Source organism: uncultured Roseobacter sp. (genome assembly GCF_947488185.1).
GTDB lineage: Bacteria > Pseudomonadota > Alphaproteobacteria > Rhodobacterales > Rhodobacteraceae > Roseobacter.
Genome location: NZ_CANKYM010000001.1, coordinates 1,010,213 through 1,066,248, shown reverse-complemented (window position 1 = coordinate 1,066,248; position 56,036 = coordinate 1,010,213). Strand labels below are relative to the sequence as shown.

General features: G+C 54.8%; 60 protein-coding genes and 1 pseudogene (2 of these 61 running past the window's edge). 31 read left to right on the top strand and 30 right to left on the bottom strand.

The annotated features are described in order from the left end of the window. From rpsO to Q1A52_RS05325, 7 genes are all read left to right on the top strand, one after another. A protein-coding gene (gene rpsO / locus Q1A52_RS05355) for a 30S ribosomal protein S15 (RefSeq protein ID WP_300011811.1) crosses the window boundary here: on the top strand, positions 1 to 72 show its 3' portion. 198 nt of this gene lie to the left of the window's left edge; the window shows 72 of its 270 coding nt (coding positions 199-270); the start codon falls outside the window, past its left edge; it ends in the stop codon at positions 70 to 72. Between the two features lie 157 nt (positions 73 to 229). Beyond that, positions 230 to 820 (top strand): LysE family transporter, encoded by a 591-nt coding sequence (locus Q1A52_RS05350; RefSeq protein WP_300011808.1) that lies wholly within the window; start codon positions 230 to 232, stop codon positions 818 to 820. 77 nt (positions 821 to 897) lie between these two features. After that, a complete protein-coding gene (locus Q1A52_RS05345) occupies positions 898 to 1,332 on the top strand; it encodes an ion channel (protein WP_300011805.1) in 435 nt (144 codons plus the stop codon). Between the two features lie 30 nt (positions 1,333 to 1,362). Next, positions 1,363 to 1,878, top strand: a complete 516-nt coding sequence (locus tag Q1A52_RS05340; RefSeq protein ID WP_300011802.1) for a hypothetical protein — start codon at positions 1,363 to 1,365, stop codon at positions 1,876 to 1,878. A 167-nt stretch (positions 1,879 to 2,045) separates the two neighbouring features. Continuing rightward, entirely contained in the window at positions 2,046 to 4,184 is a 2,139-nt protein-coding gene (gene pnp, locus Q1A52_RS05335; protein WP_300011799.1) for a polyribonucleotide nucleotidyltransferase, read from the top strand. Positions 4,185 to 4,331: 147 nt separating this feature from the next. Continuing rightward, on the top strand, positions 4,332 to 5,468 hold the full coding sequence (locus Q1A52_RS05330) for an SGNH/GDSL hydrolase family protein (protein ID WP_300011796.1): 1,137 nt from the start codon (positions 4,332 to 4,334) through the stop codon (positions 5,466 to 5,468). Between the two features lie 71 nt (positions 5,469 to 5,539). After that, the gene (locus tag Q1A52_RS05325; RefSeq protein ID WP_300011793.1) at positions 5,540 to 6,025 is read left to right on the top strand and encodes an Lrp/AsnC family transcriptional regulator; all 486 of its coding nucleotides are present in this window, start codon (positions 5,540 to 5,542) and stop codon (positions 6,023 to 6,025) included. A gap of 32 nt (positions 6,026 to 6,057) precedes the next feature. On the opposite strand, the gene Q1A52_RS05320 is transcribed toward Q1A52_RS05325, so the two are convergent. Further along, the gene (locus Q1A52_RS05320) at positions 6,058 to 6,711 is read right to left on the bottom strand and encodes a peroxiredoxin (protein WP_300011790.1); all 654 of its coding nucleotides are present in this window, start codon (positions 6,709 to 6,711) and stop codon (positions 6,058 to 6,060) included. A gap of 161 nt (positions 6,712 to 6,872) precedes the next feature. Between Q1A52_RS05320 and Q1A52_RS05315 the strand changes: the two genes are divergently transcribed. Continuing rightward, a complete protein-coding gene (locus Q1A52_RS05315; protein WP_300011787.1) occupies positions 6,873 to 8,300 on the top strand; it encodes an aldehyde dehydrogenase family protein in 1,428 nt (475 codons plus the stop codon). Between the two features lie 111 nt (positions 8,301 to 8,411). Here Q1A52_RS05315 and Q1A52_RS05310 read toward each other — a convergent pair whose 3' ends face one another. Then, positions 8,412 to 9,002, bottom strand: a complete 591-nt coding sequence (locus Q1A52_RS05310) for a L,D-transpeptidase (RefSeq protein WP_299779743.1) — start codon at positions 9,000 to 9,002, stop codon at positions 8,412 to 8,414. Positions 9,003 to 9,707: 705 nt separating this feature from the next. Here Q1A52_RS05310 and Q1A52_RS05305 point away from each other — a divergent pair. After that, a complete protein-coding gene (locus Q1A52_RS05305) occupies positions 9,708 to 10,061 on the top strand; it encodes a hypothetical protein (RefSeq protein ID WP_299826112.1) in 354 nt (117 codons plus the stop codon). Between the two features lie 171 nt (positions 10,062 to 10,232). On the opposite strand, the gene Q1A52_RS05300 is transcribed toward Q1A52_RS05305, so the two are convergent. Genes Q1A52_RS05300 through pncA form a run of 3 tightly spaced genes read right to left on the bottom strand, consistent with a single transcriptional unit; the run spans position 10,233 to position 13,052 of the window. Beyond that, positions 10,233 to 11,147 carry an aminotransferase class IV gene (locus Q1A52_RS05300; protein ID WP_300011784.1) on the bottom strand — a complete coding sequence of 305 codons (915 nt, stop codon included), beginning with the start codon at positions 11,145 to 11,147 and terminating at the stop codon, positions 10,233 to 10,235. 11 nt (positions 11,148 to 11,158) lie between these two features. Continuing rightward, on the bottom strand, positions 11,159 to 12,451 hold the full coding sequence (gene pncB / locus Q1A52_RS05295; protein ID WP_300011781.1) for a nicotinate phosphoribosyltransferase: 1,293 nt from the start codon (positions 12,449 to 12,451) through the stop codon (positions 11,159 to 11,161). After that, positions 12,444 to 13,052: a bifunctional nicotinamidase/pyrazinamidase gene (pncA, locus tag Q1A52_RS05290; protein WP_300012197.1), complete on the bottom strand. Its 609-nt coding sequence runs from the start codon at positions 13,050 to 13,052 to the stop codon at positions 12,444 to 12,446. The genes pncB and pncA overlap by 8 nt, the downstream gene beginning before the upstream one ends. Before the next feature lie 135 nt (positions 13,053 to 13,187). On the opposite strand from pncA, the gene Q1A52_RS05285 reads away from it, so the two are divergent. Next, a complete protein-coding gene (locus Q1A52_RS05285) occupies positions 13,188 to 14,084 on the top strand; it encodes a rhodanese-related sulfurtransferase (protein WP_300011778.1) in 897 nt (298 codons plus the stop codon). Here Q1A52_RS05285 and Q1A52_RS05280 read toward each other — a convergent pair. Further along, positions 14,081 to 15,298: an MFS transporter gene (locus tag Q1A52_RS05280; protein WP_300011775.1), complete on the bottom strand. Its 1,218-nt coding sequence runs from the start codon at positions 15,296 to 15,298 to the stop codon at positions 14,081 to 14,083. The two genes, Q1A52_RS05285 and Q1A52_RS05280, sit on opposite strands and share 4 nt — an antisense overlap. Before the next feature lie 132 nt (positions 15,299 to 15,430). On the opposite strand from Q1A52_RS05280, the gene Q1A52_RS05275 reads away from it, so the two are divergent. From Q1A52_RS05275 to Q1A52_RS05245, 7 genes and pseudogenes are all read left to right on the top strand, one after another. Then, on the top strand, positions 15,431 to 16,264 hold the full coding sequence (locus Q1A52_RS05275) for a flagellar motor protein MotB (RefSeq protein WP_299779755.1): 834 nt from the start codon (positions 15,431 to 15,433) through the stop codon (positions 16,262 to 16,264). A 100-nt stretch (positions 16,265 to 16,364) separates the two neighbouring features. Beyond that, complete coding sequence (locus tag Q1A52_RS05270) at positions 16,365 to 17,696, top strand: flagellar hook protein FlgE (protein WP_300012194.1); 1,332 nt, start codon at positions 16,365 to 16,367, stop codon at positions 17,694 to 17,696. 43 nt (positions 17,697 to 17,739) lie between these two features. Beyond that, a complete protein-coding gene (gene flgK / locus Q1A52_RS05265; RefSeq protein ID WP_300011771.1) occupies positions 17,740 to 19,185 on the top strand; it encodes a flagellar hook-associated protein FlgK in 1,446 nt (481 codons plus the stop codon). Positions 19,186 to 19,187: 2 nt separating this feature from the next. After that, complete coding sequence (locus Q1A52_RS05260) at positions 19,188 to 20,192, top strand: flagellin (RefSeq protein WP_300011768.1); 1,005 nt, start codon at positions 19,188 to 19,190, stop codon at positions 20,190 to 20,192. Next, positions 20,189 to 21,292: a flagellar basal body P-ring protein FlgI gene (locus Q1A52_RS05255; protein ID WP_300011765.1), complete on the top strand. Its 1,104-nt coding sequence runs from the start codon at positions 20,189 to 20,191 to the stop codon at positions 21,290 to 21,292. The genes Q1A52_RS05260 and Q1A52_RS05255 overlap by 4 nt, the downstream gene beginning before the upstream one ends. 352 nt (positions 21,293 to 21,644) lie before the next feature. After that, a pseudogene (locus tag Q1A52_RS05250) lies at positions 21,645 to 22,622 on the top strand (IS1595 family transposase). A 900-nt stretch (positions 22,623 to 23,522) separates the two neighbouring features. After that, entirely contained in the window at positions 23,523 to 23,702 is a 180-nt protein-coding gene (locus tag Q1A52_RS05245) for a hypothetical protein (protein ID WP_300011762.1), read from the top strand. Between the two features lie 620 nt (positions 23,703 to 24,322). Here Q1A52_RS05245 and fliP read toward each other — a convergent pair. Genes fliP through fliF form a run of 4 tightly spaced genes read right to left on the bottom strand, consistent with a single transcriptional unit; the run spans position 24,323 to position 27,571 of the window. Next, positions 24,323 to 25,057, bottom strand: a complete 735-nt coding sequence (fliP, locus tag Q1A52_RS05240) for a flagellar type III secretion system pore protein FliP (RefSeq protein ID WP_300011759.1) — start codon at positions 25,055 to 25,057, stop codon at positions 24,323 to 24,325. A gap of 6 nt (positions 25,058 to 25,063) precedes the next feature. Continuing rightward, positions 25,064 to 25,357 carry a FliM/FliN family flagellar motor C-terminal domain-containing protein gene (locus Q1A52_RS05235; RefSeq protein ID WP_300011756.1) on the bottom strand — a complete coding sequence of 98 codons (294 nt, stop codon included), beginning with the start codon at positions 25,355 to 25,357 and terminating at the stop codon, positions 25,064 to 25,066. Next, positions 25,350 to 25,949 (bottom strand): ABC transporter ATP-binding protein, encoded by a 600-nt coding sequence (locus Q1A52_RS05230; protein ID WP_300011753.1) that lies wholly within the window; start codon positions 25,947 to 25,949, stop codon positions 25,350 to 25,352. The genes Q1A52_RS05235 and Q1A52_RS05230 overlap by 8 nt, the downstream gene beginning before the upstream one ends. Next, positions 25,949 to 27,571 (bottom strand): flagellar basal-body MS-ring/collar protein FliF, encoded by a 1,623-nt coding sequence (gene fliF, locus Q1A52_RS05225; RefSeq protein ID WP_300012191.1) that lies wholly within the window; start codon positions 27,569 to 27,571, stop codon positions 25,949 to 25,951. The genes Q1A52_RS05230 and fliF overlap by 1 nt, the downstream gene beginning before the upstream one ends. A 122-nt stretch (positions 27,572 to 27,693) precedes the next feature. Between fliF and fliL the strand changes: the two genes are divergently transcribed. The 10 genes from fliL (at position 27,694) to Q1A52_RS05175 (ending at position 37,520) form a co-directional block, all read left to right on the top strand. Next, positions 27,694 to 28,179, top strand: coding sequence for a flagellar basal body-associated FliL family protein (fliL, locus tag Q1A52_RS05220; protein ID WP_300011750.1), 486 nt, complete (start codon positions 27,694 to 27,696; stop codon positions 28,177 to 28,179). Between the two features lie 10 nt (positions 28,180 to 28,189). Beyond that, complete coding sequence (locus Q1A52_RS05215; protein WP_300011747.1) at positions 28,190 to 28,579, top strand: hypothetical protein; 390 nt, start codon at positions 28,190 to 28,192, stop codon at positions 28,577 to 28,579. Beyond that, a complete protein-coding gene (locus Q1A52_RS05210; RefSeq protein ID WP_300011744.1) occupies positions 28,576 to 29,181 on the top strand; it encodes a hypothetical protein in 606 nt (201 codons plus the stop codon). Before Q1A52_RS05215 ends, Q1A52_RS05210 begins: the two co-directional genes overlap by 4 nt. Before the next feature lie 64 nt (positions 29,182 to 29,245). Beyond that, the gene (motA, locus tag Q1A52_RS05205) at positions 29,246 to 30,115 is read left to right on the top strand and encodes a flagellar motor stator protein MotA (protein ID WP_299779768.1); all 870 of its coding nucleotides are present in this window, start codon (positions 29,246 to 29,248) and stop codon (positions 30,113 to 30,115) included. Beyond that, positions 30,112 to 32,352 (top strand): hypothetical protein, encoded by a 2,241-nt coding sequence (locus Q1A52_RS05200; RefSeq protein ID WP_300011741.1) that lies wholly within the window; start codon positions 30,112 to 30,114, stop codon positions 32,350 to 32,352. Before motA ends, Q1A52_RS05200 begins: the two co-directional genes overlap by 4 nt. A gap of 105 nt (positions 32,353 to 32,457) precedes the next feature. After that, positions 32,458 to 33,162 (top strand): transglycosylase SLT domain-containing protein, encoded by a 705-nt coding sequence (locus Q1A52_RS05195; RefSeq protein WP_300011738.1) that lies wholly within the window; start codon positions 32,458 to 32,460, stop codon positions 33,160 to 33,162. Between the two features lie 44 nt (positions 33,163 to 33,206). Continuing rightward, positions 33,207 to 35,249 carry a flagellar biosynthesis protein FlhA gene (gene flhA, locus Q1A52_RS05190; RefSeq protein WP_300012188.1) on the top strand — a complete coding sequence of 681 codons (2,043 nt, stop codon included), beginning with the start codon at positions 33,207 to 33,209 and terminating at the stop codon, positions 35,247 to 35,249. Next, the gene (locus Q1A52_RS05185; RefSeq protein WP_300011735.1) at positions 35,246 to 36,016 is read left to right on the top strand and encodes a flagellar biosynthetic protein FliR; all 771 of its coding nucleotides are present in this window, start codon (positions 35,246 to 35,248) and stop codon (positions 36,014 to 36,016) included. Before flhA ends, Q1A52_RS05185 begins: the two co-directional genes overlap by 4 nt. Next, complete coding sequence (flhB, locus tag Q1A52_RS05180) at positions 36,013 to 37,098, top strand: flagellar type III secretion system protein FlhB (protein WP_300011732.1); 1,086 nt, start codon at positions 36,013 to 36,015, stop codon at positions 37,096 to 37,098. Before Q1A52_RS05185 ends, flhB begins: the two co-directional genes overlap by 4 nt. Next, complete coding sequence (locus Q1A52_RS05175) at positions 37,098 to 37,520, top strand: hypothetical protein (RefSeq protein ID WP_300011729.1); 423 nt, start codon at positions 37,098 to 37,100, stop codon at positions 37,518 to 37,520. Before flhB ends, Q1A52_RS05175 begins: the two co-directional genes overlap by 1 nt. A gap of 135 nt (positions 37,521 to 37,655) precedes the next feature. Here the strand turns inward: Q1A52_RS05175 and Q1A52_RS05170 are convergent, their stop codons facing one another. The 9 genes from Q1A52_RS05170 to Q1A52_RS05130 are packed head-to-tail and all read right to left on the bottom strand — an operon-like array spanning position 37,656 to position 42,335. Beyond that, positions 37,656 to 38,186: a flagellar basal body-associated protein FliL gene (locus Q1A52_RS05170; RefSeq protein WP_300011726.1), complete on the bottom strand. Its 531-nt coding sequence runs from the start codon at positions 38,184 to 38,186 to the stop codon at positions 37,656 to 37,658. A 12-nt stretch (positions 38,187 to 38,198) separates the two neighbouring features. Continuing rightward, a complete protein-coding gene (gene flgH, locus Q1A52_RS05165) occupies positions 38,199 to 38,930 on the bottom strand; it encodes a flagellar basal body L-ring protein FlgH (protein WP_300011723.1) in 732 nt (243 codons plus the stop codon). A 9-nt stretch (positions 38,931 to 38,939) separates the two neighbouring features. Beyond that, positions 38,940 to 39,362 (bottom strand): flagellar basal body P-ring formation chaperone FlgA, encoded by a 423-nt coding sequence (gene flgA / locus Q1A52_RS05160; protein WP_300011719.1) that lies wholly within the window; start codon positions 39,360 to 39,362, stop codon positions 38,940 to 38,942. Continuing rightward, on the bottom strand, positions 39,359 to 40,144 hold the full coding sequence (flgG, locus tag Q1A52_RS05155) for a flagellar basal-body rod protein FlgG (protein WP_299779785.1): 786 nt from the start codon (positions 40,142 to 40,144) through the stop codon (positions 39,359 to 39,361). Before flgG ends, flgA begins: the two co-directional genes overlap by 4 nt. Positions 40,145 to 40,169: 25 nt before the next feature. Then, the gene (locus Q1A52_RS05150; protein WP_299779787.1) at positions 40,170 to 40,883 is read right to left on the bottom strand and encodes a flagellar hook-basal body complex protein; all 714 of its coding nucleotides are present in this window, start codon (positions 40,881 to 40,883) and stop codon (positions 40,170 to 40,172) included. A gap of 1 nt (position 40,884) precedes the next feature. Then, positions 40,885 to 41,154: a flagellar biosynthetic protein FliQ gene (locus Q1A52_RS05145; RefSeq protein WP_300011716.1), complete on the bottom strand. Its 270-nt coding sequence runs from the start codon at positions 41,152 to 41,154 to the stop codon at positions 40,885 to 40,887. A gap of 1 nt (position 41,155) precedes the next feature. Next, a complete protein-coding gene (gene fliE / locus Q1A52_RS05140; RefSeq protein WP_299826068.1) occupies positions 41,156 to 41,482 on the bottom strand; it encodes a flagellar hook-basal body complex protein FliE in 327 nt (108 codons plus the stop codon). 49 nt (positions 41,483 to 41,531) lie between these two features. Next, on the bottom strand, positions 41,532 to 41,924 hold the full coding sequence (flgC, locus tag Q1A52_RS05135; RefSeq protein ID WP_299779793.1) for a flagellar basal body rod protein FlgC: 393 nt from the start codon (positions 41,922 to 41,924) through the stop codon (positions 41,532 to 41,534). Between the two features lie 12 nt (positions 41,925 to 41,936). Continuing rightward, on the bottom strand, positions 41,937 to 42,335 hold the full coding sequence (locus tag Q1A52_RS05130) for a FlgB family protein (RefSeq protein ID WP_299826065.1): 399 nt from the start codon (positions 42,333 to 42,335) through the stop codon (positions 41,937 to 41,939). Positions 42,336 to 42,416: 81 nt separating this feature from the next. On the opposite strand from Q1A52_RS05130, the gene Q1A52_RS05125 reads away from it, so the two are divergent. Next, on the top strand, positions 42,417 to 43,793 hold the full coding sequence (locus tag Q1A52_RS05125; RefSeq protein WP_300011712.1) for a FliI/YscN family ATPase: 1,377 nt from the start codon (positions 42,417 to 42,419) through the stop codon (positions 43,791 to 43,793). A 9-nt stretch (positions 43,794 to 43,802) separates the two neighbouring features. Here the strand turns inward: Q1A52_RS05125 and Q1A52_RS05120 are convergent, their stop codons facing one another. The 6 genes from Q1A52_RS05120 to Q1A52_RS05095 all read right to left on the bottom strand — a co-directional run bounded on the left by Q1A52_RS05120 (position 43,803) and on the right by Q1A52_RS05095 (position 48,093). Further along, positions 43,803 to 45,101, bottom strand: coding sequence for a DUF1217 domain-containing protein (locus Q1A52_RS05120; protein WP_300011709.1), 1,299 nt, complete (start codon positions 45,099 to 45,101; stop codon positions 43,803 to 43,805). Next, a complete protein-coding gene (gene flbT / locus Q1A52_RS05115) occupies positions 45,101 to 45,505 on the bottom strand; it encodes a flagellar biosynthesis repressor FlbT (protein ID WP_299779800.1) in 405 nt (134 codons plus the stop codon). The genes Q1A52_RS05120 and flbT overlap by 1 nt, the downstream gene beginning before the upstream one ends. Then, positions 45,502 to 45,873, bottom strand: a complete 372-nt coding sequence (gene flaF / locus Q1A52_RS05110) for a flagellar biosynthesis regulator FlaF (protein WP_299779802.1) — start codon at positions 45,871 to 45,873, stop codon at positions 45,502 to 45,504. The genes flbT and flaF overlap by 4 nt, the downstream gene beginning before the upstream one ends. Positions 45,874 to 45,942: 69 nt before the next feature. Further along, positions 45,943 to 47,253, bottom strand: coding sequence for a flagellin (locus Q1A52_RS05105; protein WP_300011704.1), 1,311 nt, complete (start codon positions 47,251 to 47,253; stop codon positions 45,943 to 45,945). Positions 47,254 to 47,462: 209 nt separating this feature from the next. Further along, on the bottom strand, positions 47,463 to 47,822 hold the full coding sequence (gene flgN / locus Q1A52_RS05100) for a flagellar export chaperone FlgN (RefSeq protein ID WP_300011701.1): 360 nt from the start codon (positions 47,820 to 47,822) through the stop codon (positions 47,463 to 47,465). After that, entirely contained in the window at positions 47,812 to 48,093 is a 282-nt protein-coding gene (locus tag Q1A52_RS05095; RefSeq protein ID WP_300011699.1) for a rod-binding protein, read from the bottom strand. The genes flgN and Q1A52_RS05095 overlap by 11 nt, the downstream gene beginning before the upstream one ends. Before the next feature lie 116 nt (positions 48,094 to 48,209). Here Q1A52_RS05095 and Q1A52_RS05090 point away from each other — a divergent pair, with 116 nt between their 5' ends. Next, entirely contained in the window at positions 48,210 to 49,562 is a 1,353-nt protein-coding gene (locus tag Q1A52_RS05090; RefSeq protein WP_300011696.1) for a flagellar hook-length control protein FliK, read from the top strand. A gap of 11 nt (positions 49,563 to 49,573) precedes the next feature. Next, entirely contained in the window at positions 49,574 to 50,263 is a 690-nt protein-coding gene (locus tag Q1A52_RS05085; RefSeq protein ID WP_299826055.1) for a flagellar hook capping FlgD N-terminal domain-containing protein, read from the top strand. Here the strand turns inward: Q1A52_RS05085 and Q1A52_RS05080 are convergent. From Q1A52_RS05080 to Q1A52_RS05060, 5 genes are read right to left on the bottom strand one after another with little or no spacing between them, the layout of a single operon-like run. Continuing rightward, entirely contained in the window at positions 50,241 to 51,569 is a 1,329-nt protein-coding gene (locus Q1A52_RS05080; RefSeq protein ID WP_300011692.1) for an FAD-binding oxidoreductase, read from the bottom strand. The two genes, Q1A52_RS05085 and Q1A52_RS05080, sit on opposite strands and share 23 nt — an antisense overlap. Then, a complete protein-coding gene (locus Q1A52_RS05075) occupies positions 51,566 to 52,384 on the bottom strand; it encodes an ABC transporter permease (protein WP_299826051.1) in 819 nt (272 codons plus the stop codon). The genes Q1A52_RS05080 and Q1A52_RS05075 overlap by 4 nt, the downstream gene beginning before the upstream one ends. Beyond that, on the bottom strand, positions 52,381 to 53,256 hold the full coding sequence (locus Q1A52_RS05070) for an ABC transporter permease subunit (protein ID WP_300011689.1): 876 nt from the start codon (positions 53,254 to 53,256) through the stop codon (positions 52,381 to 52,383). Before Q1A52_RS05070 ends, Q1A52_RS05075 begins: the two co-directional genes overlap by 4 nt. Positions 53,257 to 53,287: 31 nt before the next feature. Further along, a complete protein-coding gene (locus Q1A52_RS05065; protein WP_300011686.1) occupies positions 53,288 to 54,415 on the bottom strand; it encodes an ABC transporter ATP-binding protein in 1,128 nt (375 codons plus the stop codon). 54 nt (positions 54,416 to 54,469) lie between these two features. Further along, complete coding sequence (locus Q1A52_RS05060) at positions 54,470 to 55,552, bottom strand: polyamine ABC transporter substrate-binding protein (protein ID WP_300011683.1); 1,083 nt, start codon at positions 55,550 to 55,552, stop codon at positions 54,470 to 54,472. Positions 55,553 to 55,711: 159 nt separating this feature from the next. On the opposite strand from Q1A52_RS05060, the gene Q1A52_RS05055 reads away from it, so the two are divergent. Continuing rightward, positions 55,712 to 56,036, top strand: partial view of a GntR family transcriptional regulator gene (locus Q1A52_RS05055; protein ID WP_300011680.1) — the beginning only. Its footprint extends 374 nt past the window's final position; the window shows 325 of its 699 coding nt (coding positions 1-325); the start codon lies at positions 55,712 to 55,714; the stop codon falls past the right edge of the window.

Genomic DNA, 56,036 nt, shown 5'->3' with positions numbered 1-56,036 from the left:
CTGGATTACGTGAAAGGCAAGGATGAGGCCCGCTACCAGGACCTGATCAAACGCCTGGGCCTCCGGAGATAATTACGGAGACAAATCGCTCAGCGATTTTCTCCGAGTGCGGACAAGCGGGTTTGCGTAGCAAACCTGCGGTCCGGCACCCGGTCGAGTTTTCAAAAAACCGCGCCCGACCCGGCGCGGTTTTTCTTTACCCGCGCCACGGGCTGCATAGAGTGCCACCATGCTCACTTTCGCCGCCGCCGTCTTCTTCCTGATCATCACCCCCGGCCCCGGCGTGCTTTCCACTGCAGGTGTGGGTGCCGCCTTTGGTGCCGCCGCTGGCAGCCGCTATGTCGTGGGTCTCTTCATCGGCACCAATCTGGTCTCACTGGCCGTGGTCTCAGGCGTCACCGCTGCCATCCTCGCCGATGATCGCCTGCGCCTCGTTCTCTTCACCGCCTCTGTCGCCTATCTGGCCTATCTCGCCCTGCGCATCGCACTGGCGGGCAGCAAGGTCGCCTTCATCGAACGCGCGAAACGCCCCGGCATCGGCGGCGGCATCCTGCTGCAGGCCATCAACCCCAAAGCCTATGCGGTCAACACCGCGCTCTTCAGCGGCTTTGGTTTCTGGCAGCAGAGCTTTGCCGTTGAAATCGCCCTGAAATTCCTGATCATCAACGCCATCTGGATACCCATTCACTTTGCCTGGCTCTGGCTGGGCATTGCCCTGCAACGGATGAACCTGCCGCGGCGGACGCAGCGCGCCATCAACATCGCCATGGCCGCCTCGATGATGGCCGTGGTCCTGCTCGCAGCCCTCTCTCAAACCTGATCGCAGAGCATTGGACAAGCATCGCGCCGCCACGTAAACCATTCCAAACTCTTGTCAAAACCAACCCGGGGCGCGTCATGCCTGTCCTTCTCGAGATCACCTTTGGCGGCACAGTGCTTCTGGTCTGTGCCCTGTTGCACATCCTCATCATCGCGCGGCTGATAAAACATCTGCGCAAACATGATCATTTCAGTGAGGAGCAGACCACGCGGCATCAGATTTTCATCGTCTGCGCGTTGTTTCTGGTGCTGCTGTTCTCGCACACGGTTCAGATCTACATCAGCGCGTTTTCAATCTGGGTTGTGGGCGCGCTGCCCGGCTATGAGGCACCGATTTACTATTCGCTCGTGACCTACACGACTGTGGGCTACGGCGACCTGGTGCTTGACCCCGGCTACCGCATTGCCGGGGCGATGATCTCTGCCACGGGTATCCTGACCTTCGGCATCACGACCGCTTTCGTCGTGGGCCTCTTCACACGCATCCTGGGCGAGGGCGAAAACGACCCGTGATCCATCGCGCGTCTGCGCTAGGTCTTGCCTATGCCCGACTTGCCACGCCTTGCCCTTTCTGTTCGACAGCCCTCCGCCTGGGCGATCATTCACGGCGGCAAGATCATCGAAAACCGTTCGCTCGGATCGATCCGCGCAGGGCGCATGGTACCCGGCCCCATCTGTATCCATGCTGCGACCGGCATGAAGGAAGACGAATACCGCTACCTGCACTGGCGCTTTGCTCAACACGGCGCGACCTGTCCACGCCCGGACGATCTTGTGCGCGGCGCGATCATCGGCACCGTGGATGTGGTAGAAATCATCACCGAGAGCGACAGCCCATGGTTTGGCGGCGAAGCGGGGCTGCTGCTGGAGAACCCATGCCCCATTGACCCAATCCCCGCCAGCGGCGCGCTGGGATATTTCGAATGGTCCCCAGACGGCGAGATTACCCCACCCAAACCGTGGATGATCCGCTTTGGCCATGCGGAGGGCGCCACCGGTGACCTTTTCCCCGATGCGCCACCCGCCTACAAAACCCCACCCAAAAAGCCATGGGGCTAGGCTCGAACGCTGCGTAAACCCTCCCTTTCCAATGGCCGCGATCTCGTGTACGTACGCGCAATCTGAAAGCCGGCGCCCGGACCTCAGCGCCGCCAAAAGAAGATACCGGGGTCAGGGGGAATACGCCCCCTATGCAAATGGCCAATGGGCCAACTTGAGGAACCTAGATGTTCAACGAAACGAAAAAATCGATGCAGTGGGGCGAAGAGACGCTCACACTGGAAACCGGAAAAGTGGCCCGTCAAGCGGACGGGTCGGTGATTGCAACGCTGGGCGAGACCAGCGTGATGGCAAACGTCACCTTTGCCAAGAAACAGAAGCCGGGTCAGGATTTCTTTCCGCTGACCGTGCATTATCAGGAAAAATACTACGCCGCCGGCAAAGTGCCTGGCGGTTTTTTCAAGCGCGAAGCGCGCCCAACTGAAAAAGAAACACTGACCGCACGCCTGATCGACCGTCCGATCCGCCCGCTGTTCGTCCCCGGCTTCAAGAACGAAGTGCTGGTGATGTGCACCGTGCTTTCCCACGATCTGGTCAATGACCCCGACATGGTTGCCATGATCGCCGCCTCCGCGGCGCTGACCATTTCCGGCGCGCCCTTCATGGGCCCGATTGCTGGTGCCCGCGTTGGTTTTGAAGATGGCGAATACATCCTGAACCCGACCGTGGACGACATGCAGGACCTGCGTCTGAACCCCGAGCAGCGTCTGGACCTTGTGGTTGCCGGGACCAAAGACGCCGTGATGATGGTCGAATCCGAAGCCTATGAGCTGACCGAAGAGGAAATGCTCGGTGCGGTGAAATTCGCGCACGAGCAGATCCAGCCGGTGCTCGATCTGATCATTTCGCTGGCCGAAGACGCCGCGAAAGAGCCCTTCGACTATCAGCCAGCGGATTATTCCGAGCTGTCTGCGGCAATCGCGGCGGCTGGTGAGGCTGACATGCGCGCGGCTTTCGCGATCTCCGACAAGCAGGAACGCACCACCGCCGTGGCCGCCGCCCGCGAGAAGATCATGGAAGCGCTGACCGAAGAGCAGGCAGAGGACCCGAACCTCGGCTCCGCGATGAAAGGGCTTGAGGCCTCCATCCTGCGCGGCGACGTGGTAAAAACAGGCAAGCGGATCGACGGACGCAAAACCGACGAAATCCGTGACATCGTCTGCGAGACCGGCCTTCTGCCCCGCACGCACGGGTCGGCGCTGTTTACACGCGGTGAGACACAAGGCCTCGTCGTGACCACGCTGGGCACTGGCGACGATGAGCAGTTCATCGACGCGCTGCATGGCAACTTCAAATCCAACTTCCTGCTGCACTACAACTTCCCGCCCTATTCGGTCGGTGAAGCCGGTCGTGTGGGCCCTCCCGGACGCCGCGAAATCGGCCACGGCAAACTGGCTTGGCGCGCACTGCAGGCGGTTCTGCCTGCCGCAACCGATTTCCCCTACACCGTGCGCGTGGTTTCAGAGATCACCGAATCCAACGGCTCGTCCTCCATGGCATCCGTTTGCGGTGGCTCGCTGTCCATGATGGACGCCGGGGTACCGCTGAAGAACGCCGTCGCAGGTGTCGCCATGGGGCTGATCCTCGAAGACGACGGCTCCTACGCGATCCTGTCCGATATTCTGGGTGATGAAGACCACCTCGGCGACATGGACTTCAAGGTGGCGGGAACTGAGAACGGCATCACCTCGCTGCAGATGGACATCAAGGTCGCTGGCATCACACCCGAGATCATGGAGAAAGCCCTGGCGCAGGCGAAAGATGGCCGGATGCACATTCTGGGTGAGATGAACAAGGCGCTGACCGGTGCTGCGGACTTCTCGATCCACGCACCGCGCATCGAGACCATGCAGATCCCCACCGACAAAATCCGCGAAGTGATCGGTTCCGGCGGCAAGGTCATCCGCGAGATCGTGGAAGTCTCCGGCGCCAAAGTCGACATCAACGATGAAGGCACCATCAAGATCGCCTCGCCCAACGGCGATTCGATCAAGAAAGCCTACGACATGATCCACTCCATCGTGGCCGAGCCCGAAGAAGGCATGGTCTACACCGGTACCGTCGTGAAGATCGTCGATTTCGGCGCCTTCGTGAACTTCTTTGGCAAGCGCGACGGTCTGGTACACGTGTCCCAGATCGAGAACCGCCGCCTGAACCATCCGTCGGATGTGTTGAAGGAAGGTCAGGAAGTGAAAGTCAAACTGCTTGGCTTCGATGACCGCGGCAAGGTTCGTCTGTCAATGAAAGTCGTCGATCAGGAGACCGGCGAAGAGATCAAAAAAGAAGAAGCGCCTGCAGACGAATAATCTGCTTAGCATTTGAAAGTCAGGGCCCCGGTGGAAACGCCGGGGCCTTTTTCGTTACGTAGCGTCTTTTCCGCTTGCCGCTGGGTCAGGCTAGGTACACAAAAAAAGGGTGTTAACCTTCCGGCCATCACGGCTTGGGAGGGCCTCATGAAAAACCAGATTCTGTCATTAGGGCTGGCCATTGGCTTGGCCACGGGTGCCCACTCGGGTACGCTCGACTTCACCAGCTACTACGCCTTTGGCGACAGCCTGTCCGACGACGGCAAGCTCGTCCAGCTGGCGCCGCCCAGCGTTGGCGGGCGCTTCTCCAACGGTCCCGTTTGGACTGAAATCATCGCCGACAGGTTCCGCGCTGCCCGGAAAGAAACTCAGAACTACGCACTTGGCGGCGCAACCGCCGGCAACACAAACACCACCGACTACAGCGGCGGCGGCGCCGTACCTCCTGCGCAGGTAGCAGCGCTCACCGCACTCTCGACCTTCCAAAACCAGGCTGCCACCTTCGCTGCCACCGTTGGAAACGCCGGGTCCAACCCGCTGGTGTCCGTGCTCTTCGGGGCCAACGATTTTTTTCAGCAATTGGGCACGCCGGAGTTCAACCCCGTCCGAACCGCAGCTGAGGTGATCGACGGCATCCGCGCCGTGGCGACGACGGGTGCTCACTTCGATGACTTCCTTGTCTCCAACCTGCCGGATATCAGCCGCACACCGGCCTTCAATGCAGAGCTGGTCGTGGCGCAGGCAACCCTTGCCGCCCTTAAGCTCGACCCGACGGCCGACCCCGCGGACATCGCCGTGGCCGAGGGTACCGTGGCGACACTCAGCGATCGCGCAGCGGCCATTCAAGGTGCATCGCTGCTCTTCAATGCGGAACTCGAGAACGGGCTTCAGAAACTGGAAACGGATGATGGGTTGACCATCACACGGGTCGACCAGTTTTCGTACTTCAATGACCTGATCGATCGTGCAGACACTTTGGGTATTGTCGATACGATTTTTCCCTGCACAACGAGCCTGCGCGTCCTGCAGGTCGCGGGAAACTGTTCGTTTGTCGGCTTAGATGCTGATGGACAGCCTCTCTTTGACCCTACACGCGCCGATCAGCTGCTTTTTGCGGATGGTGTGCATCCAAACCGGATCGCGCAGTCTGAGTTTGCCAAGTTCGCGCTTTCCCGCATCGAAAGCCAGATACCGGCCCCTGTGCCGCTGCCTGCAGGTTTGCCCTTGATGCTTGCAGGACTTGGTGCCCTCGGTGTGATCGCAAGGCGCCGCCGCGCAGCGTGAGTTCCGCCCAGGCAAGAGAAAGCCCCGATGTTTCCATCGGGGCTTTTTTTGTACGAGCCAACAGGTTACGAATGATCATCTCGGATCTGGGCACGAACATGAAAATTTCTGGCACCGATGAGCATTTACTGAAAGAAATCCAGCGCGACGCAGCGCTCTCCTTGGCGCAGCTGTCGGAGCGGTGCGGCATGGCGCAAAGCACGGTCTGGCGGAGGATGCAGGAGTTCGAAGCCAACGGGCTGATTACGGCGCGGGTGGCTTTGCTGGATCCGGCCAAGCTCGGGTGCAAACTCTGTGTGCTGGCCTCCATCACCCTGCGGGATCATGCAGAGGAAACGGTATCCGGCTTTGCCCGCCTGATCGAAGGTCACCCGGAAATCGTCGAATGCTATGCGACGTCAGGCACTGCCGACTATCAGCTGAAAATACGCGTCGCCGATGTCGAAGCTTACGAAGCCTTCATGACCCACACATTGCTGCGCAACACCATCGTGCGCGAAGTGCATTCCAGCTTCGTCCTGAAAGAGCTGAAATCCACCACTGAGCTGCCGATTTGAGGCGACACCCGGAAGCGCCGCCTCAAGGCTGACTATTCTGGCGCCTTTGTCGTGCGCAGATACGGGAGAATTTTGTTGAACTCGCCGAATTTCGCTTTGGCGTCCTCATCGGAAACCGTCGCCGGGATGATTACATCATCGCCCACGTTCCAATTGGCGGGTGTCGCGACCCCTTTGCCAATGGACATCTGCAAGCCGTCCAGCGCGCGCAGCACTTCGGCAAAGTTACGGCCCACCGTCATCGGGTAGGTCATGCTCAGCTTGAGTTGCTTGTCCGGCCCGATGATGAATACCGAGCGCACCGTGGCGCTGTCGGCCGGGGTGCGGCCATCCGGCAAATAGGCTTCCGCAGGCAGCATGTCGAAGGCTTTCGACACCTCCAGGCCATCGTCTGCGATAATCGGGAAGCCAGCCTTGGCACCGCCGAAGGTCTCGATGTCATTCTTCCACTTCTTGTGATCCTCGACGCCGTCCACCGACACGCCGATCACCTTGGTGCCCCGCTTTTCCCATTCATCCGCCAATTGCGCCACGGCGCCAAATTCGGTGGTGCACACGGGTGTGAAGTCCTTGGGGTGCGAGAACAGGATGGCCCAGCTGTCGCCGATCCAGTCGTGCAGTTGTATCGTGCCGTGGTCTGTTTCGACCGTTAAATTCGGCACAGTGTCGTTGATGCGCAAGCCCATAGTGTCCTCCGGTGCAATGCTGTGAGTGACTCGTGCCGTTAACCTAATACCTTCGCCCGCGTCTTTCATCCCCTCTCTTGCAGAGGGTCGCCCCCGGTGACAGAGTGCCGCAAAATCATCTGCGTCGCAGTGATCAGCAGCATAGAAACAGGAGAGAACCCATGTTGGAAAAACGTGATTTCTATATCAACGGCCAGTGGGTCGCCCCCGCTAAGGCGCATGATTTCGCCGTCATCGACCCGTCGACTGAGGAGCAATGCGCAGTAATATCACTGGGCGATCAGGCGGACACGGATGCGGCGGTTGCCGCGGCGCGCACGGCCTTCGACAGTTGGTCGCAGACCAGCAAGGAAGAGCGTACCGCGCTGATGCGGAAGCTGCTGGAGGTCTACAACGCGCGGTCCGAAGAAATGGCGCAGGCCATGTCGATGGAAATGGGCGCGCCGATTGATCTCAGCCGCGCACAGCAGGTGGGGGCGGGCAGCTGGCACCTTGAGGGTTTCCTGAAGGCTTTCGAGGATTTCAGCTTTGACCGGGATTTCACTGAAACGGAAAAGACCCTGCTCGAACCCATCGGCGTTTGCGCGCTGATCACGCCGTGGAACTGGCCGATGAACCAGATCATTCTAAAGGCTGTGCCCGCGATGGCAACCGGGTGCACGATGGTGCTGAAGCCGTCGGAAATCGCACCGCTCTCCGGTCTGTTGTTCGCCGAGTTTGTGCACGAGGCGGGCTTCCCGGCGGGCGTTTTCAACATGGTCAACGGGGATGGCGCTGGCGTCGGCAGCCAACTCTCCGCGCATCCCGGCGTCGATATGGTCAGCTTCACCGGCTCCACCCGCGCGGGCATCGCCATTTCGAAGGCCGCTGCCGATACGCTCAAACGTGTGAGCTTGGAGTTGGGGGGCAAGGGCGCCAATATCATTTTTGAGGACGCCCATCCCAAGGCCGCCAAGCAGGGCGCCATCCGCTGTTTCCGCAACACCGGCCAGTCCTGCAACGCGCCCACGCGCATGCTGGTACACAAGTCGCGCTATGATGAAGCTGTTGAAATGGCAGCGGAAACCGCCAAGGCCACTCATGTGGGTCCCGCGTCAGAAGAAGGCCGCCACATCGGTCCGCTTGTCTCCAAAGCGCAATACGAAAAGGTGCAGGCGCTGGTCGAGACCGGTATGGGTGAAGCACGCCTTGTCGCCGGAGGTCTGGGACGTCCTGACGGTCTGAACCGCGGCTACTACGCGAAACCCACGGTTTTTGCCGATGTCACCAACGAGATGACCATCGCGCGGGAGGAAATCTTTGGACCGGTTCTCTCGATCATTCCCTTCGAGAGCGAGGAGGAGGCAATCGCCATCGCCAATGACACACCCTATGGCCTCACCAACTACGTGCAAACGGAAGATGACGAGAAACGGCGACGCGTAGCACGGCGCCTACGGTCGGGCATGGTGGAAACCAACGGTCAGGGCTTTGCGCAGGGCTCGCCCTTTGGCGGGTACAAGCAGTCCGGCAATGGTCGCGAGGGCGGCATTTACGGGCTGGAGGAGTTCCTCGAGGTGAAAGCAGTGTCCGGCTGGGCGGCCGAATAGCTGTCATTCAGCATGTAGGCAAGCCTGATCCAAGGCCTGCTATACTATCCCGCTACCGCCCTGGGCAGCGGGATAGTAGTGCCGAAATAACTCACACAGTCGCGAAATTCGTCAGCTAAGATCGGCAGGATAGAGAACGACACGGCTGTTCATTGGCACGCGATCATAGAGATCGATCATCTGATCATTCACGAGCCGCGCGCAGCCGTTGGAAACGCGTTGACCAATTGTCTTGGGGTCATTCGTGCCATGAACGCGCAGGAAGGTGTCACCCACGCCCGGTTGGAACAGGTACAAACCACGTGACCCCAGCGGGTTGTTGATCCCGCCCGCCATACCGTCGGCAAAGCGCGCATAGCTTTCAGGGTCACGCTCGATCATGTCAGGTGTGGGCGTCCAACTGGGCCATTCCTTCTTGGCCCCGATATAGAATTCGCCCGCCTCATAGAGTCCGGGGCGTCCGATACCAATCGAATAGCGGATCGCCTTTTGGTCCGGTAGCGTCCAGTAGAGCGCAAATTGCGCCGGATCTACATGGATTTCAAAGGGCGCAAAGTCGTTCTTGATCCGCACCTCTCGCGGCAAGAATTCCTCCGGCATGTTGTAATCTGGCAGGCTGGCCGGAACGGACGCAAGCGCGCCACCGGCGCCGATGGTCACAACACTGGCGCCTGATGCCAAGATAAAATCACGACGTTTCATAACAATTTCCTCACTATACGTTCACCTACGCGTCAAAGCTGGCTGGTTTGAGTATATCGCAAAGCCTTACAAAAAGGTTCCCTCGAACAAGGTGCTGACAAAAGCGTTGCCGGATCAAGATAGACGCCCCGGGCATATGGTCAGGGAACAGGAACCTAAGGCCACAATTCTACCACAATCTACGGTCGAACTTGCATCAGCAGTCGATGGATGTTGCGTACAAGGCAGTAAACTGATTCGTATGTTCCCGGCTTTTTTCCACCGTCGCGTGAAGTTTTCAGTCGCGTCCGCATGAATTCGGTAACTATTTATAAAGCATATACTTTATTCAACTTCTACCGCTAGTTACCCCCTGGTTAACCATCGTTTGTGACCCTAATCTCGCCCGGAACGTGGGAGTGTTTCCCGGACAACGACGATTCAGACCGTGTGTTGAATTCAAGCAGAAATGTGGCATAACTTGGGCAAGACAGGTGCACCGCGTTTATCTCGGGCATCTTTCGCAATCGACATCTGGGTGGGGCAAGCTTGGGAGTTGGTTGAATGCCAAAATGGCTCGAACAGGCCCGTCTGGCCGTTCCTGCGACAGAATCGTCGGCAGTGCTGCACGACAGATTCGGCGATTCCTCCCGTCTTCCAGGTAGTTGTTAAAGAGAGGATAGCTTTATGACATTGGAACTCGCACGGTCAGGACGCGTCGCAGCGTTGACCCATCTGAATTCAGACCGCATTCTGGTAAAACCAGCACGCCACAAAGCAGACGTTGTGTTGCCGGAGGAAGGCACGGTGGCCGCCTATTTGATAGACGCACTGGGCCAGGGATCTTCGGTCGACCAAATCGTCGCGGAAACCGGCTGGACGAAATCCATGGTGATTGTCAATCTGTACAAGGTTGCCAAGAAATCAGGCGTCGGCATTCGTCGGCGCAATGAAGTAATGCATCTTCTGGTACCTAAGGGTGCGGAAAACGTTTATCCGCGCAAACAAGCCGCCCGGTCCACCAATGACAGCAGAAATCACGTTGGCAAACCGCTCACCGCTCCGTTCAGGATGCACTGAGGAGTCAAAGACGTGGTGGGAAGGGGCTGGCACAAAGACGCAGGCGCGCAAGTCAATACGCACATCGACAGTGTCAGCACGGGTGACGAAAAACTCTCGAATTGTAGCGCATAAATCGCACAATGGGCGACGATCTGAGACGGCTAGGACGAACCATACGTAGAGGTCTGTCTATCCAGTCATCTGAGTGATCAGCCCTTTGTAGAGTTTCTGAATTTGCGCGGTCACAGGGCGCGCGCCGTCTCCTATTTGCCTGCCGTCAATACTGGCAACGGGCGTTTGCGCCCCGAACGTGCCGGTCAAAAATGCCTCATCCGCACCGTAGGCTTCATAAAGCGAGAAGTTCTTTTCGAAGACAGGAATGTCGTTGGCGCGGCAGAGGTCGATCACCTTTTGCCGGGTGACGCCGTTCATGCAGTAGTCCCCTGTCGACGTCCAAACCGCGCCCTTGCGGACAATGAAGAAATTGCAGGCGTTGGTCGTGTTTACGAACCCATGCGGGTCCAGCATCAACGCCTCGTCCGCGCCCGCCTCTTCGGCCTGCAGGCAGGCGATGACGCAGTTCAGCTTGGAATGGCTGTTGAGCTTCGGGTCCTGCGAGGTGGGCAGACCACGCACCTGCGGCACGGAGGCAAGGCGGATACCCTTGGATTGCAGGCTGTCAACGGGCTTGGAGTGCTCCATGATGATCACCAGCGTCGGACCGCTACGGCTGAGCGAGGGGTGCTGAAAGGGTTTCACCTTCACGCCGCGTGTCAACATCAGACGGCAATGCACATCCGTAACCATCCCGTTTGCCTCAGCCGTGCGCGTCAGCGCCTCCAGAATACCGGCACGGTCCGTGCCGACATCGAGCGACACCGCTTTGCAGGAGGCAAAAAACCGGTCCATGTGCTCGTCAAAAAACGCCCATGTCCCGTTGTAGAGCCGCATGCCTTCCCACATCCCGTCCCCGAGGAGAAAGCCGCTGTCATAGACGGAAACCTTTGCCTCATCACGGTGCACAAGATCGCCGTTTATGAAAATCTTGATGTCCCGATTGCGGGCATCTTCGGCAGCGTCATGGGTGGTGTGTGTATCAATCATTGCCTGCCCCGTCAGACGATAACGTCCTGCGCGACCTGATCGCCGACGCCAAACACACGTTTGTAGCGGTCGAGCTCAGATGCCGGTCCCATGGCCTTGTTCGGGTTGTCGGAGAGCTTGACCGTAGGCGTCCCATTGGCTGCGATAGCCTTGCAGACAAGCGAAAAGGGTGCCAGCCGGTCGTCCGGGACAAGGTGGCGAAAATCATTGGTCAGCAGCGTTCCCCACCCGAAGGACACATTTGTACGGCCCGAAAACTGGCCATGCAGCGAGCGGATTTTATCTACATCCAGCCCATCGCTGAAAATGATCCGTTTGGCTGTCGGATCTTCCCCCCGCGCGCGCCACCAATCGATGGCGATCTCGGCCGCCTTGGCCGGGTCGCCACTGTCGATCCGGATACCGGTCCACCCGGCCAGCCAGTCAGGTGCCTTGTCCAGAAAACCCTTGGTGCCGAAGGTATCGGGCAGGATGATACGAAGATTGCCCTCGTGTTCCTCGTGCCAGTCGGAGAGCACGTCATAGGGAGACTGGGCAAGCTCTGCGTCCGTTTCGGCCAGAGCCGCGTAGACCATGGGCAACTCGTGCGCGTTGGTGCCAATCGCCTCCAGTTCGCGATTCATGGCGATCTTGCAATTGGATGTGCCCGTGAACGCGGACCCCAGCCCCTCCTGCATCGCCTGCACACACCAGTCCTGCCAAAGGTAGCTGTGCCGCCGCCGAGTACCGAAATCAGCAATCGACAGGTCCGTGATGTCGCGCAGCGCCTCGATTTTTTCCCAGACACGGGTCATGGCGCGGGCATAGAGCACTTGCAGCTCGAACTTGCCCATGCGGTTCAGCACCGCGCGCCCGCGCAGTTCCATCAGAACGGCGAGGGCCGGGATTTCCCACAGCATCACCTCGGGCCAGCTGCCTTCAAAGGTCAGCTCGTATTGGTCACCCTTGCGTTCGAGGTGATAGGGCGGCAGGCGCAGCTGCTCGAACCACTCCATGAAATCGGGGCGGAACATCTGGCGCTTGCCATAGAAGGTGTTGCCGCGCAGCCAAGTGCTCTCTCCGCGCGACAGCGAGAGCGAGCGAATGTGGTCGAGCTGTTCGCGCAGCTCGCCCTCATCGATCAGGTCGGCCAGCGGCACATGTTTGGAGCGGTTGATCAGGCTGAAGGTAACGCGGGTGCCCGGTTTGTTGCGAAACACCGACTGGCACATCAGCAACTTGTAGAAATCGGTGTCGATCAGCGACCGTACGATGGGGTCGATCTTCCACTTGTGGTTCCAGACCCGCCTTGCGATATCAACCATGGCCTGCCTCCAACACCACACCAGCGGCGCGCATGCCATCCAGCGCTGCGGCCAGCGACCCATCGAGATCGATTGCCCGGCAAAGGTCGGTGCGCACCGTGACGCCGAACCCCAGTTTCGCGGCATCCACAGCCGAGAAGTTCACGCAGAAGTCCAACGCCAGGCCCACCATCAGCAGGTTATCGATGCCGCGCGTGCGCAGGTAGCCTTCAAGGCCGGTGGGTGTGACGTGATCGTTCTCAAAAAAGGCGGAGTAACTGTCGATGGCCGGGTTGTAGCCCTTGCGTATGATCAGATCAGCCCGGTCCGCATGCAGTTCGCGGTGGAACTGGGCACCGAGGCTGCCCTGAATGCAGTGATCCGGCCAGAGCACCTGCGGGCCGTAAGGCATGTCGATCAAATCGTAGGGCGATTTTCCCACGTGTGACGAGGCAAAGGAGGAATGCCCTGCCGGATGCCAGTCTTGTGTGAGGATTACCGCTTCGGCGTCGGTCATCAATGCGTTGACCGGACCAACAATCGCGTCGCCCTCCGGCACCGCCAGCGCGCCCTCGGGACAGAAGTCCTTTTGCACATCAATTACGATCAGAGCATGGGCCATGCGCACCTCTCTACTTTTCATGGTGTGCGTAAGCGTCGGCGTTCGGGGCGTCAATGGCAAGTGCCCAGATGCGCTTGGTTACGTAATCCTACTCTGCTCTTGCCTGCTCTGCCCACAGGGCCTATCTGGGCGGCCATGTATACCATCGCCGCTCTCTATCACTTCACCAGGTTTGAAGACCCTGCCACCCTCAAGCCGGACCTGCTCGCGCTTTGCATTGATCAGGACGTTCAGGGCACGCTGCTACTGGCCCAAGAGGGGGTCAACGGCACTATTGCAGGACCACGCGCCGGGATCGACGCGGTCATCGCGCATTTGCGCACTCTGCCGGGCTGTGCCGATCTGGAATGGAAAGCGGCAGTCAGTGACCACGCGCCGTTCGGCAAGATGAAAGTGCGTCTGAAGCGCGAGATTGTCACCATGGGGCAGCCGGATGTCGATCCGCGTGCACGTGTCGGGCATTATGTCGATCCGCAGGACTGGAATGCTTTGATCTCGGAACCGGATGTTGCAGTCATCGATACGCGCAACGATTACGAGGTGGCCATCGGCACGTTTGAAGGAGCTGTCGATCCTCAGACAGAGAGTTTCGGCGATTTTCCTGCATGGTGGGAGGCGAACAAGCAACGCTTTCACAACAAGAAGGTCGCGATGTTCTGCACCGGCGGCATCCGCTGCGAGAAATCAACCAACTACCTGTTGGGGCAGGGCGTCGAAGAGGTCTATCACCTGAAGGGCGGCATTCTGAAGTACCTCGAAGAGGTCCCGGAAGAAGACACCAAGTGGAACGGTGCCTGCTTCGTGTTCGACAACCGCGTCAGCGTGGAGCACGGGTTGCGTGAGGGTCCACACATGCTGTGCCATGGCTGCAGGCGCCCCATTCTGCCGCAGGACAGGGATCGACCGGAATATGAAGCCGGTGTGAGCTGTCACAACTGCGTGGATGAGACCTCCGAGGCAGACAAGGACCGGTTTCGCGAGCGGCAAAAGCAGATTGCACTGGCCAAGACGCGCAGAGCCTCTGCGCGCTAGGCGGGGACTGCCGTTGGCCGCCGTGGCCTGCTGCGCGACAGCAGCCAGAGCATGATCACGATGTTCAGACCGTTCCAGAGAATGCCGTTGATGAACGCCAGTCGATAGGAGCCGCTGACATCGTAGATCCAGCCGGACATCCATCCGCCCAGCGCCATTCCGAGAATCGTCGCCATCATCACGAACCCCACCCGCGCACCTGCCTCGCGTGCGGGCATGTATTCCCGCACGATCAGGGCGTAGCTGGGGACAATGCCGCCCTGGCTGAGCCCGAATATCAGGCTGACCAAGTAGAGCGACACCAATCCGCCGGATGGCAGGTACAAAAATAACGCCAGACATTGTAGGGCCGACCCGATCAGCAGCGTTTTGACTCCCCCCAGACGGTCAGCGATCAGACCGGATACGATGCGCGATCCGACCCCGCCCAACAGCATCAGGGCCAGCATCTCGGCACCAACGGCCGGGCCATACCCAAGATCGACGCAATAAGAAACGATATGCACCTGCGGCATCGACATGGCCACGCAGCAACCGATGCCTGCCAATCCAAGCAGGTATTGCAGGGCGCGCGGCGACAACCCGGCGGAGCTGGAATTCTGCAGTGATTTTGCCTGTGCTGCCACCTGCGCCTCCTGTGGCAGGCGGCGGCGCAGCGCCATCGACAGGGGGATTACGCCTGCCAACGTGACCACTGCCATGAACAGGTAGACGCTGCGCCAGCCGGTTTCCTCCAGCATACCTGCCAGCACCATGGGCCAGATTGCCCCGGACAGGTAGTTACCACTGGCGACAAGGGCGACCGCAATACCGCGACGACGCACGAACCAATGGGAGATGTCTGCGATCAGTGGGCCAAAACCGACGGCAGAGGCAAAGCCGACAAGCAGTTGCACCAGCGACAGCATCATGATCGACTGGCTCAGCGTTGCAAGGCCAAATCCCGCAGCAATACCAATGGCGGCCGCCACCAGCGACGCCGTCACCCCGAACCGGTCAACCGCCTTGCCTATGGCAAAGTTTCCAACAGCAAAACCGATCATTGTCAGTGTGTAGGGCATGGAAGCTTCCGCCCGGCCCGCAGCGAATTCCGCCTCGACCGCTGGCATGATCACGATGATCGCCCACATCCCCACATTGGCGATCATGGCAATCGCAAGGGTCAGCAAAAGCCTGACCCATGAATAAGTGCTGTCTGTGACGGAGTCGGACATCGTGGTCTCCCTGATCGACATCTGGCAGCGCTCCCGTCCTGGTGACAAGGCAGAAAATCAGGTTCGCATTAAGGAGGTGGAAACACCTTTTGCGCTATCCCTGCTGTCGGGTGAATATGAGAGTGGTGAGATATGGCTGCGCAGAGCAATCTGGCACCAGTCATCATCAAACGGAAGAAGATTATCGCCGGCGGCCACCATGGTGGCGCCTGGAAGGTCGCTTATGCGGACTTCGTGACGGCGATGATGGCTTTTTTCATGATGATGTGGCTGTTGAATGCGACGACAGAACAACAACGGCAGGGGTTGGCGGATTACTTCTCGCCGACCATTCCGATCAATCGCGTTTCCGGTGGCGGGGACGGATCCTTTGGCGGTGAGAGCATTTTCTCGGAGGAAACCCTGCCGCAGAACGGTCTGGGTGCGACCACTCATTACGCGGCCCAGCAACAGCAGTCTCGCGGCGAATCCGGCACCAGCGATGAAGGCGGTGCGCGCGACATGACCGACGAAGAGTTGGAGAAAGTCGTTGAAGAACTGACTGCGCGAGGTGGGGAAAGCACCGTGATGGAGAACGCGCTCAAGCACATCGTGACACGCATCACGGACGAAGGTCTGGTCATCGAACTCTTTGCGCTCGACGGATTGCCCTTGTTTGTTGAAGGCACGGATCGCCCCACACCGCTCATGGAAACGCTTGTCGAAATGGTGGCCAGCATCGGTCAAAGTGTTACAAATGATGTGGCGATTGGTGGCCACGTACGTGCTGGTCCGATTGTTCTGGCGGACAACCCGGTGTGGGATAACTCCGCCGCCCGTGCCACGCGAACACGTCTAATGTTGCAGCAAAATGGTCTGTCAGCAGAGCGAATGCAGCGCGTAACCGGCCATGCTGACAGAGAGCCGGTGCATCGCAATCCGATGGCCACGCGCAATGACAGGGTGGAAATTGTACTCCTGCGGTAAATTGTGGCCTAAATAGGGCGCATTTTATATGTTAGCGCGGTGTTAAGTCGGGGTGTCTATCTGAGTGGTCAATGGATGATCACATCAGAAAGGCGTGCCCATGACAATTTCTTCATCGCTCAACGCAGGTGTTGCAGGGTTGAGAACCAATGCGCAAAGGTTAGCGTCCATCTCGGACAATATCTCGAACGCATCAACCTTTGGCTACAAGCGCGTGCAAACGGATTTCGAATCCATGGTTCTGTCCTCTGGTGGCGGCTCCTATGCAGCGGGCGGTGTGCGCGCCAATACCCAACGACTCATTGGTGAAAACGGCACCCTGTTAGGTACCTCCAACCCAACCGATCTCGCAGTTCGCGGTGGCGGAATGCTACCCGTCGCCCAAGCTGCCCAGGTGCAGACAGCAGGCACTGACGCACCGATGTTTCTGGCAACCACGGGATCTTTCAGAACTGACGCAGAGGGCTACCTGACCTCCCGGTCCGGCCTTGTTCTGATGGGGTGGCCCGCAGCTGCCGACGGATCGATACCTGCTTACCCGCGCGATACTGCTGACGGGCTCGAACCCATTCGCATCAACACCGGCCAGTTGGCGGGAAATCCGACACTTAACATGAGCCTGGGTATCAACCTACCGGCGACCGAAACCGAATTCGGCGCACCCGCGCTCACCGAACAACTGTCAGTCGAATACTTTGACAACCTGGGCACATCGCAAAGCATCAGCATCTCGTTTGAGCCAACGCCACCAGCGGCCGCAGGCGACCCGGCCACCAATGAGTGGACAATGGTTATGACGGATTCCGCACAAGGCGGAGATGAGATTGGTCGCTACACCATGACCTTTACGGACGCACGTACTGGCGGTGGGACACTGGCAACGGTAACACCGATCGCTACAGTGACACCTGCAGGTCCGAGCCCGGTGTACGATCCGGCGACGGGCCTGATCAGCGTAAACGTAGCTGCTGGTCCAATTTCAGTTGATATCGGCGCCATTGGCGACACTGAGGGGCTTTCTCAGCTGTCGTATAACTTTGCACCGATTTCTGTGACCAAGGATGGTTCGGCAATCGGGAACTTCATCGGTCTGGACGTTGACGCAAACGGATTTGTACGCGCCAATTTCGACACGGGTGAAATTCGCGTCGTGTATCAAGTCCCCCTGATCAATGTCCCAAACCCTAATGGATTGCAGGCCTTTGACAATCAAACCTACTTGCCTTCCCGGGAAAGCGGCTCCTTCTTCCTGTGGGATTCAGGTGACGGTCCAACAGGCGATATCGTGTCATTTGCACGCGAAGAATCGAAGACGGACGTGGCGGGCGAGCTGACCGATATGATCAAGACGCAGCGCGCCTATTCGTCGAGCGCCAAAGTGATCCAGACGGTTGACGAAATGTTGCAGGAAACAACCAACATCAAGCGGTAAACCTGACCTGGTTTGGTGAATAGAACAAGAGAGAGGGCCTGATATGACAATCTCGTCTGCGTTAACAAATGCCATGACCGGATTGCGCGCTGCGGGGCGCAATTCGCAAACGATCTCGGCAAACATCGCCAATGCGATGACGCCGGGCTACGGGGTTCGCTCCGTAGATCTGACATCTTCGCAACTGGGCGGCGTACGGATCGATGGCATAACACGCAACGTGAATCCGGCCCTCTTGGTGGACCGCGGGCTCGCAGAGGCAGCGTTCAACAATGCCAGCGACCGAACGCAATTCCTTAAAAGTCATGAGGATTTTCTTGGTATTCCGGACGATCCCAATTCACTTTCTGCGCGCATTGCCCAGTTCGAAAGCAGCCTTGTAACCGCGACAAGTCGACCGGATGCACCGGAGCGCCTCGATGCATCCGTCAATGCTGCCCGCGACCTCGCAACCCTCATTTCGTCCGCCTCGCGCGATATCCAGGAGGCACGCAGTGACGCGGATCGCAGCATCGACTTCCAAGTAAAGAAACTCAATTCCTCCCTGAACAGTGTCCAGGAGTTAAATCGCCAGATTACAAAAACAGCGGCCCTAGGTGGCGACACCTCCGCACTTCAGGACAATCGTCAGGCGTTGGTTGATGAGATCAGCGCAATGGTGCCAGTGCGACAAGTCCCAAGAGAGAACGGGCAAATCGCACTCTATTCCACTGGGGGGGCCATCCTACTTGACGGCGGGGTCGCTGAGATTGAATTCAGCGCCGTCAACCAAGTTACACCTTACATGACGCTTGGCGGCGGCATGTTGTCCGGCCTGACCGTAAATGGATATCCGGTACAAACGGATAGTGCGCGCGGTGCCTTGGGCGGCGGCTCCCTGGGCGCTCAATTCGAAATCAGGGACGAGCTTGGCGTCGAAGCCCAGACTCAACTGGATGCTTTGACCCGAGATCTTATAGAAAGGTTCCAGGATCCAGCTGTCGATCCCACGTTGGCAATTGGAGATGCAGGGATTTTCACGGACTCTGGCATCGCATTCGATCCGGTGAATGAAGTCGGAATTTCAGAACGCCTGTCTATCAACGCTGCAATTGACGATCGACAAGGCGGCGAATCCTGGCGACTACGCGATGGGATAAATGCTGCGGTACAGGGCGACGTCGGCGACTCCCGTCTGCTGCAAGCTTTGTCCGAAACACTGACTGCCCGACGTGTTCCGGCCTCTGGTGACTTCGGCAGCGGCGCGTTTTCTGCAATCAATCTCGCGTCGACACTGACATCTCAACTGGGGGCCGACAGAGCACAGGCCGAACAGACCCAAACCTTTACTTCGACCCAATTCAACGAGTTGACGCAACTGGTTCTCGCGGAGGGGGTTGATACGGATCAGGAACTGCAAAAGCTGCTTTTGGTCGAACAGACCTACGCCGCAAACGCGCGTATGATCGAAGCGGCAGATGAAATGATGCAAACAATTCTGAGGCTATAAAGATGAAATCGACTTCATTGGGTGATTTGGCGCAATCCTTCATGCTTCAGCGCCGCAGCGTCGAACTGCGGCAGGAGATAACACGCCTGACAGACGAAATGTCCAGCGGGAAGGTAGCAGATATCAGGCAGGTTTTATCCGGCAATCACAACTACTTGACCGGTTTGGAAAGATCACTGGAAGTGCTGGCCGGCTACTCCGTGGCAAACACGGAGGCCACGTACTTCACCGGCGCAATGCAGTCCGCACTTGAGCGGGTTCAGGACTCTGGCAGCGACCTCGGAATAGATCTTCTTCTGGCGAGCGGAGGTCCGATCGGTGCTACCTCTGGAAATCCCTCAGAAAACGCGCGCACACAATTGCAGGGCATGATCAACTCACTGAATGGCGATATCGCAGGACGAAGCCTATTTGCAGGAACGGCTACCGACAGCACGCCGCTGCCTGATGCTGACGCCTTGATTGCACAGGTTCGTGCGGTCGTTGCGGGGCAAACCACACCAGAAGACATCATTGCTGCTGCAGAGACCTGGTTTGCAGATCCGGCTGGATTCGATGCAACCGCGTACTCAGGATCGAACACAGCTTTGGCCCCTTTCGTTTTGTCAGATACCGAGCGCGTGACGCTTGACGTTCGCGCGAATGAAGACGCAATCAAAAATGTGTTAATGCACACGACGATCTCTGCCCTCGCTGATGATCCTTTACTTGCTCTAGACGTTCCAGAGCAATCAGAGTTGTTCGGGCTGACCGGCATTGGCTTACAGTCCAATCAGGATGAATTGACCAGCCTGAGATCACGTATTGGCTTCACAGAAGAGCGCATCGCGATGATTTCTGCAAGGAATCAAGCCGAAGAGACGAGTATGGAATTCGCACGCAACGCCTTACTTGCCGCCGATCCGTTTGAAACGGCGACCGAGTTGGAAAGCGTGCAGTTTCATTTACAAAGCCTCTACTCGATCACTGTCCGCAGCTCACAGCTTTCCTTGGTGAATTTCCTATGAGAATTATATTTGCAGTATTGATCGCTTTAATCGCCGTTTACCAGACGGCACATGCTGGTCCGGTTCGCATCAAGGACTTGGTTGAATTTGACGGTGTGCGCGGTAATGACCTTGTTGGATATGGTTTGGTCGTTGGCCTGAATGGCACTGGTGACGGTTTGCGAAATGCGCCTTTCACCGAGGAGATCATGTCCAATATTCTGGAACGTCTTGGCGTGAACGTGGCTGGTGAACAGTTTCGACCTCAGAACGTTGCAGCTGTGTTGGTAACCGCAGCACTACCTCCATTTGCGCGGGGTGGAAGCCAAATCGACGTGACAGTATCCGCAATTGGGGACGCAGACAGCTTGCTCGGAGGTACACTCATAATGACCCCGCTGAATGCGGCCGATGGTCAGATTTACGCGGTCGCACAAGGGACAATAATCGCTGGAGGCGCTGTCGCCGAAGGCGATGGAGCCACTGTTACACAAGGCGTTCCTACAGCCGGTGTGATCCCCTCAGGCGCCCGGGTGGAAAGGGAAATCGAGTTTGATCTCTCAACCCTCACCAATCTTCGGCTCGCACTGAGAGACGCAGATTTCACTACCGCCGCACGCATAGAACAGGCAATTAACTCAGACTTCGGCAGACCTGTGGCCTTCATGTTGGACTCGGGCACAGTCAATCTTGATATTCCACAAACTCAAATGGCTTCGGTCGCTCATGCATTGAGTCGGGTCGAAAACATTTCAGTGCAACCTGAGCGCAAGGCACGTGTGGTAGTTGATCAGCGGTCAGGGACAATCGTCATGGGTGAAGACGTGCGGATTTCGCGTGTTGCCGTTTCGCAGGGGAATCTGACACTGCGTATCGAAGAGGCGCCAATTGCAATCCAACCGAACCCATTTGCTGAAGGTGAAACGGTGATCGTTCCAAGAACAAACGCCGAAATTGAAGAAGAGCCAGGCATCGGCCTTGCAGAAATTCCGAGCGGAACGTCCCTATCGGAAGTAATTGCAGGCTTAAATGCGTTGGGAATCGCTCCACGAGATATGATCGACATCTTGAAGAGTATTAAGGCTGCCGGCGCACTGCACGCGGAGTTCATTGTACGATAACAAGACGCTCTGAGACACCCAGAGGCGACTCGTGTTGGCGCACAAGAGATTGCAATCCATATTTAGAAGCGTGTTTCAAAATCCATATCTTTATTCAGTAAAGAATCATAAGACTGCGAATACAACTAGCCACTCGTAGGTGGATACAGACCGTTATAGATAGCTCGCTAGGATCTGGTTCACCACTCACACTGACCACTAGGACTCTGGAAAAACCAAAAGTAGTCTACGCTGGCAGCATAGCAGACTAACACGAATACCGCTCCCAGTTTCCGAAAATTATGGGAGATTGTATATTCGGCGAACCCAAATGAGATTCCTATATTGGAGTCAACAAGTTGAGCTTGTCACAGTGTCTATTCTTTCTAAACCATACATGCACGACCAAGCCGCAGCCTTTGCATATGTTGAGGCTATGCTCTGGGGTGAAACCCCGGTCTGCCCGCACTGTGGTAACTTCGGCAAGATTTATGTTTTGGCTGGCGCCCGTTCCAAGCCCTCCAAGAAGAACCCTGAAGGCATTGAGCGCCACGGCCTCAAGAAGTGCGCAGGGTGCAGTAAGCAATTCACTGTGCGTATCGACACGATCTTCGAAGAAAGTCACATTCCGCTGCACCTGTGGCTGCAAGCCATTCACCTGATGGTATCCAGCAAGAAGGGTATCAGCAGCCACCAACTGCACCGCGTTCTGGGTATCACGTATAAGTCCGCATGGTTCCTGACGCACCGCATCCGCGAGTGTATGCGTGACGGTGCGCCGGCTGGCTTTGGCGGCGACGGTGGTATTGTTGAAGTGACGAGACTTTCATCGGCAAAGAGCCGGGTGTTGTGAGGCACCCGAAAGCCCGTGGCGGCTCTCACAAGATTAAGATGGTAACGCTGGTGGATCGCACCACCAAGCGCGCAAAGAGCATCGTTGTAGACGATCTTAAAAAGTCTACGCTAATCCCGATCCTGCAAGAGAACATCGCCCGTGAAGCCTACGTTATGACAGACAAGGCAACGCCAGTATCAGAACATCGGCGCAGGCAAGATGTTTGATGCCCACGGCTGGACCAATCACAGCGCGGGCCAGTATGTGGACTATCAGGACTCCGAAATACAAACCAACACGGTCGAAGGCTTCTACAGCATCTTCAAGCGCGGCATGAAAGGTGTATACCAGCACTGCGGCAGGCAGCATTTGCACCGCTATGCTGTGGAATTTGATTTCCGGTGTAACAATCGCATCGCGAACGGTGTTGACGATGTGGAGCGCGGCCAGATCGCGTTGCGCGGCGTCGTTGGCAAGCATCTTACATATCAAGGGCCTACCGAAAAAAACGCCTAAATCATGAGTTTTTGTTGAATGAGGGCACTAAATGCGGTAGCAATTGCTCAGAGCGATCATGCATCGAATATCCTGATGAGGTCAGGAGAGCGCCTTGAGCGTATGCTGTTACAAGCTGTAGGTGTATGGGGCTCTACCTGGGAATTCTGTTCCAGACCGTGAAGCCGGAAGTCCCTGATGGGGAGTCTTTTTCCAAGCCCTTCAGTTTTGAGTTTTCCAATACGAGATTGGCCAGCTCAGCCTTTGACGCGCGGGTTTGCGGGTCCAGGTGTCGTGAGTTTTTTGCAGATGAAGTAGCGCCTAAAATCACGTCGTTTAGTTGGAGCATGTCATCAGTCTTAGAGTCTCGCGCTTCCATTCCAGTTAATGGACCAAAAGTGAGCCCGTAGTCTTTCCCCGCACCATGGTAAGAATTTTCTGTAGGTCAGGAATCTTAGTGGTGCTATGCCTTCTATCGAGACACACGAAGCAGGACGCTTGCTCACAGTACCTTGCAATAAACTGATGCAGAACAAGTTGATAGTAGTTCTTGGAGAGCCCTAGATCACGGTCGCCATCATTGTATAGATGGTGCTTCCACTTCGAATTGTCGAACGTGGCGCAGTGGAAGGCGATTATGCCGCCATCGACCATCTCAAAATAGAGATTTATCAGATCGCGATAAGCATCAACTTTCTGATTTGATACTTTGCTCCACTTGAGTTCCGCAAACATGTTATGCCGCTTCCGAAATTCGAATATCCTTTGGTAGATTTGCCTCAGATTAGATGAGACTGTTGCCGTGCCGCCTACCAATGAGAACCTAGCTGAGGTAATGTCACTCTCATCCGCAAAAAAAAGCACACTTTTGAATGGGCAGCGGAGGAAATCTCAGTTTCTTTTCAATCATAAGGAGATTACATGTCTGAAGCCGACAAGAGTCAACTAGACCGCTTCAAAAAAGCCGCCCGCCAGCTGGAGACGGACGACGATGAAGAGCAGTTCAAGAAGCTGGCCAGGCTGTCAAGAAAAACAACGTCACGCGCAAATGAGGTATTTATTTACCCCACTATACGGAGGTGTTATGAGCCGATTTTCTAACTATCGTATAAGGGCAATAATGTGGTTTGCCCGTCGCCTAGGGGTTCCGGTGCAAGTGCATCAGGCCTTTTTTGCGAAGTCGACCAATTTGTAAATATCGTCTTCGTCATTCGCGCCGACTACCAGCATTGTTTTGTAGTGATTAGCCGCGATTGTGAAGGAAATATAAAAGGTATTTATCTTGAATCTCCATATTCAACTATGGAGAAATCAACCGCCTACGATTGATTCCAAAATGGGTTTGTCAAATATACAATCGCCAAATTATACTATCAAGGGTTCGAAAGTTGGTCAATTCACTCCTAAGGATGCTGCAAGGTCAACCAACGTGAATCGGGCTGTAAATATGGAAAGTCGATCAATCTCGACACATGCCGAACAATCCCAAATAGGTAGCACTCAAGCCTTTTCTCATCTTATTATCTTCTAAATACAAAAAAGTAATGCCATAGCTGTGGCAATACCTGTGTTATTCTGCACTACGTTCATTCTTACTATAAAAAATCGATATCGAGCGATTAAAAAAGAGCTTGAGTTTTGCGTAAACACGTTTGCGCGAGTTGGTTTCAAAATAATACCGTCAAAGAGATATGTACACAGTGCATAGCAAAGCGCTATGTTTAGAAATAGCTGCGAACCAAGCTCCCAGCGATCAGGCTCCATCCGTCCGCGATGACGAAGAATGCCAATTTGAAAGGGAGGGAAACGATAACCGGCGGCACCATCATCATACCCATGGACATCAGTACCGCCGCCACAACGAGATCGATTATTAAAAATGGAAGAAAAATCAGAAATCCAATTTGGAATGCACGTGAGATTTCCGACAGTAAAAAACTCGGAACCAATACCGATAACGGCGCTTCTGGAGTTGGAGTTGCATCTATTGTATCTGGTCTCAGCTCCGCCATTGCGAAAAACGTATCAGGGTCCAAACGACCAGCCATAAATATCCGAAATGGTTCAAGCGTACGCACAAACGCTGTTTCGATGTCAATCAGCTCTTCGCTCAGCGGAGCAATTCCATTTGTCCAGGCCTGTGTGAAAACAGGCTCCATTATGAAGTAAGTCAAAAAGAGGGCTAAACTTACTATCAACATGTTGGGTGGAGATTGCTGCAATCCGATGGCTTGTCGCAAGATGGACAGAACGGTCACTAGAAAAGGGAAGCAAGTAACCATTATTGCAATGCCTGGCGCCAAACTCAGAACTGTAATAAGGGCAAAAAGCTGAATGGTACGTGCGCTGATTGAGCCTTCATCGCCCAATGAAATCGACAAATCCTGTGCGCTCACCTGTTCTGGCAGCAGAACGATGAAAAAGAGTGATGGAAGCAGAATGAGACATTGGCGCATAAAGAACTAGCGACCTGACTGCAAGTCAACAACTTCGGTCAGCCTTACAACAAGCTGCCCATTCTGATCTCCTTCTTTCTCTTCCAGCATGCCGCGCGCGATTAGCCGATCACCGACGTACAGTTCAACGGGATCGTCCACGGATTTGTCCAGCGGCAGCACCGCATTCTCTCCAAGTGCCACTAACTCCCGAATTAATGGACGCGCTTTGCCGACACACACCGTCACTTCAATCGGAACTGACGTAAAGGGATTAGTTGCCTCACTAGTTGCGCCACGCGCTGCGGGGGCTTCATCCATTTTCTTTCTCCTGCTCAGCTTCATGGAAAAACGCAGCCATGGCTTCGCTCACGCCCGCGAGTACAGAGTCTAGATCGATACTGTGCTCAACAGATCCAATACAGACATATGCTTGCCCGTCGCCAAGTGATTGCTCAGTGACAATCTCGAACGGATCACTAAGCTTGCCCTCAGCAAGCTCTTGGATCCTTTCTACCTGGGAAGGCGCAACCACAATTTCGATAGGCTGATTTGGTTGCTCACTGATCATCTCGGTCAATTGTGTCACTATGTGCGCTCCCAGTGCCTCATGCATCACACCTGGCAAGAGCTTGTCCACGATTTCAGTCAATACCGGCTCCATCGACACAGTGAGCTTGGAAAGAGCTTCATGATAAGTAAATGACATATCTTGCAGGTTTTGACCGAACTCAGCACTAATTTTTGCCACCGAATCCGCCTGCGCCTTAACAGCGTCATCCCATCCAGCCTGGTATCCTTTTTCAAAAGACTGCAATTGTTGATCTTCAGTAAGCTCGGCGCGTGCACCTTCTTGCGGTTCATCGCTTACTTTCGGGCCGCCGAAGTTGCGGTACCTATGTGACAGAGACATCAGGCACTCTCCTCTTTATCTTCAAGCCAACTCCTTAGAATCTCGACTGTTTCCTCTTGTCTTTCACCAATCATGGCTCTGAGCCGGTCAACAGGATCTTCAGACATATTTCCGCCCAACTGGAGATCCGGAAGTTCACCTGACTGACCCCCGTCAAAGCCCGAGATGATCGGCAACTCAGGCAGCTCGAAATCGTCAGATGCGAGCTCTCCTGTCAAACCGGGCTCGTCGGCACTCTGATTCTCGCCTGGAGGCAGCGCCGGCACGTCCTGCTCCAATGGGAGCGCGGGTTTGCTAAGCAGTGGTCGTACAACGAATAACCCCAGAATGAGTGTGACCAATGCAAGAACGGCCATTTGGATTGCGGACATCAAATCAACATTGAAACCATCCATCAGAGACGTGCCTACAGCGGTTCCTTGTGGTGCCACGCTTTGCAGTGCCATTGACTTGATGGTGATAATGTCGCCGCGGGTCTCGTCAAAGCCGACCGCCGAGGCGACCAAGTCTCTGAGAGCATCCAACTCTTCTTCTTCTCTTGGCGCAAAGGTCTGAGCCCCATCCTCAGCCACAATCGCTGCTTCATTGACGAGAACAGCGACCGTAAGGCGTTTTATCGCGCCCGGTGCTCGAACGATTTCTCGCTCGGTTTCAGATACCTCGTAGTTAACGCGCTCTCGGGATTCGCTGTTTTGTGAAGATGAGTTTTCGCCATTTCCACCTTCTTCATCCGGCAGATTCGATGCAACGGTTACATTACCACCACCGGCTTCGTTCGATGTATTACTACGCTCTTCGGTGTCCGTACTGATTGCAACGCGGCTTTCTGGATCGAAAATTCGTTCACGAATGGCTTCGCTTTCGGTGACGGTATCAACGCTCACTTCGACAACCGCGTTCCCGAATCCCACGCGTGCTTCCAGCAATCGCTGAACTCTATCACGCAAAAGCTGGGCTTTGTCGTCCGCACCAGCGGGCGTAACCTCATCAGTTATGCCAATCAAAGAGCCATTCGCATCAATGACCGCAACGTCTTCCGAGGCAAGACCAGCAACCGCCGACGACACAAGAAACCGTACCGCCTTGGCCTGTTGCGGCGTTATTGCTGCTCCGTTTGGCGTGACTGAAACAGATGCTTTTGGTGTGACTCCCCGCTGAAACGGGTTTGATCCTGTGCTCGCAATATGAACCCGCGCCAACGCAATATGAGGGCTGGAAACAATCGTACGTGCGAGTTCGCCTTCTTTTGCACGCCAGTACGCCGCATCGAACATCTGCGATGTGGTACCAAAGCCGGATAGAGTGTCCAGAAGCTCATAACCACGGCTGGAATTTGCTGGTAATCCTTCGCTCGCTAACGTCATGCGCAGCTGATCCCGGTCTTTCGAGGAGACAAAAATTGATCCTCCGCGGACTTCGAAGGCCGCGCCGCGCTGCTCCAGCGCGCGCACGACGTCACCAGCGGCACCGTTTTCCAAGCCCGCATATAGCAACGTCATTGTTGGGGCTGATGCCATTCTGGACATCGCGATAATCGCGAAAAACATGGCCCCAGTTGCGACAATCACGATGATCTGACGGCGTAAATCCAACCCCGTCCACGCATTTAGTAGTTGCTGCACAATCGCCTCCGTCAAGCCGAACGTTCTGTTCAGCGATGACAACAGCAATGAACGATCTGGCTTAACAATCGGTTAGTGCAATCGCGTCTATAACCATTTTCGTAACCGAATATGGGATTATCATGGCCGACGAAGAACCTGTTGAAACTGAGATTGAGGCAAAATCATCGAAAATGCCTTTAATTCTTGGGCTTGTTTTCCTTTTGGCCGGCGGTGGTGGTGGCTTCTACGCGACTTGGAGCGGTTTGATTTTGAATGGCGAATCGGTCGAAGCAGAGGTTGAAAAACCCAAGATGGATGAGGCGCCAGCCGTTGCATTTGTGCCCATTGAACCGATCACCGTATCGCTTCCACCAAACAGCGCGCAAAAGCACCTAAAATTCCGGGCGGAGCTGGAAGTGGCATATGACTACACATCGGAAGTCGAGGGCGTTCTGCCACGCGTTATCGACGTATTGAACAGCTATCTGCGCGCGATCGAGGTCAGCGATATCCAGGATCCATCTGCATTGACGCGTTTGCGCGCACAAATGCTGAGACGGGTTCAAGTAGTCGCGGGGCCGGGGCGCGTCAATGATCTTCTCATCATGGAATTTGTACTGAATTAAGGAGGGTGACATGGAAATGATTGCGGATATTTTACTTGCGGCTGGAGCGCTCGGTGCCGGACTATATTGTTTGGTGCTTGGGCGTCGCTTGAATAGATTCAATGATCTTGAGAAAGGCGTGGGCGGCGCCGTTGCAGTTTTATCTGCGCAGGTCGATGATCTCACAAAAACCTTGTCGGCCGCACAATCGACGGCTGCGACTTCTGCACAGACGCTCACGGACTTGACACAACGTGCGGAGAACATGTCGCGCAAACTGGAGCTTCAAATGGCGTCGCTGCATGATGTACCGGATGCTCCCCCCGCCCCCGCTCCTGCGCCACAGCCAACGCCAGCTGCAACGCAATCGGTGAGCGAGCCAATGTTCGTACGCCATCGAACAGCGGAGACACATCAATGAGATCGGTGAGTTTTTTGACAGGACGAAACGGGCGTGGCTCCGTCCTATTGATCGCAGGATTGTTGCTGGGATCAGCCGTACTACGCGTCGGGACAGAGGCGGGACAAGCTGTTGCGACCGAAAATCCTCTGGCCGCCATCAAGGAGCCGGAGGCAACAGCTCAGAAAAAAGAGATTTCTTCCCAGGAAGATAGGGAGCAGATGTCGAAAATGCTTCGAGCGTTTCAAGAGCGCGAAACGCGCCTGGCTGAGCGTGAAAATCAGATAGATATGCGCATGAAAGCTTTGTCCGTGGCCGACGAGCAAATCGAACGTCGACTGAGCAATCTGCAACAGGCCGAAGACTCACTGAGGGAATTGTTAGCCCTGGCGAATACGGCGGCAGAAGATGATCTGGCGCGCCTCACGTCAGTCTACGAGAATATGAAGCCAAAGGATGCCGCTGCATTGTTCGAGGAAATGGAGCCAGCCTTTGCCGCAGGATTTCTCGGACGTATGCGTCCGAACTCAGCGGCAGGCATAATGGCAGGGCTCTCTCCCCAAGTGGCTTATTCAATCAGTGTCATTCTCGCCGGCCGGAACGCTGACGTGCCAAAAGGCTGATCACGCAGAGGCTTTCTTAACTTCCTTTTGCGACACTGGCGCTCGATAAGTATTGGGGATCGAAATGATCGGAATCATCGGCATTGTAGTTATTTTTGTCATGGTGTTCGGTGGCTATCTTGCCGCCGGCGGCAAGATGGGTATCATTTTCAAAGCGCTCCCTTTTGAGATGACAATGATCGGCGGAGCCGCGCTTGGCGCTTTTCTCATCAGTAATGACATGTCCGCCATCAAGCAAACGGCCCGGGACATGGGCCGTGTTTTCAAAGGCCCAAAATGGGCACACGAAGATTACAAGGATCTTCTGTGCCTCCTATTCGAGCTTATTCGGTTAGCCCGACAGAACCCTGTCGCTATTGAAGAGCATATCGAAGCGCCAGATGAATCCTCGATTTTTTCGAAGTATCCGAAAGTTCTGAAAGACCGGGAAGCTATTGCCTTGATCTGCGATACTATGAGATCGGCCTCGATGAACTACGATGACCCACACCAAGTCGAAGAAGTGCTCGAAAAACGCATGGAAGCAAATATGCATCATGCTCTTCATTCCAGTCATGCCTTGCAAACGGTTGCTGATGGCTTACCGGCCTTGGGGATTGTTGCGGCTGTTCTGGGTATCATCAAAACCATGGGTTCCATCGACCAACCGCCAGAGGTGCTCGGCAAACTCATCGGTGGCGCGTTGGTTGGAACATTTCTGGGTGTCTTTCTCGCCTACGGATTTGTTGGGCCCTTTGCCGCAAAAGTAAAGACTGTGACAGAAGAAGATAGTCACTTCTATCAGTTAATCAGAGAAGTTCTCGTCGCAAATCTCCACGCGCACGCAACCAATATCTGCATAGAAGTTGGTCGCCAGAACACGCCATCCCACTGCCGTCCAAGTTTCTCGGAGCTTGAAGAAGCGCTCAAATCGGTCAAACAGGGTGCCGCATGATCAGACTAGCTGGGTTGACGAGCTTGCTCTTGATAGCTTTTGCAACCATGGCATCTGCCAATCCAATTGTTGTCCGTTCGGGCGATCACAGTGGTTTCACCCGATTGGTAATGCGGCTACCCGAGGGTGTTCAATGGCAAGTTACTGAATCACGCGGCTTAAAAACCATCACTGTCTCTGATCATCAAGCAGGCTTTGACACCAGTCGAGTATTCGATGTCATCCCACGTAACTTGTTGACAGGTGTACGTGACTACCCGTCGCGGTTAGAGTTGGAGCTTTCATGCGAATGCGAACTCAATACATTTGTAGAGCGAAACGAATTTCTAGTTGTGGATATTCTGGATGGGCCGGCTCTGCCACCTCTCGAAGCTCGCCAGGCCCCGCAATTTATTTCGGTCCAGCCTGCATCTAAATTCAACTTCGGAGATCTACTCTGGTCTGAATTTGATGCGCCTGAAGATAATGATCAGAGAATAATTGCACCGGATGCGCCTACTACTTATACGAGTAGTTCAGATTTACAAACAGCTTTGATTGATCAAACGAGGCAACAGCTAATACGTGGTATTGGAGATGCCACATCGCGCGGTATTCTCGAGCCGGCAATACCAGATTTACAAGTATTTGAGCAACAGTCACCCAGCCCACAAGATCAAGAGATATTCGACTCTTCAGAACAAGAGGTAGCTACAGCGATTCCTAGCACTGGTAACATGCGGATCACAAGCGCCAGAGATATTCCAGTATCCGAAGCAATAAATAACCTAATGACGTCAGGCGAGGTTTGTCCTAATCCAAGTGGTGTGGATCTTTCTAGTTGGGGAAGTGATAAACCGTTCGGAATTCAAGTGGCTACACAAAGAGACACACTCTATACTGAAATTGATCGATTGGATCCGGATAGGGTAAAAAAACTAGCTCGCGTTTACTTGTATTTTGGCTTTGGTGCAGAAGCAAAGCAAGTACTGCGGCTTTCCGATGAAGTGGTGGCTGCAAATCCAGAGCTGATGGATTTGGCGGATATTATGGACTATGGATTCGCACGAAATCCACGTTTTATTCATCAGTTTTCAGACTGTGATTCAGATCTTGCACTTTGGGGTATTTTGGCAGCCAAGGAGCTTCCGAACGGCGAAGTTGTCAATGCAAAGGCCGCACTCCGAGCACTTGCCAAGCTACCGTATCATCTAAAGGAGTTCTTAGCGCCAGCGCTAAGCTCCAGATTTTCTGAACAGGGTGATTTGGAATCGGCATCAATCGCTTTGAGGAACATCGAGCTGAGGGGCGACACTCCACAGCCTGATGCAGGTATCGCAAAAGCAAAGATTGCAAGAAAAGCAGGGAACTCTGAAAAGGCGGAGGAGTTACTCAAAGATGTAATCGAGGGAAACGCTATAGAAACTCCAGAAGCCTTGATCGCTTTTGTCGACAATCGATTGGCGAAAGGGGAAGATATACCCGCAGACATCGCACTGTTAATTGAAACTTATGCTTTTGAACGGCGAAATGATCCAATTGCTCAGAGCCTTATACGCGCCCATATCATCGCCTCTTCATACTCAATGCAGTTTTCCAAAGCATTTGAAGCGATGACCGACCCAATCATCGTATCAGATGACGCTCTGATCGCGGAGCTACTATCTCATACGTTCACAGCTCTATCTGAAAGCGCAGACGACATTACGTTTCTCGAAAGTTTTTACACAAAATTCCCTGCTTCCCCAGAGGCTATGATGCCTCGCTCAATACAAAAAACCGCTAAGAGACTGCTTGCATTGGGTTTTGCAGGGGAAGCAAACAGAATTTTATCGGAGATTAAGGAAGACAATCCATCAAGAGAAGCTAAATTAGTTCATGCGGAAGTGTTGCTTATGTTGGGGTCTCCCGAGTTGGCCGTGCGTATTCTTGAAGACATTGATGGTGAACAAGTAGATAAGCTTCGTGCTAAAGCGCTGCTTGCATTGGGGGAAAATCAATCTGCGCTAGAGTTATTTCAAGCAACCAACACACCAGATGAAGCTCTACGATCGGCATGGCTCGCTAACAACTGGGCTGACTTGATGCCACAGGATACTCCACTATTGAGCGCTGTAAGTTCGCTAGCAAAGCAGCCAGTTGAATACATCGAAACAGAAGACGGGATGATAGCATCGTCCAACGCTGCTGTTGAACAAAGTACGACAGCACGAGAAACCTTAGAAGCAATGCTGGAACAGTTCCCCGTCTCTCCGTAGCTGTATTTTTTACTATTTGCGAAATATACCAGCTTAGTTACCTAAAATAAACCTCGAAACGCTACGCTCTTGGTACTGCAGTATGCGGTCAAATAGGGGTGTAGAATGCCGACCAACCGTACGTCAGCTTGGTTCAAGAAAACCATTCTCGCTGTGCTGACTATTTCTTTAAATACAGGGGAAGCGGTTTATGCAAGAACCTCTGAAATCTGTGATCATGCGGCAGCGGTTGCTTCCCAAGAGTACGACATCCCTCTTTCCATTTTGAAAGCTGTGACCAGAACAGAGACTGGACGCTCGAGAAGTGGCGCCCTCGAACCTTGGCCGTGGGCATTGAACGTAGCTGGCCAGGGTTTCTGGTTTGAAACCAAGGACTCTGCAATAGTCCAAGCGCAGAGCCGCATCAAGAACGGCCTGACAAATATTGATATTGGTTGCTTTCAATTGAACTATCGCTGGCACGGGCATGCTTTTGCATCGGTGAGGGAGATGTTTGATCCTCAAGAAAATGCAAGATACGCAGCAAGGTTTTTGAGCGAGCTACATGTGGAGAAAGGCGATTGGATACGTGCTGTTGGAGCATATCATTCCCGGACTCAGGAACACGCAAAACGATACAGGAGACGGTTCTCCAAAATACACGCCGATATGTCGAACAATGATATCAACACATCGGCAAGAGCATCTTCAGAGGAAAATCAATTTCCCCTGCTACAGCATTCAAATTCACAACCCAGTCTCGGATCATTGGTGCCGCTAAGCGATGCAACTTCGCGGGCCGCTCTGATAAGACGCACCGGGGAGATATAAACTTGCAAAATCTAACGACCAAAGCTCTATTCAATCCAACAATCATGCTTGCCGTAGCCCTAATGGCCGTGATTGTTATGATGATCCTGCCGATGCCTGCCTGGGTGCTAGACGTAGGTCTGGCCGCCTCTTTTGCATTGGCAATTCTGATTTTTACGGTGACCCTATTTATCGAACGACCATTGGATTTTTCGGCGTTCCCAACAATCCTTCTCGCATCACTCATGCTGCGACTTTCACTCAATGTTTCGTCAACAAAACTGATTATCGGTGAGGGGCATACAGGTACAGACGCCGCTGGTGACGTAATTGAAGGATTTGCACAATTTGTAATGGGCGGTAGTGTATTCCTTGGCCTCGTCGTCTTTTGCGTTCTGCTGATCGTAAACTTCATGGTGATCACCAAAGGTGCAACCAGAATGGCTGAGGTCGGTGCACGCTTCGCACTGGACGGTATGCCTGGTAAACAACTTGCTATCGACAGCGATATGTCGGCGGGTGCTATTACGCACGCGGAGGCAAGAGAGAGAAGAGAGAGAGAACAACAGGAAACGACCTTTTTTGGATCCCTGGACGGCGCATCCAAATTTGTAAAGGGTGATGCCGTCGCCGGGCTTTTGATTACGCTACTAAACCTTGTTGCCGGCCTTATCATGGGTATAGCGGTTCATGGCATGCCACTTGGCCAAGCCTTTGAAACATACGCAATCCTTACGGTCGGTGATGGTCTCGTATCTCAAATCCCGGCTGTTGTCATTTCAATCGCTTCGGCCCTGTTGTTGGCACGGGGTGGCGCGCAAGGTGCCACAGATTTGGCGGTCTTCAGTCAATTGGGGAAACACCCTGCGGCGCTAGCAACCGTCTCTGGTCTTATGGTCCTGTTCGCGTTGTTCCCGGGATTACCTTTTGCACCCTTTATTTTTGGAGGGGCGATATTGGGAGCTGTCGCCTACTGGCTCAATCGCAAGAGAAAAGCCAAATCAGCTTCGACTGATCTGGCGGCAGTAGAAGCGGAACTGCCGAAGGAAAAACCACTTGGTGACATCCTCGAACTTGATGACGTCCACGTAGAGTTCGCGCCTGATTTAGTCAACATGGTGCTCGATCCAGGGACAGGTTTGGACGCACGAATTTCCAATATGCGAACTCATGTTGCATCTGTTTATGGTCTTATCCTTCCAGAAATTCGATTGACGGATAACGCGACGCTGCCAGTGGGGACATATGTGATCAGAATTCAGGGCGTCGAGCAGGCTCGGGCGGAATTGAATCCAGATCAGATACTTGCACTAGTCCCGGAGGGAGCCTCTTCGTTGCCCGGAGGTAACGATACAACCGAACCTGTATATGGTGCTCCCGCAAGGTGGATTAGCACAAGAGATCAAGAGCAGGCTGCATTGGATGGTCTGACATTAGTGACACCAGCTGAGATTCTTGCAACTCATCTTCTTGAAACTGTAAAACAGAACTTCAGCCGGCTTTTGTCCCTGAAAGCATTGAGACGCCTCCTGCAAGAGATGACTAATGTGTCTGATCCGACCCGGGCCGACGCAAACCGTAAGCTTCTTGATGAAATGATTCCCGACAAGGTTCCGATCGATGTGCTGCATGCAGTACTGCGCCTTCTGCTCGATGAACAGGTCTCGATCAGAAATCTTCCACTTATTCTCGAAGCAACAGCAGAGGCGCGCGCTCAAAATGCACAGCCTGAAGCGATCTGTGAACACGTCCGCCAACGTCTGGGTTTCCAGCTTGTAGCGGAAATGAAACGCGAAGATGGCACACTGCCGCTCGTGCAACTCGCTCCGGAATGGGAAGATACATTCAACACGTATCAAGTCGAAGCGGATCGAGGTCTCGATATTGCCCTTCCTCCAGAAATCTTCAATCAACTTGCAGAAAACATGTCGGAAAAACTGCAGGCGGCAAGCCAAAATGGTATTAATGCAGCTGTCGTTACCAATACGCGACGGCGTCGCTTTTTGCGCACGGTGATGCGTGCAAAGGGGATCAGCAACCCGGTTCTGTCATTTGAGGAAATTGGCCTGGACGCACGTCCATCGCTTGTGGGTGTCGTTGCGGCATGATCGGGCTGGCACAGCTTTTGCCCCTATTGAGTGAATCTCTTTGGCATGGTGTTGCTGTGTTTTTGCGCGTTGCCGCAATCACATCAATGCTGCCAGCCTTCGGTGAACAAACAGTGCCCGCACGCATCAAACTGGTTTTAGCACTCGCGTTTACGCTCATCGTGGCACCAGCCGTTGCTGCAATTCCAATACCAGTGAACTTCGGGGATACTACTCTCATTATCTTGACCGAAATCGCTGCCGGTTTGGCACTTGGTATTGGAATCCGGCTATTCATTCTGGCTCTTCAAACTGCCGGAACCATTGCAGCACACGCGACGTCGCTATCGCAAGTTTTTGGCGGAGCCGGTGTCGATCCGATGCCCGCAATGGGCTATGTCTTGATCATTGGAGGACTGGCGCTTGCGGTAATGACCGGTCTCCACGTCAAGGCAGCGGAACTCGTTATCCTGTCTTATGACTTCATGCCGATGGGACAGTTTACAGCGGGATCCGTTTTGTCTGAATGGGGTGTTGCACAGGTTGCCCGTGCATTCACTTTGGCCTTCACTTTGGCAGCTCCGTTCATCATCCTTTCCGTCCTCTACAATGCCGCTTTGGGGGCAATCAACAAGGCTATGCCACAACTGATGGTTGCCTTCGTCGGCGCACCGGTAATTACCGCTGGCGGGTTGTTCCTGCTGCTGGTGTCATCTCCCTTGATCCTTTCGGTTTGGGTGCAGGCCATGGACAGGTTTCTGGCCAATCCTTTTGCTGCCGTACCATGAGCGATCAAACCGATCAGGGCGATAAGACATATGATGCGACTCCGCAGAAGCTGTTGGACGCGCGTAAAAAAGGTGAAATCGCCAGATCCACCGAAATTTTGACCGCTTGCGCTTATGCGGGCCTTTTGTTGGCTTTCGTCTCTGCGGGTGCCAGTGGTCTAAATCATCTCGGCACCGCAATGATGGTATTGATTGATCAACCAGCACAGCTCGCAACGCTGTTTTTTTCTGGAGCATCAGCAGCGCCGACCGAAGGGATTCTGCGCAGTATCCTTTGGTCAATGTCTCCTATATTCGGCCTGCCGGCCTTGGCCGTCCTGCTCTGTCTTTTTGCAACAAAAGGGATTGTCTTTGCACCAGTGAAGATCGCGCCCAAGCTTTCGAATATATCCCTTGTCTCCAATGCCAAAAACAAGTTCGGCAGACGCGGGCTTTTTCAGTTTACTGTCAGCTTTGCAAAGCTGTTGATCTACTCAGCCTGCCTAGCTCTATTCATCAACGCCCGTTTAGACGAAATGGTTTCTGTACTGCAGACCAATCCACGTATCGTTGTAGCTTTGCTTGCCGAAATATGCCTGTCGTTTCTTTTTGTGGTCGTAGTTGTTTCAAGCGTCATCGGTGTCATCGATGCCATCTGGCAGCACTTCGAACATCTGCGAAAAAACATGATGTCTCGGAAGGAAATCATGGACGAGACCAAGAACAATGAAGGCGACCCTCATATGAAACAAGAGCGCCGCCAGCGCGCACAGACGATTGCTGGTGCACAGATGATGGCCGAAGTACCCAAAGCCGATGTGATCATCGTAAACCCAACCCACTATGCTGTTGCGCTAAAATGGGAAAGAAAGCCTGGTCAAGCGCCAGTTTGTATCGCCAAAGGTATCGACGAAATGGCTCTCAACATCCGTGAAGTAGCCGCAGAAAACAGTATTCCCATTCACAGTGACCCACCAACTGCACGCGCTCTGCATGCGACTACTGAAATTGGCGATCAAATCGCGCCTGAGCACTACCAAGCAGTTGCAGCCGCAATTCGATTTGCTGAATCTATGCGCCGTCGGGCGAAAGGACGAGTCTAATGAAGCGGGAAGATCTTCACCAGCTACACGCTCTAGCCGACGCGAAGTACAAGGCGAGGCAACAACTGTTCCAAAGCCTGGTGCAGAGAGAAAGCGCCATACGTGCAGATCTTCATCAGTTGGACGAGCAGGCTAGAGCTTCTAACACAAACAGTGACCCAAGCATGCGATCTATTGGTGCGGATGTCATTTGGAAAGCTTGGCTGGGAAAGGCAAAAACATCTTTAAACATGAAGCTTGCTCTGATTCTTGCGGAAAAGGATCAGCATGTCCGCCAAGTGCGGCAAGCATATGGTAAGGTTATCGCCTCAGAAGGCCTGCTGCAAGAAGTCAGCGAAGATGAAAGACGCAGGCGCAGAAATAGAGAGTTAGAAAAGGCAATCGAAACGACGTTGCTGTCCACCAACCGGAGCGATCTTTAGAAGCGTCACAGTACGCGGCGGGCCGTACATTTGCTTGCAGATGTTTGAGCTTTGAACGAAACAACCCGCAGAACAAGCTGCGGGTTTATTAGTTTACGATATCAGTCAAAGAGCTCAGGCGGCTCGCGATAGTAATCAATAATCCTGACGTGCAATTTCAAAAATTAGCACATCATTGGCGACGTTCTGGCCCATAACATTTTGAGCGACTGCCTTGAGCTTGCGTCTTACGACATCAAGGTTTTCATTGTTAATGAAGGCACCATCGAACCCCCCGATGCTTGCATGGTCGAAGAGGACTCTTAGAAATCCGTCGCGAAGTTTTGGCTCTTTCTCGAACACGTCTTCTCCGTAACCCGTCGCAACTTCGACACTTAGCGCCATAACAACCATTGCGGAGATGCGTTCATTATCGACCAATGGGACGACGAACTGATTTGGCAATCGAACGTATTCCATGCCATCTGACGGTTCACCGTCTTTCCCATGCGGTTTGTCTTCGTGATCGCTTTGAGCTTTTTCAGCATCCGCTTCCTCCGATGCCTCGACGCTTCCTGCCTGCGCAGCCATTTCCTCTTCGGTAGGCGCTGGTCGCAGAAAGATTCCCGCGCCGACGCCAGCCCCGGAACCCACCAACAACATGATAATCGGGAGCAGCTTTTTCATATCCAATTCCTTTTAGAAGGGCAGAATGCCGTCGAGGACTTGCTGACCCAGCCGCGGCTGTTGAACGTCGGTGATTTGACCACGTCCGCCGTAGGAAACGCGCGCGGTGGCGATTTTATCATATGTAATCTCGTTCTGACGTGAAATGTCTTCTGGGCGCACATATCCAGTGACCAGCAGTTCACGCATTTCAAAGTTAACACGGAGTTCTTGACTGCCGGAAATCGATAGAACGCCGTTTGGAAGGACGTCGACGACCGTTGCTGCCACACGCAAGGTCAACTTCTCATTGCGCTTTACAGATCCATCCCCGGAAGAAGAGGAACTGGAGTTGATTGAGACCGCTTCCGCTGTGGAAGCCCCATCCGGTAAACGCTCATCAATGCGTTGAGGTAGGCCGAATAATCCCGGGATGCCTAGGCTTTCAGACCCTGATCTGGACCGATCTGTCGCATTTGAGATTTCCGCTTCTTCGTCGATTTCAACAACAACCGTTAAAATATCACCTTGTTGCACCGCCCGACGGTCACCCAACAGAGATTGCCTGGCTCCAGACCATAGCGAAGCACGCTCCGTCGGGCCCTTGGCATCTGCCCGCAAAGGAAGCCCTGGTGACATCATCGCGTTATGCTCAGTCGTAGCCTGAGCAGAAGTGAATGACGGCGGTTTACCGAGGTGGTCCATCCGACCGCAAGCAGCAACAAGGGCTACAAAAGCAATGGCAGTGCATTTTTGAAGAGTCATCAGGTACCTCTATTGTTTGACCTTTACGGATCCATCAGGCTGAACTTGCCCAAAAAGCGTGGCGCGAGATGTCAGATTCATGATCCGTACCCGATCCCCCACGCCTCCGCGCTCAAGAGACCGACCTTCGGTTGTTATGATCAAACCAGACGCTTCAAATCGAATAGAAACAATCTGATTGCGTGCAACCAACGCAGGCGGACCAATGTCGTCGATGAGAATGGGCCGACCGGCATACAGCGTTGTTCTTGCCTCTTGCCCAATTACATCTGTCACGCGGTCGAATCCGTTGGCCACTTGGCCTGCCCTGGTTCCGACGTCGACTTCCGTAATTATCGCGTTGGCTCGAATAGTTCGAGTTGGGACGACAGTGTCGGCCAAGGCATGGCTCGTCGTGCTCAAGGCCAGCAGGGAAATCAGCAAACGGATCATCGGATTTGCGTCGTTGCGCCCATCATCTGGTCTGCGGCTGAGATAACCTTCGCGTTCATCTCGTAACCGCGTTGCGCTTCGATCAGCTCCGTAATTTCTCGAACAGCATCAACGGAACTATCTTCCAGATATCCCTGCCGCACAGTTCCCAAGCCATCTTCTCCTGGAGTGGAAACGAGTGGCGGACCGGATGCTTCGGTTTCGGCGAACAGATTGCCGCCAAGCGCTTCAAGGCCCTTTGCATTCGTGAAGCCTGTCATGTTGAACTGCCCCAGAAGCTGAGCGTCCGGCGAATCTGCGAAGTAGGCATAGACCTCGCCCGAAGCGTTGATCGAGATACTGCGCGCATCATCCGGAATGACGATCTGTGGCTCGACTGGGAATCCGTCGGAATTCACGATGAGACCTTCACCAGTCCTCTTTAGCCCGCCATCTCGCGTGTATGCTGTCAGACCTGATGGCAATGTCACCTCAAGATAGCCTTTGCCCTCAATTGCCAAATCAAGATCGCCTCCCGTCTGGCTCAGCGAGCCTTGCTGCAATTGCACGGAGACCGCCGCCGGGCGAACACCAAGGCCGAGCTGCACGCCCGTGGGCATGACCGTCCCGTCTGTGGCGCTGATTGTTCCGGGCCGTGTCTGTTGCTGGTAATGCAGATCGGCGAACTCGGCACGGCGGGCATTATACCCGGTTGTGCTCATGTTGGAGAGGTTGTTCGAAATCGTCTCGACCCGCATTTGCTGGGCGCTCATTCCGGTAGCTGCAATCTTAAGGGCACGCATAATGCATCTCCTGCTTTGATATGGTTTACTGGGACATCGCCCGAAGGGCTTGACGAACACGTTCGTCTTCGGCCTCAAGGAAGCTCGCGCCGAGTTCATAGGCGCGCTGAACTTCGATCATTCGAGTAATTTGCAGAACTGGGTCGACGTTCGAGCTTTCGACAAATCGCTGCAGAACCCTCGCTCCTTCTGCAGGTTCGTATCCTTCGTCGGCGCGGAACATCACCCCGTCTTCGCGGACCATTTCCCGAGAGTTCAACGGTTGAACCATGCCAATCTGCCCAATTGGATCTCCTTCGCTGGAAATCGTGCCGTCAGCGGAAACGGCAATATCGGCCGCACCCGGTGGAACAAAGACAGGCGCACCACCGGCATCCAGCACCCGGTAGCCATCCATTGTGACAAGGTCGCCTTGCTCATTCGGCGAAAAAGCTCCGGACCGGGTCAGGCGTTCCCCTGCCGGTGTTTCAACAAGGAAAAATCCGTCACCTTCAATTGCAAAGTCAAACGTTCCCCCGGTCTGCGTCAAAGTTCCTTGCTGAAAAGATGTCTGGCGCACATTGCCTTGCCCCATTGAGAGACTGGAGGCGCCATCTATTGATTGAACGTATTCTGAAAAGACAAGACCTTCCTGGCGGTAGCCGGTCGTTGCTGCATTTGCGATATTGTTCGCAACAATTCGCATCTCGCGCATAAGACCGGATTGGCGGGTCAGAGTGGTGTATCCAGAGTTGTCCATGTCAACCTCCGATGATCAACGGGATGATGCGATTGTGGAAAAACGAAACGAGCGTTTGCGTCATGAATCCCATTGAAATCCAGAAGACGATCACAATCGCGGCGAGTTTCGGCACGAACGTCAACGTCATTTCCTGAATGGATGTCAGCGCCTGCACCAACCCAATCGAGACGCCAGTGACAAGGGCGGCTGTCAGGATCGGGATGGATATGATCACCGCGATCCACAACCCCTGCCGCAAGGTGTCAAAGAAGAGGACTTCATCCAGCATCTTAGACGGGCATCCGCAGAATTTCCTGGTAGGCTTCTACCACTTTGTTGCGGACGGTCACAGCAGCCTCGACCGCAAGCTCAGTCTGGGCCAACGCCTGAACAAGCGCATGCGGATCGGCATCTCCGATCATTGAGGTTTTGGCGACCTCTTCGCTTTCAGCGAGTGTTTGTGCGAAATCTACTGCCACCTTGGTCGCAGCTTCCGCGACGGTCGTTTCTTCGGGCGAGGGCTCCGTGGCAGGACGCGCCTGCGTGTAGCTTTCAATCGCAGATACAGATCGCGCGTCTGTAAACCTTTGAATTGCCGATACAGCTTTCATATCCATTCTGGATCTCCTTGAAGTCACGCAGCCATTCAGGCTGTCTTAGTCATAGTTACTTTCTCAGCAGGTCCATCAAACCGCTGGACATTTTCCGTGTCTGTTCAAATACTTTCAGGTTTGCTTCGTAGCTTCGCTGCGCTTCGCGCGCGTCACCAAGTTCAATCATCAAGTCGACATTCGAACTATCAAAGTAACCATCGTCCCCCGCCATTGGATGCGCGGGGTCATACACCCGTTCGAGCGTTGACCGGTCCAGTTGCACACGTCCTGTTTCAACCATGGAGACACCGCTTCCTGCGTTGAAAGAAGTCTCAAACGGGACCAGTTTTCGACGATATCCAGGGGTATCCGCATTGGAGATATTCTCCGCCAAGTGGCGCAAACGTGTTGCTTGAGCTTTCAAACCGCTGGATGTGACACTGAGTGCCTTTGCGAAATCGTTCATGATACGTTCTCCCTACTGACGACTCAATGTGGCGCGCAGAATGCCAAGAGAAGACTTGTAGATCGCAAGAGCCCGGTCATGTTGCCGCTTGGCGTCGAGCGATTTCAACATCTCACCTTCAAGCGAAACGGTATTACCGTTTGGTGAGGCAATCGCACTTTCATCAATTGTCGGGTCGACGGTCTGCCCGCTCACTGCGCCATTCAGGTGAAGAGCACGCGTCGCTCGTTGGCCAGCAGCATCGCCCAAAGAGGCATTACTTTTGTATGTCTCTGCAAAGGGTGCGACGTCACGCGCCTTGTATTCAGGCGTGTCAGAGTTGGCCACATTCTGTGCGGCAACTGCCTGCTTCTGGCCCGCGTGTACGGCCATTGCATGTGAAATCTTGAAGACTTCCAAATTTTTGAACATCGGGGCTTCTCCCTCGAACGGTTTCATCAAGGCTTAACTCTGATTCCTTTAGAAAGAGTGTGCGAATACCAAAGGATTGCCATGAACCAGCCAATTCCCTTCGACGGGCTGACTGCCCAGATCACTGAACTGAACCCGGTACGCGCCATTGGCCGTGTCGTCCGTGTCGAGGGCGGGGTGATCCACGTCGCCGGTCTTGCTGGAAAAGCACGCATTGGCGATCTCGTTGTCGTCTACCGCCAAGGCGAGCCGTTATCTGGAGAAGTGCTGCAGCTCGATGGAGACCTGCTGGTACTGTTGCCTGATCAGGCACCCGAAGGCGTTGCACTGCAAGATCGGGCAGCATTGCTTGAGGCGCGGGGAATCGCTCCTTCAAACGCTTGGGTAGGTCGCACAATCGACCCATTTGGCAACCCACTGGACGGCAAACCATTGTTGAGAGGGGTCACGGCACGTGCGCTGCGGCGCGCGCCACCCGATCCGGGCGCACGCCGTGCCATGGGAGAGAGGTTGAATACTGGGATGGCAGGATTGAACACTATGCTTCCCATTGTTCGCGGTCAGCGAATCGGCCTCTTTGCTGGTTCCGGTGTTGGGAAATCGAGCCTTTTGGGCCATCTGGCACAAAATATGACAGCTGACATTGTCGTTATTGCCATGATTGGCGAACGCGGGCGCGAACTGCGTCATTTCATCGAGGAAGTTCTCGGCAAGGAAGGCTTAAAACGGGCCATTGTCGTCTGCGCTACCTCAGATCAATCGCCGTTGATAAGACGTCGATGTGCTTGGGCCGCAATGTCGGTGGCCGAGCATTTTCGCGATCAGGGAAAGTCGGTTTTACTGCTGGCGGATTCCATTACGCGGTTTGCCGAAGCACACCGCGAAGTTGCGGTGGCGGCTGGAGAAGCGCCGGTTTTGCGTGGTTTCCCGCCATCCACCGCACATTTAATTATGTCGCTTTGCGAGCGCGCAGGACCAGGTCAGAATAGTCAGGGTGATATTACTGGCGTTTTCAGTGTTCTTGTGGCGGGTTCAGACATGGATGAACCGATCGCTGACATTTTGCGCGGCGTTTTGGATGGCCATGTCATCCTTGATCGGATCATTGCCGAACGTGGTCGCTATCCAGCAATCGATGTCCTGAGGTCCGTATCAAGAAGCTTGCCAGCTGCAGCAACTGATCAGCAAAACAGTTCCATCGCCAAGGCTCGGCATCTACTATCTGTGTACGACAACAATGCAATGATGATCCGGGCCGGCCTTTACTCCGTGGGAAGTGATCCTGAGATTGATGCTGCGATGCAAGTTTGGTCGGACTTGGACGGGTTCTTGGCCAAAGTTGAAAGACAAAGCATAGAGAACAGCTTTACTCAATTGGAACTCATTCTCAGGCGCGTGCGAGTTCCCGCTGGACCTGCGGGCGCGGGGCAAAGCGTTAGGCCAACATCCGCAGCTTGAAGTTGCTGACTACGCTTGAAGAAGTGTCAAAGCTAGTGAGGCTGAAGTTGCACCACTGCTGAAAGAAGACAACTGAGATCGGACAATATATTGTGTAATCAACTCATCCAGCGCCTCAGGTTCCGAGAACTGGTTTACTTGATCGCTCCCAAAAATAGACTGGGCGCGCTCTTTGAAAACCGTCAACTGCTGGTTGATGTCAATTTGACCAACTTCACTTGGCAAGTTAAACGCTGTTTCGAAAAGGTTGCGAAGGGGCGGCTCACCCATGATCGTAAACCACTTAGCATCGTTCGACATATCGTCTGATCTGAATGGTTCCAGTTCAAACGCACCATTCACAACTTTTACCGGCTGGTCATATATTATGGCGTTGGGCCATTCGAAGTTCTGCTCGATGTACTGATCGCTGATCCGCGTCGAGAACCCGCTTCGGCGCGCCTGAAAGTCCTCTGCAATGCCAAAGCCAAAGGCACGGGAGAGTTCGGCATAGGCTGGATTGTCCAATTCGTTAGCAAATGCAACAACGGAGATACTGCCTTCTTCCAAGACATTTTTGATCTTTTCCCGCTCCGGACTCACTGGTGTTTCGGCGCTGGGCTCAAATGAAACGATTGCCTCATAGTCGTCCTGCAGACCAAATGCGCCGAGTGTCATTTTGAGGAGTCTTGGATCATCCAGAAGGTCATCAGCTGTTTCAATCAAGCCTATGTTGTCCTGATAGTACTCCACATCATCTGCAACCGAAGAAGCAAAGTCTGACACCGCTGCGGACACAGCTTCTGCGGCAATACGCTCATCTGATTTCTGTGGTGGGCTCGCTAGTTCGCCCAGAACTCGTTGCGCATAAAGCGCAACCCGCATCGAATCATTTTGCTGCCCAGCAGAAACTTCGAAACTACTTTCGCGAAACCGAGCGACAATGCTTTCAGCAAAACCACTCTTTCCAATTTGCCGGTCTTCACCAGGCCCCAGACCAAAAGCTTCGGAAAACTCCTTGTAGCGATTGTCAGAAAACCTGTTTGCCAGTGAATCGTTCGCTGTCGTTCCTTCTTCCAAGATTTTTTTAATAAAGAAGCGGTTTTCAATGTCGTCTTGAATCCCGAATGCGCCAAGGGCGACTTCAAGCAGTCTTCGATCTGAGGTAAGGTCCTCAGCGGTCTTCACATCACCGATGTTTTCCAGAAAGTAATCTGTGTTCCGTGTAATCTGAGCGGAATTGGAGAAGCTCTCCAATTGGGAATCGTAGGTTCTCTGGAGAAAGCGCCAGCCTGCTAGGCCTGCTGAAGGAATGACGGGAGAAAACATCAGTTCATCCTTGCCGCTAAAAGTCGCTCCTCACGTGGGAGCAACGCACGCAGTGATTTTAGCGCCCGGTAGTGCTGCTTCTCAACAAGGCCGCGTGTCGCTTCGGCCAGCACATTGCGGCTATCGGAGTCAGTGAAGACTTGGCTCAACTCTTCAATTTGACGTAGCAGTGGAAGATGCGCCTCCTCCGGGCTCTTATCGCCGGATAGAACCAATTGTACTGCAAAGCATACGCGCTTTACCGGCGTTTTGGCATCTTCCGGGTGGATTGCATCGCGCAATCTCAAAATGTTTGCACCAGGCGTCATAATTGCGAGCCGGCTACGACGATCGCCATTCTCGATAACGACACCGTTTATCAAAACACGCTCTTTTGGGCTCAGCTTCAAGACGAGGCCACTCATTTCGCGTCTCCTTCCTGCTTAAGACCGCCCAGGATCATCGCGTTTATCTCCAACAACGGGATAGCCGTCTCTTGTTTGCGGAGTACTTTTTGGGTGTGCAGCCGTGTGAACTCCGCCAAGTATACAATCTTGGCACGTAACTCATCTGGAAGAAGATTATTTTCGTCCATTACGTCGACGGCAAGCGCTGTCCAAAGTTTGTTGTTTTCGTACAATGCCTCAGCCAGAGACGAAAAATCGTCCGATCTAATCGCCTTCTTCAAACGATGAGAAATGCGGGCGATGACTTCATATTCTGCACTGCGGGCCGTTCTGGTCGGAGCCGCTGCGGGCGCGTATGCGCTCTGGGCTTGTGCGTAAGCGTTCACGATACAACCTTCATTGGAAACTGGGAATTTGGTTCAGGGGCGCGAAGTTCCGCGCCCCTGAGGTATCGCTTAACGGAAGAGCGACAGGAGAGTCTGCGGTGCCTGGTTGGCAATCGACAGGGCCTGAACACCCAGCTGCTGCTGTGTCTGCAGCGCCTGAAGCTTGGCCGAGGCCGCTTCCATGTCTGCGTCCACCAGAGCGCCGATGCCCGAGGTCAGACGGTCGGTCAGCTTGCTAACAAAGTCAGCTTGCGTTTCGATCCGGCTGCCTGTGGAACCCAGCTCGGCGGCCGTATCGATCGACGTCTGGATCAGACCCTCGATCGCAGTCAGCGCGCTTTCGGCGCCGTCATCCGTTGTCACGTCAATCCCGCTCAGTGCCGCAAGAGCACCTGCGCGTGTGTTACCATCACCGGTGCCATCCGAGTCAACGACGTTTACGTTGATGCTGTAGTTGTTGGCAGCAGTTGTGTTGGTCGCAGTCCAAACAAGATCGTTGCCACTCGCTTCGACATTGAGGGCCTCAGTGTCCAAACCGTTTGCGGACGCATAGACCGCATAGGCTGCAGCAAGGCCGGCAGCCACATCAGCAGCAGTGTCACCTTCTTGCGCAGTATAAACGATTTCCGCCGCAGCAATGCTACCACCGGTGTCAAAGTCACTGCCCGCATAAGTACCGGCACCAGCGATTTGTACTTCGAATGCCGCACCAGCGAGATCGGTGATACCAGTGCCAGCAACCAACATGGTTTGATTGACGACCGAGGTCCCGACGGTAGTAAGGTTTGCGGTAGCCGCACCGCCGACAGCTGCTCCGCCAGCAGTGAAGGTAGCCGTCGCATCGAGAGATGCATTATTGGTCCCAAGGTTGGACCGGCTCACGCTGATTTCGCCAGATGTCACCGTACCATCGCTGGCGCGGTCAAGCGAAGACAGGATGTTGGATGTCTGGTCTTCCAGAGCAATGCCATCGTCATTCAGCAGGTTCAGACCGTTGAACTGAGCGGCACCAACAATCGAACCGATCTGGTTGGTCAGCGCTTCGATATCCGTCTGGATCTTGGCGCGGTCGACGTTCTCTTCCTGAGAGTTGACGATCTTGCCTTTGATTTCGGTCAGCAGGTCAGTAATGCTTTCCGATGCGTTCAGTGCAACACCGACAGTCGCCTGACCCAAAGCCAGCGAGTCGGAAATGGCTTCAAAGCCAGCGACGTCCGAAGACATGACTTTGGAGATCGCCCAAACGGCAGCATTGTCCTTGGCGCTTTCCACTGTCTTACCTGTGGAAATTTCGCTTTGGACTTTGCCCAGGTTCATATTGATGGATTTCAGGGTCTGCAGCGCGACCATGGCGCTGTTGTTGGTAAGAATGCTCGACATAAGCATGTTCCTTTGATCATTCACGCTTTGCGTGGATTGTGCCCCGGCGTCTTCACGCGGGGACGAAACTGTCTTTCTGACCAATGCAATCGCCTATATCTGACGACGCGCCACCCGACCTCGGATGCATCGCCAACATGCCCGGACAAAGGCTAATGACTGCTTAAGTCGATCAGCCCCTGTCATTCGGTTTTTATTCAAATCCCACCTCAGGCACGCTTTTCAACAGCGCCATCAGGTGTCACGTCGATTGTGCGGCGTTCACCCTTTTCATCATAGGTTTCGAGCGAGCTACGAACACGCCTCAGCGCGGCGAGCCTGCGCGCAACCGTCCGAATACCCTCCAGCGCGTTGTCCAAGAGCGCTTGATTGCGCATGACCTTCGCGTTCAGGGCTTCCAAAGGCGCGCGATCTGCCTCTTCCAAAGCGGCAAGCTGGTCGATCAGCGATTCTTTGCGCTCCAACAAGCGGCCAATTTCATCGAGGTCGCCTATCAGCAACGCAGCACGCTCGGCCTCCAGAACGTCATCCAACGCGTCGATCACGTCCTCGAAATGTTCATCCGTCATTTTGTCTCTCCTTCAATGCGTGAAACAGTGATTCGCTTAAGCCGATGCCGCCAGCCTTGACCATCTGCATCGCTTGTTCCTGCAGCAGAAACGATCCGAATTGATCCTCACCTGCACCCCCGCCAAAATGATCGCTGGTTTTACCTAACCCTGCGGATTTCAACATTTCTGCCAGAAAGCTTGCCTCAAGTTTTTGCGCAACTTCACGCAAAGCCTGATCCTGGTGGGATGTGGTCGTCGGCTGTGATCCAACCGGGGGTATTGCTGGCATGACAGGTGTCTCCAATTGCAACTATTTTTCTGAACCATGCGCCAAATCGGTAAAGATGCGGTAACTATCCAATGTCATAAAGCTCGCGGAACGTGGAAGAAGTCCCGGAGGCGCTTGTGCTTGAAATCCTATCTATGCAGCCATCTGCGAAGGCTAATCGTACTGAAAAGTCAGGTGTCGCAGATGATCCGAAAATGAAAGATGATCGGGATCGATCAGAACCTGATTTCGAATCGGCATATGCGTCCGATGCTGAGAAGGAGACAAAATCAGCAAGCGAAGACGATACCGCGAGAAGCCCCGCGCCAGAAGAGAACTCCGCCGCGAGTGAGAAATCGCGAGAGGCTGAGGCCGAAGAAGCAGACCCTGTTGTGACTTTCGAAGCAGAAGCTTTGCCGGAGGAGGAACTGCCTGTTCGGTCGCCTAAAACCGGAACAGAAGACAAGGTCGCAGCAGAAAAAGGAGCGCAGAAGGGCGGTGCAGCAACAAGCGAGCTTGTCTTTGCGCAGCGCGTCTTCACGGAACAGAAGTCAACGGCGACCGATGATTCAAAAACTGTTTCCGCACCGCCTGTGGCGAGAGAAGCGAGCACGCAGCCTGTGATCCTGCAAGCTGGGAAAGCAAACGTGACGCCAGCCCCAGAGACGGGTAGTAACAGCGTGCCGAAAGTCATCGCAATTCAAACTGATGTTGATGGCTCTGCAGCGACAACAGCCTCTTCCAAAACCGCGCAGGCGCTTGAAACAACAGCACCCGCCACATCCATTCCTCAAAGGAAAGTAGACATTGAGGCAATCGGTCCACGGGCGGAGGCACGCACAAAAGCTGATGCAGAAAGAGACCGCGCACCGAAAGACGTTGCAGTACAGCAGAACACCAATGCCAAGCCGTCTGTAACGATGGCGACAACACAGGTTCCGACAGCGCCTCAACCAATCATACCGCTGACGGCCCAGTCCGACACGTCCTCTCTTGATGTCGCCATGCCTCCAATAGGAGATGTGGATACACCAACGTCTTGGGATCCACGGAGCGTGGCGCCAAACACCCTTGCACAGACACTGTCCCGGCCGGAGACACCCGGCATGATTGGTCGTCAAATTGCCGAAATCCTGCAGCGTTTACCGGATCGGCCGGTGGAACTCTCGCTTAATCCAGAGGAACTTGGCCGGGTTCGGCTGAGCATTTCTACGGCAGAGGGGGGCATAACTGTTCATGTTCTTGCGGAACGCCCCGAAACGCTCGATTTGATGCGACGGCATATTGATCTGCTTGGCCGCGAGTTCCAGGCACTTGGATACGAGAGTATCAACTTCGCCTTCAATGAGGGTCAATCGGAGCAAGATGCTGGAACAAACAGCGATGAGAGCGCTTCAAATCCCGCACATTCGGTTGTGGGTGAGCAGCAAGAGGACCCCGCCACTCCAATAAATATGGCCCCGTCGACCGGGGTGGATTTGCGGCTTTAAGGAGAACCGATATGGAAGTCACAAGCACTCAGGCAACGCAAAACGCAGCCCGGACAGCGGCAGCAAGTGAACAGTCCAACGCTGTCTTGTCCTCGGATTTCGAGACATTTCTGCAAATGCTCACGGCACAAGCCCGATATCAAGATCCGCTGGAACCGATTGATTCGTCTGAATATGCGGCGCAACTGGCCCAGTTCTCCATGGTGGAGCAGCAGGTTCTATCCAACGATCTGCTGCAGGCGCTGAGTGCACAGATGTCGGCGGGCAGCATTTCACAGATTGCGGGTTGGATTGGCATGGAGGCTCGTACAACTGCTCCTGTTTCCTTTGATGGATCACCGGTCACCGTGATTCCGAAATCTGAAGCGGGCGCAGATGAAGCTGTCCTGGTCGCTTATGATGCCGACGGAGAAGAGGTGCATCGTAAGCAAATTGACATTGGTTCGGACCCCGTGGAATGGATGGGCATTGCTGATGATGGAACGGAATTTCCGCCGGGGCTTTACAGCTTCAAAGTGGAAAGCCGCGTGGCGGGCCAAACAATAGGCGTCAACTCTGCTGAGACATACTCGAAGATCACCGAGGCACGACGTCAGGGAGCAGCGACGGTCTTCATTCTTGAAGGCGGGTCAGCAGTCACTGCGGAGGACGTTACGGCCCTACGTGAGCCGGCAGAAGCTACATCCGATCAGACAGCATGAGGCCCGCGTAAGCGGGAGGCATGATCACCCGCCTCGCGCGACCAAATGGAAATCTTGCCAACGGGGTTCGCATCGCTACTGGATAGATTTTCGATTCCTCGCCAAGGATACAGTCTGCAAGGATTGAGCCACTCAATGTCCCCATTGCAATGCCATTCCCATGGTAACACATACCTGCCCACAGCCCCGATTCAGGCCGGAGCTCGCCAACAAACGGTAGACGATTGCGTGCGAGGCAGACCATGCCAGACCACATATGAGTTGCTTCGACCTGCGCCCAAGCCGGGAACAATCTCGTAAAGTCCCGCCTGATCCGATCCCTCGCACGATTTTCGGCTGCAGGTCCAGTCATCAAACCACCACGCATACCAAACAGAAACCGCCGATTCGGCATCAGTCTAAAATAGTGGAGCAGGTGGCGCGTGTCGTAGCTCATCTGATCGCTATGCCAGCCTTGTTCTGCGATCTCTGCATCGCTGAGTGGCCGTGTCACCAGGACATTGGATTGCCCCGGCATATAGCGCCCGGCAATTTCCTTTGGCAGATGTTCTGACGCGTACCCGTTGGTTGCGGCGATCACATGCTGGGCGGTCACGCACCCTAAATCGGTTTCAAGTTGGTAGTGCCGCGCAGATGACTGCAGCTGGCGAACAGAGCTATGGTGGTAAATCCGCGCCCCTGATGCAACTGCAGCAGCGGCAAGACCTGTCAGGTACTTTAACGGATTCAAACCAAAACCAATTGGAATGGTCAGTGCTCCGAAAAACGGACCACCCATGCCCGCCGTTGCAAGATCTGCTTTCTCGATCAACTGCGGCGAGACGCCATAGTTTTCTTCTGTCCCGGCGGCTTTTTTGCGCAGGTCTTCCATGTCCTTGGGACGATGCGCCAGTTCGGTTTCGCCGTTGGAGTGCCGGTCCACATCCAGACCCAATGCATCGATCAGATCCGCCACAAGATCCACCGATGCCTTTTCAGCTGCGCGGAACTCGAGACGTCCGGACGCGCCAAACCTCGCATCAAGGGCCGCATCATCCAGCATGCTTCCGCCCAAGCAGCAAAAGCCCCCGTTCCGGCCGGAGGCGCCCCAACCGGGAAATTCTGCCTCCAGCACAACGACATCAACACCAGCCTTGGCTAAGTGCAGCGCTGCGGAGAGACCGGTGAACCCCGCACCGATGATTGCAACCTCCGCCGTCAGGGACCCTTGCACCGCGGGGCGATCTGGTATCTCGCAGGTGTCATCCCACCAGCATCCCATGCGCGGGCCGGGACCATAAGCGTAATCTGAAAAGATGCGGGTCATGCGGTGCGCGCCGCAGCCTGCTCATCTCTCTGCTGGCGCAGGCTGTTGCGTTTGGAAATCAGCGACGCGCTGATCACCCCCACGGTGACAATCCCGATCATGATGGTCGACAACGCATTGATTTCAGGCGAAACACCCAGCCTGACCGCCGAGAAAATCTTGATCGGCAACGTGGTGGCTGATGGGCCGGCGGTGAAGGAGGCGATCACCAGATCATCAAGGCTGAGCGTGAAAGCCAGCAACCAGCCGGAAATCACTGCGGGGGCGATGATCGGCAGGGTCACCAGACGGAACGCATCGAAACTGGAACACCCGAGATCAAGCGCCGCCTCTTCCAGGGATCGGTCAAAGGTCATCAGGCGGGAGGACACCACGACCGAAACATAACACATTGAGAATGTAGTATGGGCGAGCACGATGGTCAGCACACCGCGATCCAACCCGATGCCGATAAAGAGCAGCAGCAGTGACAGCCCGGTGATCACCTCGGGCATCACCAGCGGTGCGTAGATCATCCCGGAAAAGAGGGTGCGCCCCAGAAACCGCCCTCCGCGCACAAGCACATAGGCCGCCATCGTGCCCAGAACGGTGGCAAAGGTGGAGGACAGGACCGCGACCTTGATCGTGACCCAGGCGGCATCCAGAAACGCTTCATTCTGGAGCAACTCGCCGTACCATTTGGTCGAGAACCCCGCCCAGACGGTCACCAGTTTGCTTTCGTTGAACGAATAAAGGACCAGAATGACCATCGGCAGGTAGAGAAAGGCGAACCCCAACGTCAGCGACGTGACATTGAACCAGCTGAGCCTGTTCATGCCTCCTCCTCCGCCTGCCGTTGCTGGTTGCGCTGGAACAGAACGATAGGGATGATCAGGATCAGCAGCAGGATAACGGCAACCGCGCTGGCCACTGGCCAATCACGATTGTTAAAGAATTCCTCCCAGAGCACCTTGCCGATCATCAAAGTGCCCGATCCCCCCAGCAAGGACGGGATGACGAATTCGCCCAAAGCCGGGATGAAGACAAGGAAGCTGCCCGCGATGATCCCGTTTTTGGACAGGGGAATGGTAACCAGCCAGAAGGCCTGCAGCCGCGAACATCCGAGGTCTTCGGCCGCTTCGATCAGGGACCCGTCCAGCCGGTCGAGGGCCGCAAAGATCGGCAGGATCATGAACGGCACATAGGTATAGACGATGCCGATGTAGACGGCAGTCGTGGTGTTAAGGATGGTCAGCGGCGCGTCGATCAGCCCTGCCCACAGCAAAAACTGGTTCAGGAAGCCTTCCTGACTGAGGATACCCATCCACGCGTAAACCCGGATCAGGAACGACGTCCAGAACGGCAGGATCACCAGCATCATCAGCGTCGGGCGCCATTCTTCCGGCGCGTGCGCCATCGCATAGGCGATGGGATACCCCACCAGCAGCGTCAGAATGGTTGAAATCGCCGCGATACGGAGCGAACTGACGTAAGCTTTCCAATAGAGATCATCAGACGCCAGAAAGGCGAAGTTCTCAAAATCCAGAGCCGAAAAGAAAGGGCCGACACCGTCGCTGAGCGTCGGTGTGTACGGGGGGATTGCCAGCGCGATATCGGACAAGGAAATCTTGAAGACGATCACGAAGGGGATCAGGAAAAGGGCCAGCAACCAGGCATAGGGAATGGCGATCAGCGCAAATCGTTGCATGTCCCCTCCCCTTTACTGTCCGGTTTCAATTTCATTGCGCCAGCAAAACGCCCGCAGTTGCCGTCCAGGACACCCAGACGGTGTCTTCCCAAGTAAAACTCCGACGCGATATGCGGCGGGTATTGGCAGTCTGCGATTTGATGATCTGTCCGCCGGGTAGCTCGACGTAGTAGGTGCTGAGATTGCCCAGATAGGCGATATCCAGCACCGTGCCCTGAACGGCGTTGTCCACATTCGGAGGCCGTTCGGCACTGATTGCGATTTTTTCAGGCCGTACTGCCAAGTGGCACGACTGTCCGTCGGTGAATGGACGGTCGGATGCAGCAACCAGGGGCTGCTGTCCCTCGGTCCAAGAGATGTGGTAGCGGTCCTCACCCATTGGCGTTGACTGGCCGGACACTATATTCACATCGCCAATGAAATCAGCGACATAGACGCTTTCCGGCGCTTCATAAATCCGCTCGGGTGTCGCCACCTGCATCACCCGGCCTTCGTCCATGACCGCCACGCGGCTGGCGACGGTCATGGCCTCTTCCTGATCATGGGTCACGATCACGAAGGTGGTGCCGGTCTTTTCCTGAATGTCCATCAGCTCGAACTGCGTGGCCTGCCGCAGTTTTGCGTCCAGCGCGCCCAACGGCTCGTCCAGCAACAAAAGCTTGGGCGCCTTGGCAAGACTACGGGCCAGGGCGACGCGCTGCCGCTGCCCCCCGGAAATCTGGTGCGGTTTGCGACGGGCAAATTTCTCGAGCCGGGTCAGCTTGAGCATCTCGGTCACCCGCGCGTCGAGATCATGTTTCGGCATGTTGCCGCGCCGGAGCCCAAAGGCGATGTTTTCATAGACGCTGAGATGCGGAAACAACGCGTAGGACTGGAACATCATGTTCACCGCGCGCTTGTTCGGCGGCACGGCGGCGATGTCCTGCCCGGCCAGTTCGATGCTGCCCTCGCTCACTGTCTCGAACCCGGCGAGCATGCGCATCATCGTGGTCTTGCCACAACCAGACGGACCCAGCAGCGCAAAGAACTCCTTTTCGAAGATGTCGAGTGTCAGATCGTCGATGGCGACAAATTCGCCAAAGCGTTTTGTGACATTCTGAAACCGGATCAGCGGTTTCTCATTGGGATCATCCCAAGGGGCAAAAACTGTTTCAGCCAATGGCGCATTCCCGAAAAAGGCCGGGCGCAGGACTGCCGCGCCCGGTTGTCTGGCTCATGTGCCCGATTTGATCCGGGTCCATGTCCGGGTCAGGGTGCGCTGTTCGCGCGGGCCCCATGTGGTCACCGTATAGAGGTTCTGCAGCGCCGCCTCATCGGGATAGATCGCCGTGTCGCCGATCACGTCTTCGACCAGGAATTCCTTGGAGGCCGCATTGCCGTTGGCGTAGTAGACGTAGTTCGACGCATCCGCCATGTTCTGCGCGTCCATGATAAAGTTCAAGAAGGTGTGTGCGGCTTCCGGGTTCGGCGCATCGGCAGGGATGGCCATTTGGTCAAACCACATCAGCGCGCCTTCGTTCGGGGCGCTATAGGCGATCTCAACCCCGTTCTCGGCTTCGGCGGCACGGTCGCGCGCCTGAAGGATATCGCCCGACCAGCCAAACGCCACGCAGATATCCCCATTGGCCAGCGCGTTTATGTATTCGGAACTGTGGAATTTCTGAATATACGGACGGACGGCTGTCAGTGCCGCCTCGGCCTTCTCCAGCGCTTCGGCATCCTTGGCGTCCGGATCCTCACCCACATAGGTCAGCGCAGCGGGGATCATCTCGGTCGGGGCGTCCAGGAAGTGCACGCCACAGGCGGCCAGCTTTTCCATGTTGCCCGGGTCAAAGATCAGGCCAAGTGACGCAATGGGGGCGTCCGCGCCCAGTATTTCCTGCACCTTGCCAACATTCACGCCAAGGCCTGTGGTGCCCCACATGTAGTTGATCGAATATCCGTTGTCAGGGTCATACTGCTTTGTCCGTTCTTCGATCACGTCCCACATATTGCCGATGTTGGGCAGTTTTGACTTGTCGAGCGGCTGGAACACACCGGCCTGAATCTGACGGGCGAGAAAGGTGCCCGTCGGCACCACCACGTCGTAGCCCGAACCGCCCGCCAGTAGCTTGGTTTCCAACACCTCGTTGCTGTCGAAAACGTCGTAGATGAGATCGATGCCGGTCTCGGCCTCGAACTTTTCAAGCAATGCTTCGTCAATGTAGTCCGACCAGTTATAGACCCGCACTTCATCCGCAAAGGTCGCCGTCGTGCAGAGCGCAAGGGCTGCGCTGCTCAGCATGAGCTTTTTCATTTCATACTCCCGTTGATACCGTCCGGGTTTGCCCCGGTTTCGGTGAATTTGATCAAGTTTTGCCCCATTCGGCAAGATGCTTTATGCTTTCACGCGATCACAGGCTGTGCAAGACATCAGACCTTATCGGCCAACCAGGAGGAGGGACGGATCATAGAAGTGCTTAGAAATCCGGCATCCGACACGCCGCCAAACGCGGCAAAACTGCCCGCCCACCAGCATGTCTACGAACTGCTGCGCGCGCGCATTCTCTTTGGTGATCTGGCACCGGGGCAGGCCGTGACCATTCAGGGTCTGGTCGACGATCTTGACGCCGGGATGACGCCGGTGCGCGAAGCCATTCGCAGACTGATCTCCGGCGGGGCGCTGAGCATGCTGGGAAATCGGCGTGTGATTGTCCCGGAACTGACGGAGAGCTGCATCGAACAGCTTGATTTCATGCGACAATCTCTGGAACCACAGCTGGCAAGGCTGGCCACGGTAC

Coding starts and splice junctions, on each gene's coding strand:
- Q1A52_RS05075 (WP_299826051.1), bottom strand. CDS start 52,384: ATGAACAGGCTCAGCTGGTTCAATGTCACGTCGCTGACGTTGGGGTTC.
- pnp (WP_300011799.1), top strand. CDS start 2,046: ATGTTCAACGAAACGAAAAAATCGATGCAGTGGGGCGAAGAGACGCTC.
- Q1A52_RS05200 (WP_300011741.1), top strand. CDS start 30,112: ATGATCAGACTAGCTGGGTTGACGAGCTTGCTCTTGATAGCTTTTGCA.
- Q1A52_RS05345 (WP_300011805.1), top strand. CDS start 898: ATGCCTGTCCTTCTCGAGATCACCTTTGGCGGCACAGTGCTTCTGGTC.
- Q1A52_RS05350 (WP_300011808.1), top strand. CDS start 230: ATGCTCACTTTCGCCGCCGCCGTCTTCTTCCTGATCATCACCCCCGGC.
- Q1A52_RS05125 (WP_300011712.1), top strand. CDS start 42,417: ATGAACCAGCCAATTCCCTTCGACGGGCTGACTGCCCAGATCACTGAA.
- flgK (WP_300011771.1), top strand. CDS start 17,740: ATGACAATCTCGTCTGCGTTAACAAATGCCATGACCGGATTGCGCGCT.
- Q1A52_RS05230 (WP_300011753.1), bottom strand. CDS start 25,949: ATGTCTCTGTCACATAGGTACCGCAACTTCGGCGGCCCGAAAGTAAGC.
- fliL (WP_300011750.1), top strand. CDS start 27,694: ATGGCCGACGAAGAACCTGTTGAAACTGAGATTGAGGCAAAATCATCG.
- Q1A52_RS05325 (WP_300011793.1), top strand. CDS start 5,540: ATGATCATCTCGGATCTGGGCACGAACATGAAAATTTCTGGCACCGAT.
- Q1A52_RS05280 (WP_300011775.1), bottom strand. CDS start 15,298: ATGTCCGACTCCGTCACAGACAGCACTTATTCATGGGTCAGGCTTTTG.
- Q1A52_RS05340 (WP_300011802.1), top strand. CDS start 1,363: ATGCCCGACTTGCCACGCCTTGCCCTTTCTGTTCGACAGCCCTCCGCC.
- Q1A52_RS05235 (WP_300011756.1), bottom strand. CDS start 25,357: ATGGATGAAGCCCCCGCAGCGCGTGGCGCAACTAGTGAGGCAACTAAT.
- flhB (WP_300011732.1), top strand. CDS start 36,013: ATGAGCGATCAAACCGATCAGGGCGATAAGACATATGATGCGACTCCG.
- Q1A52_RS05260 (WP_300011768.1), top strand. CDS start 19,188: ATGAAATCGACTTCATTGGGTGATTTGGCGCAATCCTTCATGCTTCAG.
- pncA (WP_300012197.1), bottom strand. CDS start 13,052: ATGGCCCATGCTCTGATCGTAATTGATGTGCAAAAGGACTTCTGTCCC.
- fliP (WP_300011759.1), bottom strand. CDS start 25,057: ATGCGCCAATGTCTCATTCTGCTTCCATCACTCTTTTTCATCGTTCTG.
- Q1A52_RS05315 (WP_300011787.1), top strand. CDS start 6,873: ATGTTGGAAAAACGTGATTTCTATATCAACGGCCAGTGGGTCGCCCCC.
- Q1A52_RS05120 (WP_300011709.1), bottom strand. CDS start 45,101: ATGTTTTCTCCCGTCATTCCTTCAGCAGGCCTAGCAGGCTGGCGCTTT.
- fliE (WP_299826068.1), bottom strand. CDS start 41,482: ATGGATATGAAAGCTGTATCGGCAATTCAAAGGTTTACAGACGCGCGA.
- Q1A52_RS05285 (WP_300011778.1), top strand. CDS start 13,188: ATGTATACCATCGCCGCTCTCTATCACTTCACCAGGTTTGAAGACCCT.
- flgN (WP_300011701.1), bottom strand. CDS start 47,822: ATGACGGATGAACATTTCGAGGACGTGATCGACGCGTTGGATGACGTT.
- flbT (WP_299779800.1), bottom strand. CDS start 45,505: ATGAGTGGCCTCGTCTTGAAGCTGAGCCCAAAAGAGCGTGTTTTGATA.
- Q1A52_RS05095 (WP_300011699.1), bottom strand. CDS start 48,093: ATGCCAGCAATACCCCCGGTTGGATCACAGCCGACGACCACATCCCAC.
- Q1A52_RS05085 (WP_299826055.1), top strand. CDS start 49,574: ATGGAAGTCACAAGCACTCAGGCAACGCAAAACGCAGCCCGGACAGCG.
- flgA (WP_300011719.1), bottom strand. CDS start 39,362: ATGATCCGTTTGCTGATTTCCCTGCTGGCCTTGAGCACGACGAGCCAT.
- flhA (WP_300012188.1), top strand. CDS start 33,207: ATGCTTGCCGTAGCCCTAATGGCCGTGATTGTTATGATGATCCTGCCG.
- Q1A52_RS05275 (WP_299779755.1), top strand. CDS start 15,431: ATGGCTGCGCAGAGCAATCTGGCACCAGTCATCATCAAACGGAAGAAG.
- Q1A52_RS05195 (WP_300011738.1), top strand. CDS start 32,458: ATGCCGACCAACCGTACGTCAGCTTGGTTCAAGAAAACCATTCTCGCT.
- Q1A52_RS05270 (WP_300012194.1), top strand. CDS start 16,365: ATGACAATTTCTTCATCGCTCAACGCAGGTGTTGCAGGGTTGAGAACC.
- flgH (WP_300011723.1), bottom strand. CDS start 38,930: ATGACTCTTCAAAAATGCACTGCCATTGCTTTTGTAGCCCTTGTTGCT.
- Q1A52_RS05185 (WP_300011735.1), top strand. CDS start 35,246: ATGATCGGGCTGGCACAGCTTTTGCCCCTATTGAGTGAATCTCTTTGG.
- Q1A52_RS05130 (WP_299826065.1), bottom strand. CDS start 42,335: ATGTTCAAAAATTTGGAAGTCTTCAAGATTTCACATGCAATGGCCGTA.
- Q1A52_RS05070 (WP_300011689.1), bottom strand. CDS start 53,256: ATGCAACGATTTGCGCTGATCGCCATTCCCTATGCCTGGTTGCTGGCC.
- Q1A52_RS05300 (WP_300011784.1), bottom strand. CDS start 11,147: ATGATTGATACACACACCACCCATGACGCTGCCGAAGATGCCCGCAAT.
- Q1A52_RS05175 (WP_300011729.1), top strand. CDS start 37,098: ATGAAGCGGGAAGATCTTCACCAGCTACACGCTCTAGCCGACGCGAAG.
- Q1A52_RS05255 (WP_300011765.1), top strand. CDS start 20,189: ATGAGAATTATATTTGCAGTATTGATCGCTTTAATCGCCGTTTACCAG.
- motA (WP_299779768.1), top strand. CDS start 29,246: ATGATCGGAATCATCGGCATTGTAGTTATTTTTGTCATGGTGTTCGGT.
- Q1A52_RS05150 (WP_299779787.1), bottom strand. CDS start 40,883: ATGGACAACTCTGGATACACCACTCTGACCCGCCAATCCGGTCTTATG.
- Q1A52_RS05310 (WP_299779743.1), bottom strand. CDS start 9,002: ATGAAACGTCGTGATTTTATCTTGGCATCAGGCGCCAGTGTTGTGACC.
- Q1A52_RS05145 (WP_300011716.1), bottom strand. CDS start 41,154: ATGCTGGATGAAGTCCTCTTCTTTGACACCTTGCGGCAGGGGTTGTGG.
- flgG (WP_299779785.1), bottom strand. CDS start 40,144: ATGCGTGCCCTTAAGATTGCAGCTACCGGAATGAGCGCCCAGCAAATG.
- pncB (WP_300011781.1), bottom strand. CDS start 12,451: ATGGTTGATATCGCAAGGCGGGTCTGGAACCACAAGTGGAAGATCGAC.
- Q1A52_RS05215 (WP_300011747.1), top strand. CDS start 28,190: ATGGAAATGATTGCGGATATTTTACTTGCGGCTGGAGCGCTCGGTGCC.
- Q1A52_RS05060 (WP_300011683.1), bottom strand. CDS start 55,552: ATGAAAAAGCTCATGCTGAGCAGCGCAGCCCTTGCGCTCTGCACGACG.
- Q1A52_RS05210 (WP_300011744.1), top strand. CDS start 28,576: ATGAGATCGGTGAGTTTTTTGACAGGACGAAACGGGCGTGGCTCCGTC.
- Q1A52_RS05170 (WP_300011726.1), bottom strand. CDS start 38,186: ATGAAAAAGCTGCTCCCGATTATCATGTTGTTGGTGGGTTCCGGGGCT.
- Q1A52_RS05105 (WP_300011704.1), bottom strand. CDS start 47,253: ATGTCGAGCATTCTTACCAACAACAGCGCCATGGTCGCGCTGCAGACC.
- Q1A52_RS05330 (WP_300011796.1), top strand. CDS start 4,332: ATGAAAAACCAGATTCTGTCATTAGGGCTGGCCATTGGCTTGGCCACG.
- flgC (WP_299779793.1), bottom strand. CDS start 41,924: ATGAACGATTTCGCAAAGGCACTCAGTGTCACATCCAGCGGTTTGAAA.
- Q1A52_RS05320 (WP_300011790.1), bottom strand. CDS start 6,711: ATGGGCTTGCGCATCAACGACACTGTGCCGAATTTAACGGTCGAAACA.
- Q1A52_RS05080 (WP_300011692.1), bottom strand. CDS start 51,569: ATGACCCGCATCTTTTCAGATTACGCTTATGGTCCCGGCCCGCGCATG.
- Q1A52_RS05245 (WP_300011762.1), top strand. CDS start 23,523: ATGTCTGAAGCCGACAAGAGTCAACTAGACCGCTTCAAAAAAGCCGCC.